This window comes from Tenacibaculum sp. Cn5-46, assembly GCF_022347705.1.
Taxonomy (GTDB): domain Bacteria; phylum Bacteroidota; class Bacteroidia; order Flavobacteriales; family Flavobacteriaceae; genus Polaribacter; species Polaribacter aiptasiae.
Genome location: NZ_JAKRGD010000004.1, coordinates 288,358 through 346,028 on the forward strand (window position 1 = coordinate 288,358; position 57,671 = coordinate 346,028).

Below are 57,671 nucleotides of genomic sequence, written 5' to 3' on the forward strand. Positions count from 1 at the left end.
CTAAAAGTTAGCAAGCAAATGCTACACAACATTAGTCCAGAAATGAATAACTTCCCTTCTTCTCATGCAAATTGGCTTTCTCTATATTTAAATTATACCTACCCTTTTTATGAAGTTGCTATCTCAGGAAATAAAGCTCTTGAAAAATCTACTCTATTAAATAAAGTTTATTTACCAAATAAGTTAGTTACTGGTAGCCTTAAAGAAAGTGATTTGCCTTTATTAAAAAACAGGTTTTCTTCTAAAGAAACATACATATACGTTTGTATTAATAAAGCTTGTAAATTACCTACTAGTGATGTAAAAAAGGCAATAAATCAATTGAAAAATTAAATAACATTAAATATCAGACACCACATTCAAACACATCCTAACTATATGATATGGAGTTTTCCACATAGCTACTTTATGTTCTGATCTTTCCCAATTCCCTGTTATTTTTGAATGCCATTCCCCATTATCATTATCAATAAAATTATCTTTCACAAAGTACCATACTTTATTCAAGCTAATTAAATATTCTTCTTTTTTAGTTTCTTTATATAAAGTATCAAAAGCAAGCATAGCCTCTGTTTGTACCCACCAATTCAATTCAACATCTAATTCTTTAGAAGCTATATTTTTTCCTGTTAACACAGCTCCATCAAACGTTACTGCTTCATTTAGAAAATTAGCAATACTATGCTTCATTTTTTCAACAATAATTTCTTCATATTTTTTATAACCAAGAGACCTCGCTATATCTAGCAACATCCATGGAACCTCTGCATTGTGTCCAAAAGAAATTGTTTTACTTATATTAACCCATTGTTCATCAAACTCTAAAACTAAATACTTATCGTTTTTCCAAAATTTGTTTACAATTGTTTCTAATAAATATGTTATTCTTTTTCCTAATTCATCATTATCATACACTTTATATAAAGCACTATAACCTTCTAACAAATGCAAATAAGTCCCTAACTTCTTAACCTTATCTTGAACTCCTTCTTTAAACTCTTCATTCAAATAACTTCCATCAGAAGACTTCAACTCTTTCTCTACAAACTCAAACAAATTTACCGCCCAAGTTTTTACTTCTTCTTTTTTTGATAATTTATAATATTCTGATAATCCTAAAATAGTATATGCTTGAGCTATTGTATTTTTTGTTTTATCTATTGGTTTTCCGTTATAATATAACTCCCAATATACAGCTGATGTTTCTTTATCTTTAAAAAAGTACTTTAAGTATTGATAAGCTCTATTAGCAAATGCTTCATTATCTTCTATCACCTCTTGATTACAAACTGCTGAAAAACTCCACAAAGTTCTAGCGTTCAATATAATTCCCTTGGGTGCTTTTGGCACTACATTTCCCTTACTATCAACTCTACCAAAAAAACCTCCTTCTAAATTATCTATAGTATTCGTTTTCCAATAATCTAATACATTTTGTAATTCTTTTCTTATTTCAACTTGAAGCCTTCTTTTAATAGAATTATCTACAACTTCTACCATCTGTTTATAAATTCCTTTGTTCATTTAACACCTGCTCAACTTCTTTCATTTTTTTAGTTGTTAATGGATAAAAAAGTAAAGCCACTACAGCTAACAACACAAACAATGCTGGAACTAAACTCATATTTAATTTTATCCCTTCAAGCATTTCCGCAGTTTTAATAGCTACATCCCCTTCATAATTATACATATTTAAAATAGCTAAAGTTATTGCTCCAGCTACCCCTCCTCCAAATTTCATTGCAAATGTACCTGCCGAGTAAATTAAACCGGTAGCTCTTCTTCCATTTTTATATTCTGAATAATCGGCTGAATCACCCAACATAGCAAAGAAAAGTATAGGCATTAATCCTGCTCCAAACTCTGAAATTATACCAAATAAAAATATATTCCCGACTTGATTTGGCTCTAACCAATAGATAGCTCCTGCAGTAATTGACGAAAGCAAGACACTTAAAATAAAAAGTCTCTTTTTCCCTATTTTTTTCGATAAATATGGAGCAAACAATGTAGAAATCATAGATATTACCAATAACGAAAGTAAGTATAACCCAGCTAATCCATTTTCTCCTCCCCATCTCGAAAGAGTTCCAAAAAAATTTGTTTTATCTTGTACATAATGTGTAAAATAATACATTGTTGCACTTTGTTTTATTACATTATATGTTACAAAAACAAAACCTAAAAACAATAAAATTAACCATGCTTTATTGGTCATTAAATCTTTATAATCTTGCTTTACATTCGATTCACTATTTATAATCGGTACTCGTTCTCTTGTAGTTAAAAACGTAATTACTGAGAAAATAGCCAATATAAACGCTAACACATACATAGTATATTGATATCCTAAGTTTTTATTTCCTTCTCCTAAAAAATCTACCAATGAAATAACACCAATTGTAGCTATTACTCCTCCCAAGTACGCTCCAAAGAAACGATACGATGACAGAACTGTTCTTTCTTTTATATTAGAAGTCATAACTCCCATTAAAGCTGAATATGGAACATTATTAGCCGTGTACATTAAAGTATAAAAAATAGAAGTTGCATATGCCCAAATTAGCTTTCCCGACAAACTTAAATCTGGCGTTGTAAACTGTAATATTAAAGCTACTCCAAATGGTAATGCTGTCCATATTAACCAGGGTCTAAATTTCCCCCATTTTGTTTTAGTTCTATCGGCAATATTTCCCATTATTAAATCAGTAACTCCATCTCCTAAACGAATTACAAATAATAACATAGCTACAGCTGCCGTACCCAAACCGAAAACATCGGTATAAAAAATAGGTAAAAAGGGACCTATGGTTCGCCAAGCAATATTAGCTGCTGTATCCCCTAAAGCATATCCTATTTTTTCTTTTATTGATAATTTATTTTCGGTTGACATATATTTTGTTTTATCTATTTTTTGTTGTTTCTCTAAGTTCTATACTCGTATTTATAACTTTTGTTATTCTTTCTACTGGAGCTTTCCCTTCTATTCTTTCAATAATCATACGAACAGCATTTTTCCCAATTTCTTCTGAATGCTGTGTTACCGTTGATAATTTTGGATTACAAAATGGTAATACATTCTTATCTGAAAATCCTATTATTGAAATATCATCTGGGAATTTACACCCAAAATCTTTTGCCTTATTTATTGCTATCACTCCTAATGTATTATCAATAGCTAAAATTCCATCTACTCCATCATACTCTTCAAATACTTTACTCACTTGTTCTTCTAAATCAACAGTAGTATCTATATTTACTATTATTGGTTTTTCTTTATACGTCTTACTTTCTGTAATTGCTTTTAGGTAACCATCTGTTCTAAGCTTCCCAACATTTAAACCTTCAAGTGTACTTAGCAAAGCCACTTTTCTTCTCCCTTCTTTTAAGAATTGATTTGTTGCTTTATAGGCAGCTCCAAAATCATCTATAATTACCTTATCACAATTTACATTCTCTATCATCCTATCGAACATCACAATTGGTAATTGTTGCCTTAAAATAGCTTTAAAATGCTCTACTTCATCCTTTCTTTGTGTTTCTTCTGCTACCGAAATAATGTAACCATCCACACTTCCATTAGCCAAAAGCTCTATATTCTTTTTTTCATTTTTATATAATTCATTTGATATACAAGTAATGATACTATACCCTAATATTGAAGCCTCTTTTTCAATTCCATGTAAAGACTTTGCAAAAAAATGATTTAGAATATCTGGAATAATAACACCTATAGTTTTCGTCTTACTTTTCTTCAAGCTTAACGCTGCTTTATTAGGCTTGTAATTATATTCCTTAGCTAATTTTTGTACTTTTTCAATTGTTGCTTGACTAATTTCATAGCTATTATTTAGTGCTTTTGATACTGTAGATACAGAAATATTTAGCTCTTTGGCTATATCTTTAAGTGTTATCATTTTTTTTCTATAAAACTAATGAAATTAAACTGACTATTGTAAACGACAAACTATCACTATTCATAATCCATTCTTAACTTATAAAGTAAAATTCTATAACTAATTATTACTCATAGATAAACTCCAGCTTTTCTTTTGAAACAGAACTTGCTCCTATCCAAACATTGAATTTACCTTTCTCAACTCCATATTCTAATTGGTTGTTATAATATTTTAAATCTTGGAGTTTTATTTTAAAACTTACCTTTTTCTTTTCATGGGGTTTTAAACTTATTCTTTTATATCCTTTTAATTCTTTTACTGGTCTTGTAATACTTCCTACCACATCTTGAATATACAACTGAACTAACTCACTCCCCATTCTCTTTCCTGTATTGGTAATATCAATTGAAGCGGTTATACTTCCATTATCTGTTAATTTATTTGTTGATAGTGTTAAGTTTGAGTATTTAAACGTTGTATACCCCAATCCAAAACCAAAAGGATATTCAGATTTGTAACCCGCATCTAAATAATGAGAAGTATTTCCTAAAGAGCTTTGCCATACACCAATTGGTATGCTATCTATGTGCACAAACTCTTTAGCACTTGCTGGTCTACCTGTATTCTTATGATTGTAATACAATGGTAATTGTCCAGCCATTTTTGGCCACGTTATTGGCAATCTTCCTTTGGGCTCTTCCACTCCATAAACCATTTCATAAATAGCATCTCCTCCCATAGTTCCAGGATGCCATGTCATTAAAATACCATCAACTTTATTTTTTATGTTTTGTAGAGTTATTGGACGACCTGCCATAATTGTTAATATTATCGGTTTTTTAAGCTTTGATAACTCTTTTATTAACTCTTCTTGCACTCCTGGTAAATTTATATTCGCTCTACTATGTGCCTCTCCTGATAATATTGCTTCTTCTCCTCCTATAAACAAAATAACATCTGCTTTTTTAACTTTAGACATCACTTCTCTAAATTGTTTTTTACTTGTATCTCTACTATAAGTTAAACCTTCTATAAACTCAAAATTTGCATTATGGTTTTTAAAAGACATTACCGGTGTTACAGTATAATTCTTATCTCCATCAAAAGTCCAAGTTCCTAATTGTTCCCTAGGTTTATCTGCTAAAGGTCCAACTATAAGTATTTTCGTATTTTTATCTAAAGGGAGAATATTGTTTTCATTTTTTAATAACACTGAACTTTTTATAGCTGCTTCTTTTGCTAACTCTAAGTGTTTAACATCATAAAGTTTTCCTGTTTTGTTCCTATATGGATTCTCAAATAACCCCATCCTTATTTTCACTCTTAAAATATCTGCTACCAATTTGTTTATTTGATTTATTGATAACTTTTTTTCTTTTAATAGTTCTTTTACATTATCCTCATAAGACTTACTTGTCATTTCCATATTCAATCTAGCATTAATAGCCTTTTCTGCTGCTTTCTTTTCATCTTCTGCATAACCATGAGCTATCATTTCTGTAATCGAATTCCAATCGCTAACCACAAAACCATCAAATTTTAATTGCTTTCTTAAAATGTCTGACAATAATTCTTTATCCCCTGATGCTGGTATTCCATTCACTTCGTTAAATGAAGTCATTACAGTTTGAACTCCCGATTCAAAAGCTGATTGAAATGGTGGTAAATAAGTATTATATAATTGTTCTTTACTAATAATCGCTGTATTATAATCTCTACCACCTATTGCTGCTCCATATCCTATAAAATGTTTTGCACATGCAATTAAACTTGTTGGATCCGATAAACTATCTCCTTGAAACCCTTCTACATATGCTTTTGCCATTTGTTTTGCCAAATACGGGTCTTCTCCTGGCGATTCCGCTACTCTTCCCCATCTTGCATCTCTAGCTATATCTAACATTGGTGCAAAAGTCCATCTTACTCCAAATGTAGAAGCTTCAATTGCTGCTACCCTAGAAGAATTCTTAGCTACTTCTTGATCCCAAGACGCAGCTACCCCCAAAGGAATTGGAAAAATTGTTTTAAAACCATGAATTACATCCCTTGAAAAAATTAACGGTATCTTATTAGGACTTTCTTCTACAGCAATTCTTTGTAATTCATCTACATACTTTTTATTCATCACATTTAAGAAAGCTCCTATTCTTCCTTCTCTAACATCTTTTTTCAATGACTCTGGCAATGTTCCTTTTACTCTACTAGAAGTTCCTCTAAGATTTAACTGCCCTATTTTTTCTTCTAATGTCATTTTAGACAAAAGTTCTTGTACTTTAGATTCTATTGGGACATTCTCTTTTTTATCCTTTTCACAACCTATTGCGAAAAACATTATAGTTCCTAATAAAAAAATAAATATTGCGCGCATATTGTTTTTACTTTATTTGTTCTACAACTAACTTTTCTTTATTATAAACTGGAGTTTTAAAATAGCTTGACCTCACCCCTTTTATACCTGGAATAGCAACAAACACAGAGCCTGCTAATGGATATTTTTCTTTTTCTTCTTTTGTCATATCAACACTTGCTGTTGTTATATATAGTTTATCTAAGTTTTCTCCTCCAAACGCACAAGAAGTTACATTATGAGCTGGCACTTTTATTTTAGAAACCAATTTTCCTGTTTTAGGATTATATTGAGCTACTGCATTTCCATTCCACATTCCTACCCACAACATATCATTTTCATCTATAGTCATTCCATCTGGAAAACCATCTTTTTGATTAACCTTTACTACTATTCTTTCATTTGAAATTGTATTGGTTTTCAAATCAAAATCAAAAGCTCTAATATTTCCTGTTGGAGTATCTATGTAATACATTATATCTCCCTTTTTAGTCCATACAATTCCATTAGAAATTGTTATGTTTTCTAACATCGTTGTTGTTTTTCCTTGATTACCTACTTTATATAACTTACCACTAGATTTTGTTTGCTTTAAATTCATTGACCCTACCCATAAATTTCCACTTGGATCACATTTCCCATCGTTAAATCTATTCTCTTTAATTAAAGCTTCAACATCTGATAAAAGAGAGATTTTTTCAGTATTAATGTTCACTACATAAATCCCATCTTCTAAAGCTACCACTACTTCCTCTCCTGTTTCTGAAGGAACAACTGTTCCAATTTTTGACGGCATTGTTATTGTCCTATTCTCTTTATTCAATGGGTTATATATGTGTAATCTCTTTTTTTCTATATCTATCCAAATGAAATTTTTCTTCTTATAATCCCAAAACGCCCCTTCTCCTAATTTTGCAGGAGTTTGATATTCTAAAACTGCTTCAACCGAATGATTTTTCACCTTACATGCTTCTAAAACCATAAACCCCATCACTAACAATAGTATATTTATAAGCACCGTTATTTTTCTTTCTTTTAATCTATTCAACATCATTCTTAATGAGTTTTATTTCAAAATAAATGTATAACTCCCTTTCCTGTTCTTTAAAAACAAGCAATTAAACAACAACATTTATTAAGTATATATTTTATCTACGAGAAGTATAAAAATGTTGCTATCACAATAACACATATTAATATCCCTACTAATTTTACATGCTTCCAAGGTGTGATATCTACTTCTTTTGTGAATTCTTGGATATAATCTTTATCTCTTGGATATAGTTTACCTATTAATAACATTATTAGCACATTCAATACAAATAGTATTGCCATGACATGTAAAAAGTGAGGGTAATTTTCTTCTCCAAAAACATAAGGTTTTAAATAGAATTGACTAATCACATACAATACAACCCCTGATATTATGGCAACCTTTGCTGCTATAGCTGGTACTTTTTTAGTTAAATATCCAACAACAATTATTGTTAAAATAGGTATACTATAACAACCATTTACTTCTTGCAAATAACCAAACAAACCATCTGGCGCATTAGCAATAAAAGGCGCAACAAACATTGATAATACTGCCAATACAATTCCGAATTTTTTACCTGCTAGTACCACCTGTTTTTCACTCGCCTCTTTATTTATATATTCTTTATAAATATCTATTCCGAAAAGTGTTACCGAACTATTTAGCGCACTGTTAAACGAACTTAGTATTGCCCCGAACAATACAGCTGCAAAAAAACCTACAAATGACAATGGTAAAACCTTAGTTACTAACTTTGGATAAGCTTCATCTGGGTTTATTAATGATTCTCCAAAAAGATGAAACGCTATAATCCCTGGCAACACCACTATGATTGGCCCTAAAATTTTAAAGAATGAAGCTAATAATAATCCTTTTTGACCTTCCTTTAAATTTTTTGCACCTAGAGCTCTTTGTATAATAGCCTGATTAGTTCCCCAATAAAACAATTGCACCAACATCATACCTGTGAAAATAGTTGCAAATGGTATCGAAGAACCACTTCCTCCTATTGAATTTAATTTTTCTGTATGTGTAGTTGTTAAAATAGTTATCCCTTCTAAAAAGCTCCCTCCTCCAACTTCTATCAAACCAAAAACTGGAATCAACAAACCTCCTATTATAAGCCCAACTGCATTAATTGTATCTGATACTGCTACCGCTTTTAAACCTCCAAAAATTGCATAAATAGACCCAATTATTCCTATTGAAAATATACATATCCATAAAGCTATTTCTTTTGATACTCCCAATAAATCTGGTACATTAAACATTGTACTTATTGCCAACGATCCTGAGTATAATACTATAGGTAAAAAAACTACAACATAACCTGATAAGAACAACCCTGATGCTATCGATTTTGTTATTTTATCATACCGTCTTTCTAAAAAAGTTGGCACCGTTGTTAAACCTCCTTTTAAATACCTAGGCAACAAAAACACTGCTGTAATTACCATTGCTATTGCCGCCAAGGTTTCCCAAGCCATTACCAATATCCCTTCTTTAAAGGCTTGTCCATTTAAACCTACTAATTGCTCAGTAGATAAGTTTGTTAATAATAACGACCCTGCTATAACTGTAGCTGTTAAACTTCTTCCTCCTAAAAAATATCCTTCTGAAGATTGTTCATTTGTTTTTCTAGTTGACAAATAAGCTATAACTGCTACTAAAACCGTAAATCCAATAAAGGAGATTATACTTAACATATTCTTTTAATTATTAATTTTTATAAACTGTAGGTAATCGTTATTTTTTACTGAAATGATATACTTTTGATTACCCACTGTAATTGGTACCAAATCTTTTACATCTCCTTCTGTAAAAAACCCACTATTCATTGATGGAATTGATTTGAATTTTCCTTTCCCATCCCCTTCTAAAAACACTCCATAGCTTCCATCATTTCTTGGTGTTTCTACTTCTGAATTGTATAAATTTCCTGCCACTACTGCGTCTAAATCCCCATCGTTGTTAAAATCATTTACTATTATTTGATTAACACTTGAAAATTGAGCTTCGATTGGTAATTCATGTACAATTAATTTACCTTCTTTATTTTCCAAATAGATACTTGCAAATGAACTTACTTGATAATGCAATGAGTTTTCTAAATTCTTACTTCCATAAACATCCACCAGAGTAGCTGTTGAAAATTCATTGTAATTTTTAAACTTGCTCTTTAGCGATGGAATTTGTTGAGACGAACATTGCTTTCCTCTAACTGGGTATTGCTTTCCTTCATTATAGTAGCTCAATACAATATCATTTTCATTGTTTTTATCAAAGTCGTTTACATAAATATCAAATGTTTCTTTTTCTGTAGCTTTATATTTATAGTTTAAACCGTTATTTCCAACGATGTAATCCATATCTCCATCATTATCAAAATCTCCTTGATTTATACTCCACCACCAACCTGTGGTATTTTTAGTTAGTCCATATTTTTCTGAAACTTCTTCAAATTTTCCTTTATGATTTACAAACACTTTTATTGACATCCATTCTCCTACAATTATAATATCTTCCCATCCATCATTATTTATATCAGTAATAACTGCTGATGTTGCCATTCCTAAGTCCTTAAGTAGCGGTATTTTTGAACTTGTTACATTATTGAATTTTATAGATTTTTCATCCGAAGCATTTTCTAATAAAGTACTTGATGCTGGTAACGGGTACTTTCCTGGAATTTGCCTTCCTAAAACCAAAACATCTTGTTTACCATCTTTATTAAAATCTAATTTATAAGCTCTTGAACCACTATTTTGCAGTTGTGGCAACGCTTTTTTTTCTTTCTGAAAATTACCCTTTCCATCATTTACATATAATCTATCTTGTAGCATTGTTGATTTTTCCGCATATTCATATCCTCCACTAACCACATATAAATCCTGATCTCCATCATTATCTGCATCAAAAAATAACGCCCCTAAATCTTCTGATAACTTGTCTTTTGTTATTTCTAAATTTTGTTTTTCATAAAAGCCTTCTTTCTTTTGAATAAACAATTTCCCTTCGTTTCCAAAAGCGCCTCCTACAAAACAATCCTCTAAACCATCATTATTTACATCGGCTACTGCTACAGCTGGTCCTAAGGTTGACATTTTGTGTGGTAACAAAACTTGTTTATCAAAATCGTTTATATCATTTTCTACAGATTTATAGCCTATTAATTTGGAATTTTCATTTGAGAATATTTTCTTTTTTGCTAAAATTCTATCTTTTACTTTCTCCGCATTAGCATACTCTAAAACTATTGATTGATTCGTTTTTACTCCTTTAAGAATTTCCTCTTTTCCAATAGACCAAACTACTTTTAAACTATCTATTTTTTTAGTATCTCCTAAACCGAAATGTAGTTTTGGTGCTACTGATGACTGAAAACCTCTTGTTAAAGTTAATTCTTGTTTTTGTACATTTTTTCCAACGTAAGTATAAACTTTAGCCCCTAATCCAAAAAGATTTTTTTGAGTTCCTTTAAAAGAAACACTTAAATAATTTTTATCACTTCCTTTGTTTTCAAATACACTTGCAACTTCATCAAGGTTATTGATAACCACATCTAAATCTCCATCATTATCAAGATCAGCATAAATCCAACCATTTGAAAACCCTTTATGCTCTATTCCCCATTTTTTATTTACTCTTTCAAACTGAATTCCATTAACATTTTTAAACATAAAATTGTCAATTTTTTCAGAAGGAATCATTTTTGTTTTCTCTAATAATGAATATTGACTATACTCTTCTCCATCTATTTTCTTAAAAAAATCTTTATTATTTACCTCTCTTCTTGTTCCATTGGTTATATACAAATCTTTAAAGCCATCATTATCAAAATCGGCAAACATAGGTCCCCAACTCCAATCTGTAGATGAAGTTCCTGAAATCCTAGATATGTTTGAGAATTTTGGAACATTATTTTCTATACTTCCAACATTTAATTGTAAGCAGTTATGCATATATTGATAATGGAATCCGTAAAGCACAGTTTCATAAAATAATCGAGGATTCATACTTGCCATATTGGCTTTTTGTCGTCGATTATTATTCGATTCCATATCAACTTGAAATACATCTAATAACTCATCATTATTGATATCAGCAATATCAATCCCCATCCCATAAAAAGAAGTTTGAGAAGTTGCTTCTTTTATCACCTCTTTAAATGTTCCATCTTGATTGTTTATGTATAAAAAATCTGGAATACTGTAATCATTCGACACATATAAATCTTGCCAACCATCATTGTTTAAGTCTGCTGCTACGACTCCTAATGAAAAACTATAATTTTTCACTCCAGATATCTCTGTAACATCAGTAAAATAATCTCCGTCGTTTCTATATAACTTATCTGTTTCTTCATCTGAAACATTTTTCATTCTATGGTCATATATTGCATTTGAAGTAGTTGGATGAGCAATTGGGTAATTTACCACATACAAATCTAAATCTCCATCATTATCAAAATCAAAAAAAGTTGCTTGTACTGAATTCCCTAATGCATCAATTTGATATTCTTTTGCTTTTTCTGTGAATGTATTATCTCTGTTATTTATATACAATTCATTTCTCTTATCTCCATTTTTGCCTGAAACTGAACAGTAAATATCTAAGTAACCATCTGCATTTACATCGGTCATTGTGACTCCTGTATACCATTTTGAACCGCCTTCAATTTTGGCTTTCTCTGAGATATCTTCAAAAGAAAAGTTACCCTTATTTAAGTATAATCTGTTTATAACTTGGTTTCCTGTAAAGAATAAATCTACTAATCCATCATTATTTATATCACCAGCAGCAACACCTCCACCCATATAAATAGAGGTATATTTAAAGTAATTTAAAGAATCTGTTTCTGTTAAATTATTTTCAAAACGAATACCTGTTGTATTGGATTTTAACTCATTGAACAACAGGTCGTTTTTTTTAGTACTTTTTTGATTAGTACACGCTATAAATAATATTACAATTATGATTAAAAAGGGAAATCTCATATACTTAACGAAGACTAAATAAACTAGATAGTTAATTGCTTTTTTAACAACTAACTACCTAGTTAAGTCAATAATAAAACAAAGTTTTTTTTAATATCCTGGGTTTTGATCAGCACTCGTTAACTTAGAGTTCTTATCAATTTCTGTAATTGGTATTGGAAATAAATCGTTTTTAGGAGCATATCCTGTACCTACTAGTTCAGTTGCTGCTTTACCCCACCGTACTAAATCCCAAAAACGCTGACCTTCATGTGCTAACTCTAAAAACTTCTCATTAACAATTGCTTCAAATAAATTGTTTCCTGATAAAGTTGGATCAACATCTGGAAGCCCAGCTCTTGTTCTCACTTTATTTAATTCCATTCTTGCTTGAGCATCTTGTCCGGTTTTATTATATGCTTCAGCTGCTAGTAACAAAACTTCTGCATAGCGGAACAATCTAAAGTTTGTTGAATAATTCAATTCTTTTACTCCACCTGAACTAGTATCTTCAGATTTTGTACTATATTTTATTCTTATAGAGCCTTCATAATCCCAAACAGCACCTCCTGGAGCAGCCGATTGATCTACACTTCCTCCTGCTGCTATCAATTCAGCTTCTGTCATTAAAGTAGCCGCTTTTCTATTAGTATCTCCTGCCGTTGTAAAAGCATCTGCTAATTTTTTAGTTGGTAAGTTAAATCCCCAACCATTTAATAAATTAACCGCTGCAACATCAAAAATACCATCTCCTCTAGGTCCCATTAACTGAATGTGTAAGTTACTCTCGTTTCTTCCTCCCCAAGCTATATTTCCCCAATCTCTTCCTGTTGTTGAAACATATCCTATTTCTAATAAAGATTCTCTACCAAACTCTTTATCAATACTCCAAATATCATTTGGCGATGCTTCTAAATCGTGAGATGAATTTGAAATAACACTTTGAAAAAACGGTATAGCTTCTGAATTTTTATCTTGAAATACTAAAACTTTTCCCATTAAAGCTTCTGCTGCCCCTTTCGAAACCCTAAAAGAGTTTCCTAACACAGATTTTTCTGGTAATGATGCTATTGCATCTGTTAAGTCTGCTTCTATCTGAGTGTAGATTTCTGCTCTTGTAGATTTTCCAATTCCAAATTCTGCTGGTGTTGCTGGTACTGTTAAACGTAAAGGAATATCTCCAAACATTGTAGTTAACTCAAAATAACACCATGCCCTCATAAATTTAGCTTCTGCCAATGCTCTATCCTTATTACTTAAATTAGAATCTTTTACATTTTCAATCACTAAGTTAGACAAGGCTATTGTTCTGTAAAACAAATCCCACACACTTGATATTGATGCATTTGAAGACGAAACATTTGTAAAATCATCTATATCTTGTAATTGTGGTTGATCTTGAGAATTACCTCCTGCTGCATTAGCATCATCCCCTGGTAACAACTTTACTAAAAAGGCACTGTGCCAATCTCTTCCATAATTGTATTGCATTAAATCATAGATACCTATCACTGCAGACTCAACATTTTCCTCCTTTAAAAAGAACGTTTCTAAGTCCTGTACATTTTGTGGAGGATTTACTGTAAAATCTTTATCACAAGCAAACACCCCTATTAAAAGTATCGCTATAACTGTTAAAAATTGTTTTTTCATAATTTATAAATATTAAAAATCTAATGATAGTCCTAACAATGCTTTTCCTGGTGTTGGATAATAACCTCTATCTACACCAATATCATTATTTCCAAAGTTTCCAATCTCTGGATCAAGACCTTTATAATTAGTAAAAGTGAAATAATCATCTAAAGACACATAAACTCTTAAATTGTTAAGATGTAATTTATCTGTTAAAGATTTAGGAACTCTATATCCTAATTGAATTTGTTTAATTCTTAAATACGATCCATCTTCAACCACTAAATCTGTATCATATGCTGTATTAGCGTATTGCGCAGCTGGAAAAGAAGCGTTATCTCCTGCTTGGGTCCATCTATTATTGTAAAAATGTATTGGTTTGTTCGTTATAGGTCTTGATGGCTGATGATATGTAGCCATAATATCATTTCCTATTGTTCCTTGAAACTGTACGTTAAAATCGAAATTCTTGTACCCTAAACTAACATTACCTCCATACAATACATCTGGATGTGGTGAACCAATCATTGTTTTATCAGCGTTATTTACTGAACCATCACCATTAGTATCTACTAAATTAATTTGCCCAGTTGCTGGATCAATACCATTAGTTTTGTATCCATAGAAATACCATACTGGCAATCCTTTTGTAAATCGAGTAACCCCATCATTATTTTGTGGCGCACTTGCTCCAACTATTGAAGTTCCTTCTGGTACAAATAATACTTCTGTCACTTCATTATTTAAAGTAGATAAATTAAGATTTACATCGTATCTAAAACCACTTTCTGATTCATCTCCGTAACCTAGCTCAAATTCAAAACCTTTATTTTCAATTGTTCCTGCATTGAATGGACTAAAAACAAATCCTGCTGAACCTGGTGTTATTAAACTTCCATCATTTACAATTAAATCTTTTGTTGTTTTAACATAATAGTCAACTGAAAAGTTCATTCTATTATTAAAAGCTTTTAAATCTACTCCTAAATCTAATTGTTCTGATGTTTCCCATACTAAGTTTTCATTAGCAAAACTTGTAATTTGCGAACCTAAAGAACCTAAATAATTAATTGGGTTTCCTCCATGGAATTGAGTAATAAAAGTTCTATCTGTATTACCTGGTAAATTACCCCAGCTACCATTTTGTCCCCAACTTGCTCTTACTTTTAAATAATCAATTTTTGAATCCTCATTCCAGAAATTCTCTTTAGAAACTACCCATCCACTTGATACAGCTGGAAAAAATGCTGTTTTATTTTTTGTAGGAAACTTATCTGATCTATCACTTCTAAATGATGCTTCTAACAAATACTTACCTGAGTAATCATACGACAATCTACCAAAAGCAGAAACTAAGTTATTTCTGTATACTGGCACAAAAGGACTTACTCCTTGAGTATCGACTAACTTTGTAGTCGTTTTAGTATCCTCTGCCGAATAACCTACTAAAGCTGTAAAACTATGTTCTTCAATTTCTTTAGTATAAGTTGCAAAATTTTCCCATAACCACCTGTTGCTTTCAACATCAGCTGTTGACCTAGTTAAAGTTGTATTTTGAGCTTCTGAAGAAACATAATAAGGATAATTAGTATTTACAGTACTCCATGTATTTTGCTCTAATCCTAGTCTAGTTGTAAAAGTTAAACCTTCTAAAATATTGAACTTAAAATAGGTAGTATTTAAAAATTGAGTTGCATCTGTAACATTACTATTCATCACATTAGAGTACGCCACAGGATTTACAACCTCTCCTGTAGAAAAACTTGGATATCCATATACATTACCATTAGCATCTAGTAATAATGGTACTCCATTATTTGTAGCATTATCAATTACTGTTTGAGGCACTTGCCCATTAGGATATGTAACAGGAGTTAAAGGATCAATTATTAACATGTTTTGTATAACTCCTCTAGTATCACTGTTCTCTGTAATCCCATTTTTATCAGTTATAGAATACGTAGCATTTAATCCAACTTCCAACCAGTTTGTTAACTCTCCTTTAAGATTCAACCTAAAGGTCGTTCTTTTAAAAGATGAATTATCTTTTCCTACAATACCTTTTTGATTCAAATTAGATGCAGAAAAATAATACGATCCTTTCTCTCCTGCCCCAGATAAACTTACATCATTTCTATACATTGGAGCTGTAACAAATGTTTCATCAATCCAATTAGTATCATAACCATTATTTACTACACCAGTTTGACCTGCTTCATTCATATAAGTAACAAATTGAGAAGCATTCATTAACTTCATATCTGTTCTTACACTTTGAGAAACAAATTGAGAATTAACACTAACTTTCAATCCTCCTTTTTTTCCTGTTTTTGTTGTAACAATTACAACTCCATTTGCACCTTCTGTTCCGTAAATAGCTGAAGAAGCAGCATCTTTTAAGACTTCAATATTTTCAATATCACTTGGAGGTAAATTATCTAAGTTAGCCACCTTCATTCCATCAACGATAAATAATGGATCAGAATTACCATTAGAACCAGCACCTCTAATTCTTATCTTTGCTCCAGAACCTGGTGAACCTGATGAAGCTACAACTGTAACCCCTGAGGTTCTACCTTGTAAAACTTGCTCTACTCTTTGACTAGAAACACTTTTTATCTCTTTACTATCTATACTAGAGATAGCACCAGTAACTAAACTTTTCTTTTTTGCTCCATAACCAACAATTACAACTTCATCTAAATTGTTAGAATCCTCTTCTAATAAAACATTTATAATCTTTCTTCCATTTACATTTACTTCCTTTGTTTTATACCCAACAAAACTAAAAACAAGGATTGCATCTGGCTTTACATTATTTATTGTATAAGACCCATCCATTTCAGTTACTGCACCTATAGTTGTACCTTTTACTACAATATTTACTCCTACTACCTCTCCTAAATTATCTGTCACAACCCCTTTAACGGTTTGTGAATACCCGTAAACACTTAGAAGAAAAGCAGATAAAAGTATTAACTTTCTAAAAAAACTGTTTTTCATAATTAATAATTAAATTATATTTTTCTGTTATATCACTAATAATCTCATTCGTTTTTTAAAGACTTCGTAAATAATTAAAGATTACTCAAATTAGTCTACAGTTTACGAAAAGGATTTAGATGATACAAAACTATACGTTAAAAAAGCTACTTAATAATATATTTTTGTCATTTAGTAATATATTTTTTATATTATTGAACCATAAAACCATAAAAAAAATGCAAAACAACATTCACAGAGAGATCACTCAACTATCTCCTTCAGACAGCTTTTTAGTATATTATAGAGTAAAAGACGAATTTGATTTCCCTTTACATTTCCATCCCGAATATGAAATAAACCTAATCCATAAAGGAGCTGGAGTTAGAAGAATTATAGGAGATCATATTGAAAAAATTTCCGATTACGAACTAGTACTTGTTGGCCCCAACCTTCCACATTGCTGGGAACTTCACGAGTGCACCAACAAAGAAATACATGAAGTAACCGTTCATATCCATAATGATTTACTAGACGAAAAACTACTTTCTAGAAGAGTCTTCAAATCCATAAGAGACATGTTTAATAGATCTATTCATGGAATTCTTTTTTCTGAAAAAACCACAAAAGAAGTTATGCCCAGATTAAAAAACCTCCCAAAAACCTCTGGAATTGATTACTTTATAGAATTCATCTCTATACTACACGACCTTTCCACCTCTAGAAACCAAAAACTCTTATCTACAACTTTTTCTAATATTGAAAACTTCGAAAACAGCGATAGAATTAAAAAGATATACGAATACATACAAGAGAATTATCATAAGAAAATTACCCTTGACGAGATATCTGAACTCATCAATATGAGTCCAGTATCATTTAACAGATTCATAAAAAAGCGCACAGGAAAAACATTCATCGCATACCTAAATAGCACACGTGTAAGCGCAGCTACAAGACTCCTATTAGAAACCGATTTAAGTATTAGTGAAATCGCTTTTAAATGTGGTTTTAATAACATTGCCAACTTTAACAGAATCTTCAAAAAAGTAAAAAACTGCACCCCCAGCGAGTTCAAAACTGAATTCAAAGGAATACAAAAAGTACTATAATACTATTTTGTCATTTAAGAGCATATAAAACACTAAAAGTTAAAAAAAATACCACCTTTTGATTATTTATGTATACTTTTCAAACACTCTTTCTTTTAATTTTGCATACCATAAACATTAGTTCAAAACATAATTCCACAAGTTAAAAACATGAAAAAAATTATTATTCCAATAGTAATCGTAAGCTCGTTAATCATTCTTGTTGGATGTTATTCAAAAAATGAACAACACAAGAAAGGTGATATAATGATGAACACAGAAATTGAAAAGAAAATTGATTCCCTCTTAGAAAAAATGACCGTTGAAGAAAAGGTAGGACAAATGAATCAATATAATGGTTTTTGGGATCTTACTGGACCAGCTCCAAAAGAAGGAAGTGCTGAAACCAAATACCAACATCTTAAAAATGGGTGGATTGGTTCAATGCTGAATGTAAGAGGTGTAAAAAATGTAAGAGCTGTACAAAAAATTGCCGTAGAAGAAACTCGATTAGGTATTCCTTTAATTATAGGTTTTGATGTAATTCATGGATACAAAACACTAAGCCCAATACCTTTAGCTGAAGCTGCTAGCTGGGATTTAGAAGTAATAAAAAAGTCTGCAAGTGTTGCAGCAACAGAAGCCTCTTCAGCTGGAATTAACTGGACTTTTGGGCCAATGGTAGATATATCAAGGGATCCTAGATGGGGACGTGTAATGGAAGGAGCTGGTGAAGATCCTTTTTTAGGAAGTAAGGTAGCTGTCGCTAGAGTTCAAGGTTTTCAAGGTACTGACCTTAAATCACCACACACCATTGCTGCTTGCGCTAAACATTTTGCTGCTTACGGTTTTTCTGAAGCAGGTAAAGAGTATAATACTGTTGACATTGGTACTTCTACTCTCCATAATGTTGTACTACCTCCTTTTAAAGCAGCAGTAAACGCAGGAGTTAGAACTTTAATGAATTCTTTTAACGAACTTAACGGGGTACCTGTTACGGGAAGTAGTTACTTACAAAGAGACATTTTAAAAAACGGATGGGGTTTTAATGGATTTGTTGTATCAGACTGGGCATCTATTAATGAAATGATTAATTGGGGACATGCTAAAAATAAAAAAGAAGCTGCTGAAATAGCTGTTACTGCTGGTTCTGACATGGATATGGAAGGCTATGTTTATGTAAAAGAATTAGCTCAATTAGTTAAAGATGGTAAAGTAGATGAATCCTTAATTGATGATGCAGCTAGAAGAATTTTACGAGTAAAATTTGAATTAGGTTTATTTGATGATCCATATAAATACTGTAACGAAGAAAACGAAAAGAACTCTTTATACAACCCTAAACATCAAGAAGCTGTTTTAGATGTAGCTAAAAAATCTATCGTATTACTAAAAAACGAAAACGATTTATTACCTCTTAAAAAGAGTGGTCAAAAAATTGCACTTATAGGATCATTAGCAAACGACAAAAACAGTCCTTTAGGTAGCTGGCGTATCGCTTCTGACGATAACACTTCTATATCTGTTCTTGAAGGAATGCAACAATACAAAAACAACACTTTGAACTACAGTAAAGGGGTTGATTTAATTACTGAAAAGACATCTTTTACTAGCGAAGTAAAAATAAATTATACGGATAAAAGCGAGTTTAAACATGCCATTGCAACCGCACAAAAATCAGATGTAGTAGTAATGGTACTTGGAGAACATGGTTTTCAAAGTGGTGAAGGAAGAAGTAGAAGTGACATAGATTTACCTGGACTTCAACAAGAATTATTAGAAGAAATATATAAAGTAAATAAAAACATCGTACTTGTATTAAACAACGGTAGACCTTTAGCTATTGAATGGGCTTCTGAAAACATCCCTTCAATTGTAGAAGCTTGGCAACTAGGCTCACAAGCAGGGAATGCTATTGCTCAAGTTTTATATGGTGATTATAACCCTAGCGGAAAGCTTCCAATGACTTTCCCTAGAAACGTTGGTCAAATTCCTATTTACTACAATTATAAAAACACAGGAAGACCAATAGACAAAGATAATAACGTATTCTGGTCTCATTACATTGATGTTGAAAACACCCCTCTATACCCTTTTGGTCACGGCTTAAGCTACACTACTTTCAACTATTCAAACTTTAGAATTAGTAAAGAATCGGTATCAGTAAACGATGCTATTAAAGTATCTGTAAATGTTACCAACACTGGTAAATACGAAGGTAAAGAAGTAGTTCAATTATACATTCGTGATATGGTTGGTAGCAACACACGACCTGTAAGAGAGTTAAAAGGATTTGAATTAATTGAATTAAAAGTTGGAGAAACTAAAACTGTAGAATTTACTCTCGACAAAAATACTCTTGGGTTTTATAATAATGACGGGGAATTCATTACTGAACCTGGAGATTTTAAAGTTTTTATTGGTGGTAGCTCCACCACAACATTAGAAGGACAATTTGAATTAATTCCTTAACAATAAAAAAGCCCGTAAATAACTTACGGGCTTTTTATTTTATATTTCTAAAATTAGCTTATTGCGCTAATTACATCATATTTAGTAATAATGTGGTGCTTACCATTTTCTAAATCAACCAATACTGCTTGATTCTCTTTAGAAATTAGCTTAGAAACCTCATCAATAGAAGCATTTAATTTAACTTCTGCATACTTAGCTCCCATCACATCCTTAATTGGCTTATCTGCTATATTTTTATCTTCTAAGTAGCTACGTAATAATGTTGACTCGTCTACCGAACCTACAAATCCGTTGGCATCTCTTACTGGAATTTGAGAAATTTTAAAATCACGCATTCTTTCAATTGCATGAGAAACTAATTCTTCAGTTTGTACAGTCACTAATGGCTTATCAATATGCGACTTGATTAAATCTTCAGCAGTAGTTACTTCCTCTTCTAAGAATCCTCTATCACGCATCCAATCGTCGTTAAACATTTTTCCTACATATCTACTTCCGTGATCGTGGAATAATACAACAACTACATCGTCTTTTTTAAACTCATCTTTTAATTGTAACAATCCTTTAATTGCCGAACCTGCCGAGTTTCCTACAAAGATACCTTCTTCTTTAGCTATTTTTCTTGTATAAACAGCAGCATCCTTATCTGTTACTTTAGTGAATCCATCAATTAAAGAGAAATCTACATTCTTAGGTAAAATATCTTCTCCAATTCCTTCTGTGATATATGGATATATTTCGTTCTCATCAAAAATACCTGTTTCATGATACTTCTTAAATACAGAACCATATGTATCTACTCCCCAAATTTTAATATTTGGATTCTTTTCTTTTAAATATTTAGCTGTTCCAGAAATAGTACCTCCTGTTCCTACTCCAACTACAAAATGTGTTATTTTACCTTCTGTTTGTTTCCAAATTTCAGGTCCAGTTTGTTCGTAATGCGCTTTTGCATTTGATGGATTATCATACTGGTTAACATACCAAGAGTTTGGTGTTTCTTCTCCTAATCTTTTTGATACTGAATAATAAGAACGTGGATCATCTGGTTCTACGTTTGTTGGACAAACTACTACCTCTGCTCCTACTGCTCTTAAAATATCCATCTTTTCCTTAGACTGCTTATCAGAAATTACAAAAATACATTTGTACCCCTTTATAATTGCTGCTAAAGCTAATCCCATTCCTGTGTTTCCTGAAGTACCCTCAATAATAGTTCCTCCTGGCTTTAAACGACCATCTGCTTCTGCATCTTCAATCATTTTTAACGCCATTCTATCCTTTACTGAATTCCCTGGATTGAATGTTTCAACCTTAGCCAATACTAAAGCATCTACTTCTTTTGTTACTGAGTTTAACTGAACTAAAGGTGTATTACCAATAGTCTCTAATATATTTTTTGCGTATTTCATCTTCTAAAATTATGCTGCAAATTTATGCAAATCGAATGGATTTTGAAGGGTGTATTTTGGTTACTATATATGACGGAACTATTAACATGAAAAAACATAGGATAAGTGCCCCTATATTTAACAATAAGATAACCCAAAAACTAATTTCAACTGGTACTGAAGACACATGATACGTTTCAGGATCTAATGTTATAGGTTTGAAATATTTCTGAATAAATAATAAGGTAACACCAATAATATTCCCCCAGAAAAGCCCTTTCAATATTAAATAAAAAGCATTGTATAAAAAGATTTTCCTTATACTCCAGTTAACACTTCCCAATGCTTTAAGAATACCAATCATTTTAACACGTTCTAATATCAGTACTAATAAAGCTGTTATCATATTTATACCCGCAATTAAAATCATGATTGCAATAATAAATCGAACATTATTATCAAAAAGTTTAATCCAATCAAAGATTAACGGATTACTTTCTACAATGGTACTACTATTTAAAGTTGCCCCTACATTGAAATAGACTTCATCCCCTTTTTCAGCTAGCATATCAAAATCATCAATCACAACTTCAAAACCTCCTATTTGATTATCGCTCCAACTATTAATTCTTTGTACTTCTCTAATATCTCCAATCAATATAGATTTATCAAACTGTTCTAGTCCTGTATTATAAATCCCAACAATAACTGGTTTACGTCTTTTATGTTTTAATTTACTTTTTTCTGAACTAAACAATGTTTCAATAGTATCATTCAGTTTAAAATTTAATCGATTCGCAATTGATTCTGATATTAATATCTCTTTATTTCTACTTTGATTAAAATTAGGTAATCGTCCCTCTTTTAAATATTCTTTAAAAAAAGAAAAATCATAATCAGACGATACTCCTTTAAATATAATTCCTTCAAAATCGGTTGGAGTCCTAATAATCCCTCCTACATTCGCAAAAACTTGTACGTTTTTAATTCCATCAATATTTTTAAACTCGGGATAGAAATCTTGGTTTTTATCAATTGGAACTGTAGATAAATCTGAGTTATTATTATCGTAATTTACAATTTGAATATGACCTTTAAAGCCAGACATTTTATCTCTAATCTTCTTTTGAAAACCCGATGCTATCGATACCGATATTAACATAATAGCAATACCCAACGCAATAGCAATTGTAGCTATTTTAATTATTGGTGACGATATACTACTTTTATGCTCTTTACCAGCAATAATTCGTTTAGCTATAAATAATTCGAAATTCAAAAGTTGTTGTTTTTTTAAGTAAATCCAAAAGTAATTAATTCTTCTTTAAATAATATTATTTATCATGATTAAAGCTTCATTTTCTGACAAAGAATTAGTTACTGATATCTTATACAGTGCTTTTGTCAACATCAAAAAAGACAATTCTATAAGCTTTGTTGTAAAACAAGATTCCAAAAGAAATAAACGTCTTCGTTTTTTAATGGAATATCTTTTTTTAACTTCTTTTGAATTTGGTGAAGTTTTTATTTCTGACAATAAAAAAGCATGCCTACTTATCAACTATCCACATCTACAAAAAACAACCTTAAAAAACTCTTATTGGAAACTTCTTTTAATTATTAAAACCATTGGATTTTTTAATGTGTTTAAAGTACTAAAAAGAGAACGTGAATTAAGAAAACATCATATAAAAACACCACATATTCATCCAATTATTATGGGTGTGCTTAACGAGCATCAACATAAAGGTATTGGTGTTCGACTAATTAAGGAAGTATTTTTACATTTTAAAAACAATCAACTTCCTTGTATTATAGAAACTACTACCAAAGAGAATTTAAAGCTGTATAAAAAATTTGGCTTTAAAATTGTAAGAGAAACTCATAGTTTAAATTATCCATTATTTTTCTTACGAAAAGATTTTTAAACTGTAACTTTATCTTTTAAAACATACATTTAAATGAAGAGAACTTTTAATCACCTTTTATGTTTAATTTTTATCAGCTTTCAACTAAACTCTTGTGCTCAACAACAGAAATCAAAAACCAAAAAAGCGATAAAAGAAACAGAAACTTTGCAAGTAAGAACTGGTGCTGATAGAATTAATTTATACTTACCAAAACTAAAGGGTAAAAACGTTGCTATTGTAGCCAATCAAACATCAGTTTTAGAAGTTTTACAAAGAGCCGAAGTAGCTCCAAACGTAATGGGTTCTAAATTGGTTCAATTTCATTTAGTCGATTATTTAAATGATTACAACGGAATTAATGTTCAAAAAGTTTTTGCTCCTGAACATGGTTTCCGTGGGAAAGCAGATGCTGGTGAAACAGTTGTAGATGGTATTGACACTAAAACAAAGTTACCTATTATATCATTATACGGAAAAAACAAAAAACCTTCTGCTGAACAGTTAAAAGGTATCGATGTTGTCGTTTTTGATATACAAGATGTAGGAGCTCGTTTTTACACTTATATTTCTTCTTTACATTATGTTATGGAAGCCTGTGCTGAAGCTAACATTCCAATTATTGTTTTAGACAGACCCAACCCTAACGGACATTATATTGATGGTCCTGTATTAGAACCTGAACATAAAAGCTTTGTAGGAATGCATCCTGTTCCTGTGGTATATGGTATGACTATTGGTGAATACGGACAAATGATTAATGGTGAAAAGTGGTTAAAAAAAGGAATCCAATGTAATTTAACTGTAATTCCGTTAGAAAACTATACACACGATTACAAATACAGCTTACCAATAAAACCTTCTCCTAATTTACCTAATGATATATCTATAAACTTATACCCTAGTTTATGTTTTTTTGAAGGAACAAAGGTTTCTGCTGGAAGAGGAACAGATAAGCAGTTTCAAATTTATGGTTCTCCATTTATAGCTAATGCTAAATTTAGTTTTACTCCCCAACCAAACGAAGGTGCTAAGTATCCTAAGTTTAAAGGTGAACTATGTTATGGTGAAGATTTAAGAAAAACTCCTTACTTAGCTGAATTAAATCTTTCTTGGTTATTAAACGCTTATACAAACTCTCCTAAAAAAGACTTTTTCAATGCTTTTTTTACCAAACTAGCGGGAACTAAGAAATTACAACACCAAATTGAACAAGGTATTTCTGAAAAAGAGATTAAAAACTCTTGGAAAAAAGACTTGGAAAATTTTAAAAAAGTTAGAAGCAATTATTTACTTTATAAATAGTTGCTTTTAAACAACAAAATATTGCTATGAAATTTAGATTTATAACATTTTTTCTTATTACCCTACTAATACTACTGATAGGCTGTTCTAAAAAAAGTATAAAAAATGATGGACGTTTAAAATTATCAATAGACTACTGTAAGTACACAAAAAATTCAAGCTTTCTATCTTGTGAAGCAACTTTATTTAAAGACACTTTAAAATTCAAAGAGATTTCATTTATGCATAAAACTGAAACTGAAATCTCTGATTTACCATATGGTAATTATAAAGTAAGATATAAGTCAATCTTTAATAGATATGAATATATAGATTTTAAAATCACCGATAATAACCAAAAATCAATTTCACTGTGTGTTGACAAAATAGATTACAATAGAAATCAAAATGTTTTACTCATAGATGAAATGAAAATTGGTGAAACATTAATTTTCTCCTTTGAATCTCAAGGTTGTTTCCACTCCTCTAAAGACGATATTAGAATAACCAAAAATCAAAACGACCTCACAGTTACTTACAACGAAACCAGTAAAAAACTATCTGCTTTACAATATAACTTATTGAGAGAATTTGAAATTGAATTAAGAAGTAATCATTTAGGAGCATGCTCTACAAATAATAGATACGGAGTATTCAATAAACAAACAAATGAAATTTATTTAGTAATTGACCAGAGTTGTCAATGGAATGGTTTTAAAAACCTTATTCACTTATTAGATTTTAAAGTTAAAAACAACTATTATTAATTTTCTTTTTATAATTATCTCAACACAGAAAAATAACGACACTTCATATTTACTATATTTGTTTGAAAAATTGCGTGGAGTTTTTTCCTATATCTGATATACAATTAAAAACCTGTAGTTTTATCGATTGTAAATAGTCTTACTTTTACTTCTAAAAACCTTACATAGAAACCAAATAAAGAATAGGAATAAATTCTATAATGTAATTAAGTTATCAACAATTGAAATGCATAAAACTAAAATCATATTACTTCTAATATTTTTAAGTTGGACAACTTCATCATCTGGGCAAGGATTTAACAAAACTTATCAAGGTTTGTGGGCTAGTACAATTTGGACTTTTGAATTTGAACTTGATGGAAACTACAAAAGAATTTCTTCAGGTCATTATGGAAATACAACTGTAAAAGGAACATACGTTCTTTTAGGGGATATTATAAAAGTCACTTCAGGTCATGAAAATACTCACGGCACAATAAATGAATTTTATTTAATGGAAGGAGATAGTCTAATTATTGACATGAACCTTAGATACGACTATAAAACCATTTCTAAAAAAAACACATATTACTATAATAGTCAAATAAGAAATATAAAGTACCCTCAAATAGATTCTAATGATAAAAGTTTAAAACTTGAATTGGAGAAAGTACTCAACATTGCTTTCAATTCAAAAGAAATAAAAGGTTATTATCATTTTGACAAACTTAAAAATAAACAATTAGTGATTGCTAATTATGGATTTCTCAAAGCATCAATCAAGATTAAAGAAGTAGATGTTGTTTTCAAACCAAAAACTGAAATTCAAGATAAACTCTTCATTGAATTTGAAGATATAAACTTAAATCCAAATAAAATATATTTAGAAATAAAAATAAATGGTAAAGATGTAAAAATTTGGTTCACATTTTACAAAAAGAACGGTAAATGGAAATATAAAAAACCTTCAATTTTTGAAAAATAAAACCTACATACAAACATGGAATTTCACGAATGTAATTTGAATATAAGGTACGATTTACCAAAAGCAATCTTAGATAAAGTTCCTTTAGTTTATGAAAAAATGGAAGGCTGGAATGGATTTGGAGAAAACGGAACACCATATTGGTTTAGTTATAACGAAAATGAGAAATCAATATTTGCTACAGTAGAACCAAGTGGACTGCATTTTGAAGCTACAATGGAACTTGAAGAATGGGTAGAATGGAAATCTAAAATTAAAATAATTGCCACAAATGTTTTAGGTTTCAAAGTTGGAGAAATAGAAGAAGGTGAAGTCGGATATGAAATTGAATGGTTATAAAACAAGCTAATTATTCACCAATTGAAAGCTCAATATTTAAACAAATTAGTAAACATACAAAACAACAAAATGGGTTTAGATTCAGTTGAATTAGTAATGACTATAGAAGATAAATTCGGGATATCAATCCCTAATGTTGAATGTGAACAAATTGTAACAGTTCAACAAATGGCTGATTCTGTATTTAAAAAAATTAAACTTAAACCTAATAAAAAGTGTTTATCACAAATAGTTTTTTATAAAATCAGAAGAGCTTTGGAACAATTTGAAAATGAAAAGAAAAATATTACTCCAAATACTAAAACATCAGACTTATTAAACAAAACGGATTTAAAAAATGATTGGACTCTATTAGAGAATGAGATTGGATTAAAAATACCTGATTTAGTAGATTTAGACTTAGATAAAACGTTAAATAAAGAAGTAAAATTTTTAGGTTTCAAAATTTTTGACCGAACCGAACCAGTGGCAGAAAATACATTACGAAAATTTACCGATTGGATAATCTCTATGAATTATGAACAATTAATATCTATTGAAAATATTTCTAGCAAATATGAGGTTGAACGAATCATTTGTGGAATTGTTGAAGATAGAATTGGTATTCCTATAAGTGAAATTGAATTACATCATTCTTTCACAAACGATTTAGGAATTGATTAAAACAAAAAAACTAAAATGACACCAATAGAATTTAAAAAACTTTGGATGAATAATAGCTCAGAAAACTGGATAGAATTTCCAATAGACCTAATAGAAAAATCAAATTTAAATGAAAAAACAAAAGAATTTTTAAAAATTGGATTTCCAGAAGATGCAGCTCCTTTTTTAGGTTTTGGATTAACCAGTTATGACGGAAAATTCAATACAATTCAGAATTACTACGATGATTATGAGCTAGATGATAAAACTAATAATTATTGGATATTTGGTTCTGATAATAACGGGAATCCTATTTGTATAGACTCATCTGATAATGATAAGTTAATTATACTCGACCACGAACAGGAATTTGAGTTTATGGAAACCATGAATAAAAACATTGCTGAACTAGCTTCTTCTATTTTACTTTATAGAAACTTTGTTGAAAAAACAAATAAAGAATTCGGAGAAGATGGATTTTTTGAGTCTCAATTTACTGAGAAACATTTGACTGAATTAGAAAATGAATTTAAAAAGTTAAACCCAAACTACTACATTGAATCAAGTTTTTGGGATAATGAAATTGAAAACTTAAGAGCTGAAATCGAATAAGAAACAAGTTATTTACTTTCATAAAATAAAAACTATTCCTCACTAACCATAAACTTCCATAATAACATTGCTAAAACACTTCCTAATATAGGTGCTATAATATATATCCATAGTGAATGAATATTTCCAGAAAGTACTGCTGGTGCTAAACTACGAGCTGGATTAAAAGAACCTCCTGAAATTGGGCCTGCAATTAAAATAATTCCAGTTACAAAAACACCTATAACTATTCCTCCTAAATGACTGTACTCTTTTTGACTTGTTACCCCCAGAATTGTTAGCATCAAAAAGAATGTTAATACAGTTTCTAACACAAATGAAGAGATTATACCTCCACTAGGTAAAGTTTCACCTAAAGTTTGTGTTTCTGGAAAAGCTAAACATAATAAAACACTTGCTAAAAAAGCACCAAGTACTTGAGCAATCATATAATGTATTACCTCTCTTTTAGACATTAACTTACCAACTGCTAAAGCAATGGTAACCGCTGGATTGATATGCGCTCCTGAAAAGACTCCAAAGACATAAATAATTCCCATTATAACAATTCCAAAAGCTGCTGAGATTCCTAACAACCCTAAACTTCCTTCTGATAAAGAATTTACAATTACAGCTCCTGTACCGCAAAAAACCAATGCAAATGTCCCAATAAACTCAGCTATATATTTTCTCATAATTACTTAGCTATATTCAATAAAAAAAGGATAGCCATGGCTACCCCCTTTCTTTCACCTTTTCTTCTTTTAAATTGCGTTTGCTCCTGCTTCTGCTACTATATGATCGTTTTCTACTGAGCTACCACTTACTCCAACAGCACCAATAATAGTTCCGTCTGCATTCTTTACAGGTACACCTCCTGGAAATGTAATCAATCCGTTGTTAGAGTTCTCTATATTAAATAAAGGTGCTCCTGGTTGTGATAACTCTCCAATTAATCCTGTATTCATATCAAAAAAACGCGATGTTTTTGCTTTTTTAATTGAGATATCTAACGAACCTAACCATGCTCCATCCATACGAGAAAAAGCTACTAGATTTGCTCCTGCATCTACTACAGCTATGTTCATTTTAGTATGTATTGCTTCAGACTTTTCTTTTGCTGCTACAATTATTTTTTCTGCTTGTTCTAATGTAATATTCATCTTATTAATTATTAATATTTCCGATGCAAAATTACAGTAGCTTCAAAGCTTAATAGTTACAAGATAGGTTCATCTTGTTATGAAAAAAGGTCAAATTAAATTTCTGATGGATTGATTCCAAACTGATTTTTAAAAGCAGTACTAAAGTTTGACAGATTATTATATCCTAAATCTAAGTATACATCTGAAGGACTCTTGTTTCCTTTTTCTAAAAGCTCTTTAGCTTTATTCAATCGTTTATTTCTAAACCATTTCCCGGGAGATTCCTTATACTCTTTTATAAAATGTCTTTTAAATGTTGAAAGACTCATATTACATAAGAAAGCTATTTCGTCTAAGGTAAGTGATGTATAAAGGTTTTTCTCAATAGTCTTTTTTAAAGGAGAAGTTTCTTTAGATATTAACGAAAACAAATAATCTTCGAACGATTCGCCATACTTAGTAATTAAGTACACCAATAATTCATCAAACTTAATAGCTAATAAACTTTCTACTAACTCTGACTTTGTGTTCTTAATGGTGTTCAGTGAGTTTAAATAAGACTCTATATAATCGTCATTTTCTATTACATAGCATGAATTAGCTTGTATATCTTTTTCTGTACTACGACTATGCTTTTGAAAAAACTCTTTTAGTTTTTCTTCCGAAAAGAATAACAGTTTACAATAATAAGTTTCTTCTGAATCTAATAACTCGCTCCAAAGGCAATTCCCTTTTTTAATTAAAATTGATTGTGAATTATCTACTAAAAAAGCGCCTTCTGCAAAATGAACCTGCTTTTTCCCTGTCTGTAAAAAACTAAACATATGCATGTTCAGATTTACTTTGGTTTTAATAGCGTCCTCATTCATCTTGAGGTCATACACAAAAAGCTCAGGAAGTCTTGTACTTTCTATATAAGATTCAGGTATGTTATCTATAGGTATTTTACTCACTAAGTTATTTCTTAAACTGTTAATTTAAGAAACCTTGTTCTTGCATCCAAGAGTCAGAATAAATTTTGTCCATGTATCTTATTCCGTGATCTGGTAAGATTACCACCACTACACTATGCTCATCAAACATATCTTTATCGGCATACTGTTGTACTGCTTGCATTACTGCTCCAGAAGTGTATCCGCAAAATAATCCTTCAGTTTTTACCAACTCTCTCGATTTCAAAGCAGCTTCTTTATCAGCTACTTTTTCATAGATATCTACAACGTCGAAATCTGTTGATGAAGGAATTAAGTTTTTCCCTAAACCTTCTATTTTATAAGGAGAGATTTCGTTTGAATCAAACTCACGAGTCTCATGATATTTTTTAATTACCGATCCGATAGCATCTACTCCTAAAATTTGAACATTAGAATTTTGTTCTTTTAAGTAACGTCCAGTTCCAGAAATAGTTCCTCCTGTTCCACTTGCTACCACAACATGAGTTACTTTACCTTCGGTTTGTTCCCAAATCTCAGGACCTGTAGTATGGTAATGCGCTTCAATATTTAGTTCATTGAAATATTGATTGATGTAAATCGAATTTGGAGTTTCTTTATGAATTCTTTTTGCTGTTTCATAATACGAACGAGGATCGTCTGCAGCTACATTTGCTGGACACACATGAACCTCAGCTCCCATTGTTTTTAAAACATCAATTTTGTTTTGAGATGATTTATCGCTTACTGCCAAAATACATTTATACCCTTTTACCATAGCTATCATTGCTAAGCTAAAACCTGTGTTTCCTGAGGTAGTTTCTACAATAGTATCTCCTGGTTTCAGAATACCTTTTTTCTCTGCATTTTCAACAATATGCAAAGCTATTCTATCTTTAGCTGATTGCCCTGGATTGAATGCTTCAACTTTCGCGTAAAATTTACCCGGTAAGCCTTTTGTAATTCTATGTAGTTTAATTAAAGGGGTTTGTCCTACTAATGCTAGTATATTATCGGCTATTTGTTGATTTCTATCCATTATATTTAATAAAAAAACGTCATTACGAGGGTGAATAACGAAGTAATCTTTTTTATTGAGATTGCTAATCTTCGTTGCTCTCGCAATGACGCTTACACTCAATCGAGCGCAAAAATATAACTATTTTTCTAACTTATCTTCTAACATTAAAAAGAATGTATATTCTTCAGCTGTTTCTTTTAATGCATCAAACCTACCTGAAGCACCTCCATGTCCTGCATCCATGTTTGTATGTAAGAACAACATGTTATCATCAGTTTTTAAATCTCTAAGCTTTGCTATCCATTTTGCTGGCTCCCAGTACTGTACTTGACTATCGTGTAAACCTGTAGTAATTAACATATTTGGATATGCTTTTGCTTCTACCTGATCATATGGAGAATACGATTTAATATAATCGTAGTATTCTTTATCGTTAGGATTCCCCCATTCGTCGTACTCACCGGTAGTTAATGGAATACTATCATCCAACATGGTTGAAATTACATCTACAAATGGTACCGCAGATATAATTCCATTATACAATTCTGGATTCATATTGATAACTGCTCCCATTAGCAATCCTCCTGCTGATCCTCCCATTGCATATAAATGCTTTGGCGATGTATATCCATTATCAATTAAATATTTAGAACAATCAATAAAATCGGTAAATGTATTTTTCTTATTCAACATTTTACCATCTTCATACCACTCTCTTCCTAAATACTGACTTCCTCTAATATGCGCTAATGCATACACAAAACCTCTGTCTAATAAACTTAAACGCGTTGTTGAGAATCCATCAGAAATAGTATATCCATACGATCCATATGCATATTGTAACACTGGTGTGTTTTTATCAATCTTAGTGTCTTTATGATGTACAATTGATAAAGCTACTTTTTTACCATCTCTAGCTGGTACCCAAATACGCTTACTTACATAATTTGCTTTATCAAACTTTCCGCCTAATACTTCCTGCTCTTTTTTGATTTCTTTTGATTTATCTTTCATGTTGAAATCAATTACCGAACTTGGAGTTGTCATAGAGTTGTACGAATAACGGATGATGTCTGTATCAAACTCTGGATTTGAATACACTCCTGCTGAATAAGTTTCTTCATCAAAAGGTAAGTAATAATCTTCCGATCCATCCCAACGTTTAATTCTAATTTTGTTTAATCCGTTGTTTCTTTCTTCTAAAACTAAATAGTCTTTAAAAATTGAAAAGTCCTCAAATAATGTATCTTCTCTATGAGGAATAACATCTACCCAATTCTCTTTAGTAGTTTTATCTTGTGGAGTTTTCATTAACTTAAAGTTAGTTGCTCCATCTTTATTTGTTTTGATATAGAAATGATCACCATAGTGCGCAATATCATATTCTAAATCACGCTCACGTGGTTGAACAACTCTAAAATCTCCATCAGGATTATCAGCTTCTAATACTTGGTACTCTGTAGAAACCGTATTATACGAACCGATTACTAAGTATTTTTTCGATTTTGTTTTCGTTACAAAAGTTCCAAATGTTTCGTCTTTTTCTTCAAAAACCAATACATCTTCAGACGAATCAGTTCCTAAAACGTGCTTGTATATTTGTGAACTTCGTAGTGTTTTTGGATCTTTCTTTGTGTAGAAAATTGTTTTATTATCATTTGCCCAAACTGATCCTCCTGTCGTATTTTCAATCTTGTCTGGATAAATTTCTCCAGTTTCTAAGTTTTTAATCTTAATAAAATACTGACGACGACTTACTGTATCGGTTGCAAAAGTTGTTAATTTATTATCAGGTGACACACTTAAACCTCCTAATTGGAAATAATCATGACCCTCTGCTTCATCATTAACATTAAACATTACTTCTTCCTCTGCCTCTAAACTACTTTTCTTACGACTATAAATTGGGTATTGCTGTCCCTTTTCATAACGAGTAATATAGAAATATCCACTCTTCTTGTAAGGTACTGATTCATCATCTTCTTTAATACGACCTTTCATTTCCTGAAATAACTTCTCTTGAAACTCTTTCGTCTCTTTTGTTACTTCATCGTAATATGCATTTTCAGCATTTAAATAATCGTATACTTTTTGGGTTTGTTCGTCTTTAACTTCGGCATTTTTTTGCTCGTCGGTTAAACGCATCCAAAAGTAATTATCTGTACGCACATCTCCGTGTTTCTCTAAGGTAGTTGGCTGCTTATCAGCAACTGGAGCTTTGATATCTTTCTTCATTTCTTGTTTTTTGCAGGACGCAAAAATAAGGCTAAATGCGATAGCGGGGAACATAATTTTTTTCATTTTTATTTAAATTAAACAATTTCCTTGTGAAAATACTATTTTTGCTTGTATATAAATAATAAAAAAGACGATTAATGTTTGGAGATATTTCTGGTATGATGGGCAAAATAAAAGAAGCTCAGCAAAAAGTTGAAGAAACTAAAAAACGTTTAAACACTGTTTTAATTGACGAATCTGCTGCCAGTGGCGCTATAAAAGTTACGGTTACTGCCAATAGAGAAGTAAAAGCAATCACAATAGATGAGTCTTTATTAGAAGACAAAGAAGAATTAGAAGACTATTTAATTTTGACTTTAAATAAAGCTTTAAAAAGAGCTGGCGATATTAATGAACAGGAATTAGCTATTGCTGCCAAAGCTGGTATGCCTAATATTCCTGGAATGGATATGTTTAAATAACAGCTAAGATGTTTGTACAGCTAGAAGATTATATGTTGCCTTGTTTAAACAAAAAGCTCTTTGGAGTTGATTGTTTAGGATGTGGTATTCAACGTGCTTTAGCTCTAATTTTAAAAGGTGAATTTATAGAAGCTTTTAAAATGTATCCAGGGATTTATACACTACTTCTTTTAGCTTTTGTTATCATTCTTAACTTCTTTTACAAAATTAAACACGCTCAAAAAATAATCAGTATTTTAGCTATACTTAATGTGCTTATTATCGTGATAAGCTATATTATAAAAATGAATCAATTAACTTAATTTTATAAATCTACTATGGAAAAACAATTTAACCCAACTATTATTTATGTATTGTCAATTATAAGTTTTTTATGCTGCTGTTTTGGTGGTTTAGGTGTTTTTTTAGCTGCACCTGCCTTTATTATTGCTAACAACAAAATGAAAGACGCTGAAGCAAACCCAGAACAATATGATGCTGCATCTTTGAAAGCTATAAAAACTGCTAAAACAGTTGCTCTGATTGCATTAATTATTAATGCTGTTTATTTAGCTCTTACTGGTTACAGGTTAGCTACTGGTTGGGATGAAATGATGGAACAAATAAATGATATAATAGAACAAAGTAGATAAAAAACTTCTACTTAAATAAAAAGCGATCCAATGGGATCGCTTTTTTTATACAACTATTTCAACAAAAATTTTCACAAAGTAAGGATTCCTAATTATATTTGCAACCTCTAGATTTCTTCATGTTTTAAGAAAGTAGGAATCAATTGATTTTTAATAATAAGTATAATGCAAAGTAATTTATATATAAAGTCAAATAACATAGTTATTGATAACTTAGATGCAATTCATTTTAGTCAATCTAACAAAACAATTATTGAACAATTCTTAAAAGAGTTTACACATAGAAAAGCGCTACAAGAATTTAATTTACCAGTAGATAATAAAATTCTCCTTTATGGTCATACTGGTTGTGGTAAAACAATGACGGCAAAGGCTATCGCTGGTGTTCTTAAAAAGCCAATAGTCATTCTAAATTTAGGTGGTATTGTTTCTTCAAAACTAGGGGAAACTGCTAAAAATATTCAAAGCTTATTTGACAAGGCTATTAGACAAAATGCGGTATTGTTTATTGATGAATTTGATGCAATCGCAAAAATGCGTGACTATGATCAAAAAGACTCTGGAGAAATGAAAAGATTAGTGAATACTATTATTCAACTTATAGATTATTTACCTGATAACGTTATTTTAATTACTGCTACCAACTATAAAGAAATAATAGATACCGCAATACTAAGGAGATTTCAAATACAGCTAGAGTTTAAACTTCCTACAAACAATTTATTGGATGTATATTATACAAGCTTATTATCTCAATACCCTGAAAAATATAGAGACATTCAAAGAATCTATAATGTTTCTTATGCAGAAGCAAAAAACACTGTTTATAAAGAGTTAAAACGACAAATTATTTTAGAAGAAGAACTAAAATTAAGTATTTAATAATTACTGAACGATACAAAAATAGAAGTTCAAAAACATTGATTTATGAGTACAACTATCGTAGATAATTTACGCATCATACAAAACCGAATAAATAATGCTTGTAATAATTCAGGAAGATCTACAAAAGAAGTTCGTCTTTTATTAGCTACTAAAACTGTTAGTCCTGAAAAAATTAGCATTGCTATGCAAGAAGGTGTTACTTTAATGGGAGAAAATAAAGCTCAAGAGTTTAAAGATAAATGCAATGCTGTTGCTGAATGGAATCCTGAAATTCATTTTATTGGTCATTTACAATCCAATAAAATAAAAGAAGTATTAAAATGGTGTACTTGTATTCAATCCATAGACAGACTTTCTCTTGCCGAAAAACTTCAACAAAGACTCTCTTTTGAAAATAAAGAAATAGATGTATACATTCAAGTAAATACATCTAATGAAGAAAGTAAGTTTGGTGTTAGTCCTGAAAATGCAATTGAATTAATTAAACAAGTTTCGAAACTTAAAAACATTCATATAAAAGGCTTAATGACCATTGGTTTATTAAGTTCTGAGTCAAACGAAGTACGAAAGTGTTTTAAACTATTAAAAGCTATTCAAGAAGAAGTTATTCAATTAAATATTCCTAATGTATCTATGGATGAATTATCAATGGGTATGAGTAATGATTTAGAAATAGCTATTGAAGAAGGTGCTACTATTGTTAGAGTGGGAACTGCCATATTTGGAGAAAGAATTTACCCTGATAGTTTTTATTGGAACGAACAAAAGTAAAACACACTTAAAATTACATACTTAGAACTTATTTAAAGTACAGCTTAAATCATACCTTTTGCCTTAAATTCTAAGTATTTGTTTATTACATTAACCGACAATTGGGCTGGTTTTGTTAAAATTGCATGCACTCTATTTTTTTCTAGTTCTTTAACTATCAACCTTTTTTCATAGGCATATTTTTCGGCTATTGTTTTGTGATATATGCTCTGTAAATCTTCTGAATTTTCTGTAATTAACTTATCCAACTCTGTATTTTCAAAAAACACTGTAACTAATAAATGTTTTTTAGCAATCATTTTCAAATAAGGCAACTGTCTTTTTAAAGCTGAAATATGCTCAAAGTTTGTATATAAAATCAATAAACTTCGTTGATTTATTTTTCGCTTTATAGAAGCATATAATAAAGCAAAATTAGCATCTGAAAAATCGGTTGTGATTTTATATAATTCTTCATTTATTACCGATAAATTCGTTTTCTTATTACTTGCTGCTATTAATTTTTCTACATTTTTAGAAAACGTAAGCATCCCTGCTTTATCATTCTTTAACAATGCTATATTTGAAAAAGCCAATGTTGAATTAATTGCATAATCTAACAACTTCAATCCTTCAAAAGGCATTTTCATAACACGTCCTACATCAATAATAGAATATATGGGTTGTGATTTTTCATCTTGGTATTGATTCACCATCAACTCTCCCCTTTTTGCTGTAGCCTTCCAATTTATAGTTCTGATATCGTCACCAGGAATGTAGTTTTTAATTTGCTCAAACTCCATGGTATGTCCAATACGCCTAATCTTCTTCATTCCAAACTCTGTCAAATTATTATGCATTGCTAAGAATTCATACTTCTTCATTTGAACATAAGAGGGATATACTTTTACATCTTTATCATTTGTAAAAACATATCTTCTTGAAAAAATCTGCAATAATGTTGAAACAAATACATGTAAATTTCCAAACTTATACTCTCCTCTTTCTACTGGACGAACATTATAGGAAAACGTTTTTTTATCGGCTACTTGAAGTGATGTTTGATAGTCAAAATCTCTTTTCTGAAATTGTTCTGGCAGTTCATCAATAACAGAAACAAAAACCTGAAATGGATATCTATTTTCCAATGTAATGGCTATTTCATTTTCATCTGAATTAGACAATTTATCAGAAACTATACGTTGAGCTGAAAAGCCTTTTTTAAATCGATATAAAACTATTAAATCAATACACATGGTTATTAAAAACAACCAAACAAGCATCCACGTAAGTGAATACAATACGGGTAACCAGAACGACAATAAAAATAATCCTGATATAATGCTTACGTATATAAAAAAGCGATTATGTATGTATATAGATTTAAAAAACTGAATCACTATCTTGGTACTTCTACTGATTGTACAATTATTTCTATGACTTTATCTGCAGTCATTCCTTCCATTTCTCTTTCTGGAGTTAACATTATTCTGTGGCGTAATACTGGATAGATACTTTTCTTTACATCTTCTGGAATTACAAAATCACGTCCGTTAATTGCTGCAAACGCTTTTGCTGCCATTAATACTGCAATACTTGCTCTTGGTGAACCTCCTAAATATAAATGCGAATTATTACGCGTATTTGAAATTAATTCGGCGATATATTTTATAATTTTCTCTTCTACTAAAACATCAAATACTTTACTTCTATACTCTAACAGTTCTGTCTCCGTTAAAACAGTTGACACTTTTGTTTGAGGCAATGCTCCTTTACGTTCATTATGAGCTGTTAAAATTTTAATCTCCTCTTCTAAATTTGGATAGCCTACATTTATCTTAAACAAAAAACGATCTAATTGAGCTTCTGGTAATGCATATGTTCCTTCTTGTTCTATAGGATTTTGTGTTGCCAATACCATAAACGGTGGTTTCATTTCATAACGAGTTCCGTCCATGGTAATTTGTTTCTCTTCCATCACTTCAAATAAAGCAGCTTGCGTTTTTGCTGGTGCTCTATTTATCTCATCAATTAAAACAATGTTAGAAAATATAGGTCCTTTTTTAAATTCAAAATCAGAAGTTTTCATATTCAAAACAGAAGTTCCTAATACATCAGAAGGCATTAAATCTGGTGTAAATTGAATTCTACTAAAATCTGTAGCAATTGTTTTTGCTAACAACTTAGCTGTTACTGTTTTTGCTACTCCTGGTACACCTTCTATTAAAACATGTCCATCTGCTAACAATGAAACTAATAATAACTCTATAAAATCTTCTTGTCCAACTATAACTTTAGCTAGCTCTTCTTTTATTTTTACTACTGCCTCCTTTAGTTTAGATAAATCTATTCTATTTGAAAACAATTCATTTGATTCGGTTGTTGGATTCTCTACACTCATCCTATTCTTTTTTATTCTTTAAACGCTTCTATAGCTTTATTTAACGCTATTAATTCTTCTTCTTTTATATGTTCTTTTGACGCTATTGCATCTATCTTTTTAAACAAATTAACTATATCTTCATATGAATTTCCACTCCTACTTGATAGTTTCTCATAGAAAGCTTCATCTATTTTTAATGTTGACAATCGATAAGTAGTTCTTATATACTCTAAAAAGTAATTTATTTTATGTGATGCTATATTTTTATGATCTGATTTTTCATAATACATATTAGCTATTGTTCTTGTAAAAGCTAAGGTTTGATTCTTTAAAGGTGTAATTACTGGAATAAATCGCTGTTTTCTTTTCCCTTTAAAAACAATAAAAAACAATACACCTATTAAAGCCACATAATAAGCCCATTTTAAATGTTTTGAACTTAATACATAATGCATTGGTGAAGCTATTCTACTCTTTCCCGCTTTGTAATATGTATCCCATAAAATTATATTGTTATTATAACTTTTTCCATCGTCAACACCTGAATTATTTTTATTTAAATACGACAATACATTTCCTACATATTCATAATTATCTTCTAGCAACATGCTATAATTAGTAAATGCTTGGGGAAAAGTATGCAAATAAAAATATCCTTTTCCATACTTTGTTCTAATATAATTAGCTTCAGTACTTTCAACTACACCATCCCCATCTTTAATAATTATCTCTCCTAAAATGGTTGTATTTAATGTATCAATTTCTGAAAAGTATCGTTTCGGAAAGTCTCTATCAAAATAATACTCTTTGTCTCCAAATTGTGGATTACTCATTTTTTGGTATGCCTTTTCTTCAAATGCAGATGTACTTAATTGCTTTGTTCTTACATTTAAAGTATCTATATAAATACCGTTTGTTGCTATAAAAACATTATTTCCTCGTTCGACAAAATCTAATAATTCTTCAAACTCATCATCTCCAAAATTAAGAGCATTATCTATAAACAAATAAGTTCCTTTACGTGTAGAATCTTTTAAAAACAGATACGGGTTTTGATATACATCTTTTACTTTCTTTTCTGAAAAAAGAGATGGTAACTCTTCGTGTAAAATATATGTTCCATAAGGTATCTTGTGATTTGCAGCATAACTTGGAAACCAATTTATTTCTTTTGGTTTTACTGATTCGATATAAATAATACCAAGTATTATAAATATCAATAAACCAATATATATTTTTAGTTTTTTATCCAATTCCTTAAATTTTAGCAATCACACTTTTAAAGTTTGTTTCGGCTTGTAAAAACTTTTCTTTGTCTATTAAAAAGTCTCCATACCAAACATAATCATATAAATAAGTTAGTTTTTTAAACTCTGAGTATAAACTTTTGTTTAACGATAACTCTTTTATATAATCTTCGTTTGTTTTTTCTTGTTGCCAAGAAATCAATTCTTTTTCCGATAGGTTTTTCAACAACAATAAGTAATAATAACGTACTGCTAGTTGATAATTTCCTTCATTAATTGCTTTTTGAATTAAACTTGGTAAATCCTTATCTCTTATCAACTCTTCATCTTCTGAAAGATTTACAATAGACTTTACGTTTTTACCTTCTATAATACTTCTCGCTTTTACTTTTAGAAAGAACTTTATAATAAAAAACAATACTAATCCAGCAATTATATATGGTAAGGCTCTTAAAACATCCCATAAAAAACCTACAGCTGGAGTAATATCTTCAAAGAAATAAGACAATATATTTTTTACAATCCTTTTTAACCAATCCCAAAATTTGTCAAAAACTGTCGGTTCACTTTCTTGAACAACATATATAAACTCCTTTTGTTTTTTATACTCTTCTATTTTTTCAGCATCAAATTTCTTTTGCTCGATTTTAGAATCATCAAACTGAATTTGCTTTTTTTCTTCTTGTGAAAAAACACAAATAGAAAACAATAAAAACGTTATGTAAAAAAGAAACTGTTTCAAAATATTATTGACCTAAACCATCTATTTTTTCAATTGTTCCTGTTAAGTTTTTTTGCTCATTAATATCAAAGTATATAAATACGTTTGTTATTAATGTTATAGAATAAAAAAAGAATCTACCTATATAAGCTACAATTGTTAAAATTAAAAAGATAGGGTCCATAAAAATATTAAAAATCTGAGTTGGATCTTGATCTCTAATCCCTATTCCCATTTGTATCAATTGATATATTGCAGCTGGTATTTGGAATATATAACCTAAAACCATAACTAATAATCCAACAACAATTACAACTCCTAATGTTTCCCAAAAATGACCATTTATAAAGTTAAAGCTTTTTCCAACTGCATCTGTCGCAGAAACATTTTCATATACAAATATAGAAGCAGTTAAAGACAAAACAGGTATGGTATAAAAAATCGGAAAAAAACATAGCATAGCACTAACTACAAAGATTATTCCCATTAAAAAAAGCATTCCTGTAAAAGACCAAAATTTCGATTTAATTTCCTCTTTAATATAATCTTCTTTTACAACTCCTTCATTGTCTATATAAGATTTTATATAATACATACCAGCCAAATTAACATAAACCAATGCTATTAAGTAAAAAATAGACATTAGTATAGCTGATAAAAACATTCCCCCTGCAAAGCCTAAGTTAGGGGTAGGATTAGAATGTGTTTCTAAATCTAAACCTGAAAACATACTCGAAGCAGAATACATGTAAAAAATTAAAGATGCAATTGCTAATAATATAGGAATAATAGATACTTTCATTATTGTTTTAAAAAAAGGCTTTCCTTCTAACCTTATGAATTTAAAAGCATCAGTAATTATACTTCCTAAATCTCTTTCTTTTTTAAATTCTATATATTCTTTAGTCATTTGTTAATTGATTTTTATGTACTTGTATTGGATAGATTATGTAATAAAATATAATGATTGCCAAAGATGATAGGATTATCAAAACTGCTAACCAATCTGGCATTTCGGTATGTCTGGTTACAAAACCTTCTAAAAAACCTGCTATGATGAAGAAAGGGATGGTACTTACCATAATCTTTAGCCCATCTTTCATACTTCTTTTAAAAGATTCTAATCGAGAATATGTTTTAGGAAATAACAATCCGTTACCCAAAACTAAACCTGCACAACCTGCTATTACAATTACTGATATTTCTATGGTTCCATGAATCCAAATGGTTCTTGAAGATTCCCATAACAAACCTTTATCGTAAAAGAAATATAAAAATGAGCCTAACATAATTCCGTTTTGCATCATTATATATAAAGTTCCTACAGAAAATAGCATTCCTAAAACAAAAGCAGACATTGCTACTCGTATGTTGTTTACTGTAATACCTATAAACATATCTAATTCATTTGCTTTTTTGTAAACCGCCATAGGATCTCCTTTTTCTATGTTTTCTAACGTCATATTTACATAGTTATCACCTAAAATAAGTCGTACAAAATCAATATCGTTTGCTGATGAAAAAGCTCCACACAGAGTAAAAAAAGCAAATACTACAAAAGCAATCAATAGTTGCTTTTGATGCTTATAAAACATTAATGGAAATTCAGTTTTAAAAAAACTAAAGAGTCTGTTCTTACTCTCCTTCTTGGTTTTATATATTTTTTGATGTGCCACTGAAGCAATCGAATTCAAGTACACTACAGTATTTCCTTTGGGATAAAAGGTTTTAGCGTAGCTTAAATCGTCAGTCAATTCAACATATAAATCAGATAATTTATCAGGGGACACAACTGCTTTGTTGTATAAAACATCTTCAAAAAGTTGCCATTTTTCTTTGTTCTTATTTACAAAAGCAGCTTCTCTCATTTTTTAAGAAAAATAGTAGTTTTCTTTTGTGCAATTTCTTTAATCATAGAATCTTTTTATCTTCGCTAAGCTAAAAAAAGTTAAAGAAACAACAATAAAAAAAATTGAAAAACTAATCAATGGATAATTTTCAAATAGAAACTGCACAAAATATTTCTATAAATCAAAATGTTGCTCACATAACCACTAGAATAGGTTCGTACTTAATTGATGCTTTATTTATAATTGGTTATTATATAATTATCATACTTATTATGGGGATGTTAGACATAGCTCCAAGTATGGAATACATGAGTTTATGGGCACTTATTAGTTTACCTGTCTTTTTTTATAGTTTAATTTTTGAAGTTTTAATGAACGGACAAACACCTGGTAAATATTTTAATCAAATTCGTGTGGTAAAATTAGATGGTTCTAAACCTACATTTGGAAGTTATTTAATACGTTGGTTATTACGTGTTATCGATTTTACCTTGGCTAGTGGTTCTGTCGCTGTTTTAACTATTCTTTTAAATGGGAAGGGACAACGCTTGGGTGATTTAGCTGCTGCAACTACAGTAATTTCTGAAAAGAAAAGGATTAGTTTAAAAGACACTATTGCTAGTGATATTGATAATAATTATACTCCTACATACACACAAGTTACTTTATTAAAAGATAGCGACATACATACTATTAAAAATGTATTTAATGATGCTAGAAGAAAAAGAAACCATAAGGTAATTCTAAAATTACATCAAAAAATAACTGAATTAACAGGTATTCATACTGAGCAAAAACCAATGGACTTTATTAATACTGTTATTAAAGATTATCATTATTACGCGCAACAATAAATTACAGAATAAATTCTTTTAATTTATTTCACTGGAAATTAAACGACTAAAAAGACTCCCGTTTTTTCGTTAATAAAAAGCTTTTAAAAAAGCAGATTTAACAATTTTAATCTTTTATTTTCGCCCTCCCCTTATCCAAAAAAACACAAATTTCTGACCGATAAGAAATAAGCATGGCAAACGAAAAAAACTGGTTACAATACTATAAAAACAGTTTATTTGATAGTGAAAACTTAGCAATAGATATTGCTAAAATTAAAAATCTTTTTCATCAAAACTCATCTGATTTGAGTAATGCTCTAATCAATTCAAAACAAGTAAATGAATTGTTAGATGTTGAAGAAAGAAGAATTAACAGATTAAGAGGAGTTACCAAAAAAGACAATCCAAAGTGGCATCAAGTAGAAGAAACTAAAATACTTATAGCTCCTTTTCATTTAACATATCAAACAGAAAATCCAAAATATAAAAATAGAACCATACATCCTTTTTGGATAACAGTGGTTGCAAATAGATCTGGACAATTATCTGCTCCAAAAGAGATATTCCCTTTAATTGTTCGTAACTATTTAACTCCAATGGCTGATGTAAAAAATGATTTTATTTTTTCATCAATAGACACCATTTTAGATGCTAAAAATATTGAAGAACCAGAACCTGAATATGAAGATGAACCAGTTGCATGGGATGAATATTGGGATTATATCAATGAGGTTTTTTTAGATGTTACAAATCATAATTTATACAGTTATAAAACAGAAGGATATAATACTGTACATCAACTTACTTACTTTGCTGTAAGTTCTAAAATTGCCACTGCTAAAAGTATTCTTTTTCTTTATGAAAACTTATTAAAAGATGAAGAAGAACTTCCAGCTCTTTCAAAAATAATTAGTCCTTATGTAAGAGAAAGAAGACAAGCGATTACAGATAAAGAGTTTTTAAGTTACAATCATTTACATTTAGGTCAAATGTCTAATGAATTCCCTTTATCTATTAGTCAGCGTAAAACATTACTTTCATATTTAGTAGCTGAAGAAAATGCTGTTACAGCAGTAAACGGACCTCCTGGAACTGGTAAGACTACATTACTACAAAGTTTAGTTGCTACGGAATTTGTAAAAGCTGCCATTAGAGGTGAAGATGCGCCTGTTATTGTGGCTTGTTCTAACAATAACCAAGCAGTAACTAACATTATTGATAGTTTTATCAATTCAAAAAGTACTATGGAAGGTTTATCTGAACGCTGGATTCCAGATTTTAATGGATATGCTACCTACCTACCTTCTAATTCTAAAAGTGAAAAAACTTTAAAAGGAATTAATTTCTTAAAAGGAAATCTTTTCAAACATGAAGGTACTTTATGTAATTTAGAAAATGAAGATTATATACAAGAAGCAGCTTACTATTTCCTAACTAATTACTGTAATTACTTTGATGTATCTTCAAATTCTCTTGAAGATGCTTGTAATCATTTACAAGATGAAATTATAGCTATAGAAGACATTCTAATTGATGGAGTTGAATTTTCTGAAAACTATATCAATTCTATAGAAAGTATAAACAGTATCCTTTTAAATGAAAGTGATTTTATAGATAAAGATGATTTTAAAATTGGGAAAATTCAAGAATGGAGAACCATTATAACCAATTTAAAAAATGCATCGAAAGACATGGATTTCAAAACTAAAGTACAGCAGTATTTTAGTATTGGTAGCTCTTCAAATACTGAAGACTGTATCTTTAAAATGGATGAATTTACATTCAACAATCAAAATAGAACTGTTTCATTTTTAAAAGAAAGTATTAACAACTTTAACTTAATTCTTCAATCACACCTAAAACTAAAGAATTGGAAATACGAAAACAATATTCAAGGCTTTCCTTCTACTAATGAAACACTGATGTGGGATAATGAATATGAGAAGCTAAATTCTACTGATAAAAGCAATCGTTTTTATTACGATGAATTAGACGTTAATTTACGTCATAAAGCTTTTCTTTTAGCAACCCATTATTGGGAAGCTCGTTGGCTATTAGAAACTCAAGATGCTATAGAAAACGATACAGAAAGAGGTACTGGAGAATTAGCTATTCAAGCAAAATGGAAACGTAGAGCTATGCTAACACCTTGTTTTGTGGCTACTTTTTATATGGCTCCAACACATTTCTTATTTAGTCAATTTCAAGGAGAAAACGAATACGGAAAACCTGTTTTTGAATACCTGCCGTTATATAACTTTTTAGACTTATTAATTATTGATGAAGCTGGACAGGTAACTCCTGAAGTTAGTATCCCTATGTTTTCTTTAGCTAAAAAAGCCTTTGTTGTTGGCGACTTAAAGCAAATTGAACCTATATGGTCTATTCCTGAAAGAATTGATGTAGGAAACTTAACTAGCCTAAATATGCTTGAAAATAAAAACGACACTAATTATTTAAGTGATATTGGATTTTTAGCATCAAGTGGAAGTATTATGAGAATGGCTCAAAATGCTTGTGAATATGAAACTCCTTTAAAGGAAGAAAAAGAGCAAGGATTAGTTTTATTAGAACACAGAAGATGTAACGATGAAATTATTGATTTCTGTAACGAATTAGCTTACAATGGTATCTTAAAACCTATGAAAGGAAAAACAAAAGATACTCAAGCCTTCCCTCCTATGGTTGCTTATCATGTTGAAGGAGTTAGTGAGCGTAAATACAATAGCCGTCGTAACATAAAAGAAGTAAACGCTATTATAACTTGGTTACAACAAAACAAGGAAACTATCCAAAAAGCTTATGGTGTAGATACTATTGAAAAGCAATTAGGAATCATTACTCCTTTCGCAAGTCAAAAAGGAGAACTTTCCAAAGCTTTAAGTGAAGCTGGTTATAAAGTTAACGATATTAAACTAGGAACAGTGCACGCATTACAAGGAGCTGAACGTAATATTATATTATTCAGTTCTGTATACTCTAATGAAGATGAAGGAACCATGTTCTTTGAAAAAGATAATAAGCCTAACATGTTAAATGTTGCTGTTTCAAGAGCTAAAGAAAGTTTTATATTATTTGGTGACACTCGAATTTTTGACGAAACAAAAAACACACCTTCGGGAGTATTAAAAAAGCATTTACATGTGCATGAAATGGTAAGTTAAATGTATTTAATATATTTGAATAAAATTAATTGCTTAAAAGTTGCTACTTTTTGCACCTAAATATTAAACTACTATGAAAGTAAAAATTAAAATTGCTATCCTAGCTGCCATAGGATTTATTTCAACTTCCTTCGCCCAAGGTCGTCAATTTAACATCACAAAAAACAGCCCATATTTTACTCATGATGTAGCAAACCAAGTTTCTTATATTGATTTTGGAGACATTAAATTTTGGGGATATGTAGAAGTTACGATAACTGGAGGTTGGAGTTATCAAAATAATGTTGGAAAATACACCAAAAGATATGAAATAGGTAAAAACCCTGGGAATTTATTATACAGATCTACAAGTGAAGTACCTTCTTCTTTTGGTTTAATATCTTATCAATGGAAATTAGGAGAAGCTTTTTTAGACACTAATAATCATTTAAAAATTCCTATTTACCATTTAGTATCTACAGGTAATGGATTAACTATTAACATTACAGGTCTTTCCAGAGTAGATTTTGACGAATCATTAATTACCATTACTGCACCAACTGTAATTGCTAATAATGAAACAAGAGACTATGTAACCTACAAATCTCAAGTTAACATTATGGATAAAGTAGGTATAGGAACATTAACTACAGGTCCTCATAAATTAGCTGTAGAAGGTTCTATTGGCGCTAGAGAGATAAAAGTTTTAGCAGCTCCTAACTGGGCTGACTTTGTTTTTGAAAATAATTATAATTTACCAACGCTTTTTGAAGTTGAAAATCACATAAAAGAAAAAGGACATTTAAAAGATATTCCTAGCGCTAAAGATGTTAAAAACAATGGTTTCTTTTTAGCTGAAATGGACGCTAAACTACTTCAAAAAATAGAAGAACTAACACTATACACCATTGCTCAAGAAAAACAATTAAAAATTCAAAGAGAAAAAATCAAAACATTAGAAGCTCAAACTAAAGAAATTAAAGAACTGAAAGAATTAGTAAAAAAGATATTAGAAAATAAATAAAGGAAAAACCTCATAAAAAAAGCAGTATTGAAATTTCAATACTGCTTTTTTTTATCACCTCTAAAAGTTTATTATTTCTTAAACTCAGAAATTGTTTTCTTTATAATAGAAATACAATCACGTAATTGCTCCTCATTCATTACCAATGGTGGTGCAAAACGGATAATATTTCCGTGAGTTGGCTTAGCTAATAAACCATTATCACGTAATTTAATACAAATATCCCAAGCTGTTGAGCTTTCCTCAGTATCGTTAATTAAAATCGCATTTAACAATCCTTTACCTCTTACTGAATTTACTAAATCTGTTTCTTCAGTAAATGCTCCTATTTCTTCTCTAAAAATCTTACCTAAACGCTCAGCATTTTCAGCTAAACTTTCTTCTTTAACAACTTCTAAAGCAGCTATAGCAACTGCTGCTGCAACTGGATTTCCTCCAAAAGTAGAACCGTGGTTACCTGGTTTAATAACATTCATAATGTTATCATTTGCTAATACTCCAGAAACTGGATAAGCTCCACCACTTAATGCTTTACCTAAGATTAAAATATCTGGTTTTACATTTTCATGATCTACCGCTAACATTTTTCCTGTACGTGCAATACCTGTTTGAACTTCATCAGCTATAAATAATACATTATGCTTTTCACATAATGCCTTAGCTGCTGCTAAATATCCTTCAGATGGCACATATACTCCAGCTTCTCCTTGAATAGGTTCAACTAAGAAACCAGCTATGTTTTTATCACTTTCTAAAGCTTCTTCTAAAGCTTTTAAGTTATTATATTCTATCTTAATAAACCCATTTGTATAAGGTCCGAAGTTCTTACGAGCAACAGGATCATTAGAAAACGAAATAATCGTAGTAGTACGTCCGTGGAAATTATTTTCACAAACTACAATTTGTGCATCATTTTCATCAATTCCTTTTACTTCATAAGCCCATTTTCTACATAATTTTAAAGCAGTTTCAACCGCTTCAGCACCAGTATTCATTGGTAATAATTTGTCAAAACCAAAAAGTTCAGTTGCAAATTTTTCATACCTTCCTAACATGTCATTGTAAAATGCACGAGAAGTTAATGTTAATGTTTGCGCTTGATTTACCATTGCACCAACAATTTTTGGATGACAATGTCCTTGGTTTACTGCAGAATAAGCAGATAAAAAGTCATAATACTTCTTACCTTCAACATCCCATACATACACTCCTTCACCTTTACTTAAAACCACTGGTAATGGGTGATAGTTATGTGCTCCGTGTTTGTTTTCTAAATCGATCGCTTGTTGCGAAGTTAATTGGTCTAAAACAGCCATTTTTAATAATTTTAAATTTATAAAATAACCATTCCTTATCTACCTTTATCCTTTCGAAGAAGTTTCGAAAATTCAGCGTGGGAAAGAAATCATCCCTAAAAAGTTCTGCAATTTACTAAATATTCAGGGCATTTAAAATCTTATTCCGATATTTTTCCAGCCAATGAAGAAACCTGCAACTCCAATCTCTTAATCTCTCTTAATAATGCATTTTTATCCATTTGCATCCAAGCAAATATTTTTAACATACTTACTCCTAATAAGAAAATCATAGTTCCTACACCCCATTTTATTAAATCTTTAGTTGCTTCCGAATTAAAAAACTGAACAATACAGTAAATAAAAAGTCCAAAGAAAACTAAAGTCATGATATTCATTAAAACCATGATCCATTTATTCTTTCCTTGGAATAATCCACCAATCATTTGAAAAACATTCTGTTCATCTAATTCCTCATAAAATCTTGCCTCCTCTTCTGTTAAGGTTTCTTTTATCAATTTGTCAATATCTTCTGATTTCTCCATAATTTTATGTTTTTATTATTTTCTTTAATTTTTCTCTTGCATGAAACAACCTTGATTTTGCTGTTCCAACCGATATATCTAAAAGTTTACTTATTTCTTTAAGTGAATACGATTCAGTATAAAACAACTTAACAACCATCTGTTGTTCTATAGATAATTTCTGAATTGCTTTTAGCAAACTGCTTTTCAATTTTTCTTCTTCACTAACTTCAATAGAAAAAACTTCTTTTCTATGTTCATTGTAATATTTTTGGTACTTATCTAATACTCTTTTATCTGCTCTTAACCAATCAATCGCCTTTCTATTTACAATACTAATTGCCCAACTTTTAAACCGATTGGGATTTTCAAGCTCTTCCAACTTTCTTATAATTACTTGCCAACTTTCTTGAGCTATATCTTTAGCTATATCTCGGTCTTTTACATACCAAAAAGCAAGCTTACAAAATTGAACATGCCATTTTTTCACTAAGGCTGTAAGCGCTTTTTGATTTCCTTCTTTATAGGCTAAAATCAAATCTTTATCAGTAATATTATTCAATTTTTTCATTATCAATTACATCTCATAGACGTATGAAAAGTTAAAAGGTTCAATTTTCTTTTTAAAAATAGAAATTTAAGTTTGAGTTAAAAGTATTTGAAACCATATCTTTTCCTAATTTTGCAAACCATAAATTATAGTTTACAATGCCACGTAGAGAACGAAATAAGTTTGTTAAAAGAAACGAAACAATAGAGATTTTAATTGAAGATTATGCCTTTGGAGGAAAAGGAATTGGAAGAATTCGCTCAGAAGAAGGAGTTTTTGTTGTTTTTGTTCCCAACACTTTACCAGGACAGTTGGTAAAAGCTCGTGTAGTTAAATCAAAAAAGAAATATGCTGAATGTAAACTAGTAGAAGTTATAAAACATTCAGAAGACGAAATAGAAGTTCCATATCAAGATATACCAGGTGCTCCATATATTCAGTTACCTATTGATCTTCAACATCAATACAAAAAAGAAAGTACGCTTTCTTTGTTTAAACGAATTGGTAAAGTTGAAAATATAGAGGATTTATTTGACGAATTCGTTACTTCTCCTAATGTATTTCATTATCGAAACAAAATGGAATATGGATTTTCAGCTATTGGTTACGACAGAATAAACAAAAAAGATGATGACTTTTTTACACTTGGCTTTAAACGCCGTGGTGTTTGGTGGATGGGAGATAATTTAGATAAAGACTCTGGATTATTTGATGCTCAAGTTGAAGACAACTTAAAAGTAATTAGAGAATACTGTGAAAAAACTGGTTTAGCTCCTTGGCACGGACCAAAAAAAGAAGGGTTCTTCAGATATTTTGTTGTTAGAAAGTCTTATAAAACAAATGAATTATTATTTAACTTAGTAACAACTTCTCATGATTTACCTAAATTTGACTTACAAGCTTTTGCTAATTTATTAAAAGACATTTTTGGAGATCGTTTAGCAGGATTGTTACATACTATTAATGATGAAATTGGTGATAGAACTATTGCTACTTCTGGAAGTATTAGTCTTGTTACAGGAAAAGATAAAATTGTAGAAGAATTATTAGGTCTAAATTTTGAAATAAGTATGAAAAGCTTTTTTCAAACCAATCCAAAATCTGCAGAGAAATTATATACCAAAGTTGTTGATTATGCGTTAGAAAACAAAGATGCAGTAGACAATACTGTTGTTATGGATTTGTTTTGTGGAACTGGAACTATAGGTCAAATAATTGCTTCAAAAGCCAATAACACCAAAATTGTAGGTGTAGACATTGTAGCCTCAGCTATTGAAGATGCTAAGAAAAACGCTGAAAGAAATAATATAAAAGGTTTAGAGTTTTATGCAGCCGATGTTGGTAAATTTTTAAATGAACATCCACAGTTTAAAAACAAAATAAGAACTATTATCTTAGATCCTGCACGTGCTGGTATTGCTCCAAAAACACTTAAAAAAATCATAAATCTAAATGCAGATAGAATGGTTTATGTATCTTGTAACCCAGCAACTCAAGCTAGAGATACAGAAGAGTTAATGAAAAATGGCTATCAATTAAAAAAGATTAGCTTGGTAGATCAATTTCCGCATACAGCGCATATTGAAACAGTAGTATTATTTGAAAAATAATTTTTAATGAAAAAGTATATTTTATTTTTTGTCTTAATGGCAGGATTACTTTCTTGTGAGAGAGATGATTTTTGTGTACAAAATCCAGTAACTCCAAATTTAGTTTTACGTTTTTATGATAAAGACGATAATAGTCAAACAAAAATAGTAGAACGCTTATCAATTATAGCACAAGGAAAAACAGATAGTTTATTTACCAATCAAACAACTGATAGTATCGCCATTCCTTTAAATTCATTGGACACAGAAACTGTTTTTACTCTTAAAATGAATAATATTGATAATACTATAGCTAATAATCAAATAGCTACATTAACAGTAAAATATGATAAAGAAGACGTTTATGTTTCTCGTTCATGTGGATTCAGAGTTATTTATAAAGATGTTAATTTAACACACACAGGTTGGATTGATAACTTATCTACTTCATTAATCACTAATATTGACAATCAAGCAAAAGCCCATGTACAAGTATATCATTAGTCTTTGTCTCACAATTAGTTTTTTACAAGGATACGCTCAAAAAGCAAAGAACTCTGAAACCCCAAAAGACACAATAGTTTATAAAACAGGTTATGGACTTCGTTTAGGTGTTGATATTAGCAAACCCGGACTTTCTATATTTGATAAAAGTTACAGTGGATTAGAAATTGTTGGTGATTACCGTGTTTCTAAAAAATGGTATGTAGCTACAGAATTAGGATATGAAAAAGAAACAACTTTTGAAGATTTTACTAATTCAACTTCTAAAGGAAGTTATATTAGATTAGGAGCTAATTATAATGCTTATCAAAACTGGTTAGACATGAATAATGAAATTTATGTTGGGATGCGTTATGGATTTGCTCTTTTTGATCAAACTTTAAATAGTTATAGACCAAATGTTGGTAATAGTTATTTTCCTTCAAATACTATTACAACTCCGGTAACAGACACAGGACTAACCGCTCACTGGACTGAATTTCAATTAGGAATAAAAGTTGAAACTTTAAAAAATCTTTTTGTAAGTGCAAGCTTTTCTTATAAAATAATGATTAGTGTAGACGACCAAACAAACTTTAAAACACTATACGCTCCAGGATTCAATAGAGTTTTTGAAAGTAGTACTGGTTTTGGATTTAACTATACAATATCATACCTAATACCTTTTGTTAATAAGTAATTTTAGATGTTTCCCTTGTTTTTAATACCTTTACAGTCATTTTTATAAAAGTTATTAACAATGAGTAAAGTCCCAAGCGTAAATTTAGCTGACTTTTTATCGGGCGATGAAAGCAGAAAACAAAAATTTATAAACGAAATAGGTAATGCTTATGAAACTATTGGTTTTGTTGCATTAAAAGGTCATTTTTTAGATGATGAACTAGTAGACAATCTATATAAAGAAATTAAAAACTTTTTCGAATTACCTACTGAAGTAAAAGAGAAATATGAGATACCAGGAATTGGAGGACAAAGAGGATATGTTTCTTTCGGAAAAGAGTCTGCAAAAGGGAAAAAAGAAGGAGATTTAAAAGAGTTTTGGCATTTTGGTCAGTACGTAGATGCTGATTCTAAATATGCAAAAGAATATCCAGCTAATGTAGAAGTTGAAGAGCTTCCAGAGTTCAATAGAATAGGAAAGCAAACATATCAAATGTTAGAAAAAACAGCTAAATATGTTTTACGTTCATTAGCATTACACTTAGGATTAGAAGAAACTTACTTTGATCAATATATCAAAAACGGAAATAGTATTTTACGTCCAATCCACTACCCTCCAATTGAAACTGAACCAAAAGGGGCTGTAAGAGCTGCTGCTCATGGAGACATTAACCTAATTACTTTGTTAATGGGAGCTCAAGGAAAAGGATTACAAGTACAAGATCATGATGGAGTTTGGCATGATGCAATTGCTCAACCAGATGAATTAATGATCAACGTTGGTGATATGTTATCTCGTCACAGTAACAATAGATTAAAATCAACTATACACAGAGTAACAAACCCTCCTAAAGAATTATGGGGAACTTCTCGTTACTCTATTCCATTTTTTATGCACCCAGTTTCTGATATGAAATTAGACGTTTTAGAAAACTGTATTGACGACAATAACCCAAAGCAATTCGAGGATATTACAGCTGGTGAATTCTTAGATGAGCGTTTACGTGAATTAGGATTGAAAAAGTAATTTAATGGATTTACAAGATCAATTAAAAAACTTATTTCCAGATCATCAATTTGAAGAAAAACCAATTGAAGAAAAATCTGATATTTGGCTTCAAGATGATCCTATTCTTTGCAAATATGAAAAACGCAAAGGGAAACCTGTTACTATTTTAGACGGGTACAATGGTGCTACTCAAGATTTTAAAAAGCTTGCCAAAGAGATTAAAACCAAACTTAGTGTTGGTGGCAGCTTTAAAGACGATACCATTATTATTCAAGGTGATTACCGTGATCAAATAATGGAAATATTGAAAGACAAAGGCTTTAAAGTAAAACGCGTTGGAGGCTAATATTATCAAAGTGTCAAGAATAATATTTCTTGGCACTTTTCCTTAAAAAAACTTTTAAAGTGTTAAAATATAGGTAATTAATAATAACGTAGAAAAATTAACGTTTATTATATACCAATAGAAGAAATCAAAAAAGAATTCCTCAATATTATGACATCCTCATTATTACACATTACCAACGGAGACACTACAACTCTACAGTTAAAAAACTTAAATTTTAAAGGAGATATTATTACATGGAGAGAAATGTTGTGCGAAGGAAAAACATCTGTTGATGTAGGAAGTGAAAACTTTTGGAAAACTCGTTTTGATTTTTTAAAATCGTCATATAAAGTTACAAAAAGAAAATTTATTGATTACACTTTAAAAGAGTATAGAAACCTTTGTAATCAAAAAAAACAAGACGAAATTGTTCTTTGGTTTGAATACGATTTATTTTGTCAAATAAATATGCTGGCAGTTATTAGTTGGCTTAAACGTTATAGAAAAAATCAAAAAATCTCGTTAGTTTGCAGTGGTAAAGTAGCAAACAGTAAAAAAATGTTAGGTCTAGGTGAACTATCTCCTACTCAATTAAAAGAACATTTTAAAAACAGGATAACACTTACCCAAGACGATATTGAGTATGCTGATTACATATGGCAGCTTTATTGCTCAGACAGTCCTTTGCAACTTGAAAATGCTTCAAAATTAAACCCTAAATCACCATTTGTATATTTAGAAGAAGCTATAAAAGCACATTTACTTCGTTTTCCATCTATAGAAAATGGGTTAAACCATATTGAAAACAATATTTTAAAAACCGCAAACAACAATAAATTTGAAACAAAAAATAAGTTTATTGGTCACCTTTTATCAAATCAAGAGGTTTATGGATATGGTGATATTCAATATGTTAACAAAACAAATCAATTAAAAAGCTTATTTTCTTCATTTAACCCTGTTAAATTAAATAAAATAGGTAAAAAAGTACTGCATAATCAAACGAACTATTATGCAAAAATGCGTTCCGATTTTTCGTATCTTGGAGGCGCAAAAAAATACAGCTATTTATATGTAAACTCTACAAACAAGCTGTTAAAAATTACATCATAAATGAACATACAACATTCTGAACTCATCTTAAATCCTGATGGCAGTATTTATCATCTAAATTTAAGACCTGAGCATATAGCTACCGATATTATTTTCGTTGGAGATCAATATCGCGTTGATAAAGTAACACAACATTTTGACTCTATTGAATTTACAACTCAAAAAAGAGAATTTAAAACTACTACAGGAACTTATAAAGGAAAAAGATTAACTGTAATTTCTACAGGAATTGGCCCTGATAATATTGATATAGTTTTAAACGAACTTGATGCTTTAGTTAACATTGATTTGGAAACACGTCAAGTAAAAGAAACTCACACACAGTTAAATATTACAAGAATTGGTACTTCTGGTTCTTTACAAGCCGACATTCCAGTAAATAGCTTTTTATTAAGCTCACATGGATTGGATTTAAACGGTATGTTACAGTCTTATCAAGTAGGAAAAATTGCTAATCCAGAATTAGAACAAGCTTTTATTAAACATACAGATTGGAGTTCTAAAAAATCGTATCCTTTAGTAGTAGCGAACGGAAAAGCATTAGAAGAAAAATTACTTTCAGATAAAGTACATAAAGGTATTACAGCTACTGCAGGCGGTTTCTATGGACCTCAAGGACGTGTTTTACGTTTAGGACTACAAGACGCTCAATTAAATGCTAAAATTGATAGTTTTAACCACAATGGTAATAGAATTACAAATTTAGAAATGGAAACTTCTGCGATTTATGGTTTATCAAAATTACTAGGTCATAATGCAGCCTCAATGAATGCTTTAATTGCTAATAGAGCTAATGGAACATTTAGCGAAAACCCTGGTAAAGTTGTTGCTGATTTAATTCAATATACCTTAGACAAATTAGTTGAATAGATGCTAAATTTAAAAGTAGGTGGTGTACCAGAGCATTTCAACTACCCTTGGTACATTACCTTAAAAAATAAAGAATACACCAACAACAACATCAATTTACGTTGGCAAGACTTTCCTGGAGGTACTGGTGCTATGTGCAAAGCATTACGTTCAGGAGAAATTGACATTGCAATTGTACTTACTGAAGGAATTATCAAAGATATTATCAATGGTAACCCTTCAAAAATTACACAAACCTTCGTAAAAAGCCCTTTAATTTGGGGGATACACGTTGGTGCTAAATCTTCTTTTAAGAAAATTGAAGATTTAGAACATGCAACTGTAGCTATTAGCCGTTTTGGCTCTGGGTCTCATTTAATGGCTATTGTAAACGCACATAATAATGGCTGGGATGTTGAAAAACTAAAATTCAAAGTTGTTGGTAATTTACAAGGAGGAATTGATGCTTTAACTAATGGTGAAGCTGACTATTTTATGTGGGAACATTTCACCACTAAACCTTTGGTTGACAACAATACTTTTAGGCGTTTAGGAGATTGCCCTACACCTTGGCCTTGTTTTGTGGTAGCAGTTCGTAGTGAAATTTTAGAAAATAATTTTGATGAAGTAAAAAAAGTTTTAGATATAATTAATAATTGTACTACTGACTTCAAAGAAATTGAGAATATTGATAAGACACTGTCTATCAGATACGAACAAAAATTAAATGATATTCAAGAATGGCTATCTATTACAGAATGGAATGATGGAGAACCAGTAACTGAAAATTTAATTACCAGCATACAAAATAAAATGGTTGAGTTTAACGTTATTGATGAGAAGAAAGATTCTGGTGAGTTAATCAGAAATATGTATATTTGATTTTTTAAAACCCAAAAAATGAAAAAAATAGTATTTATTGCAATTTGTGTAGTTAGTTTAGTAGGTTTTTCTTCTTGCGGAAGCACCAGCCCATGCGGTTTAGCAAAAACTAATCAAACCAAACAAAACCAACATCAACAAGAAATCATAGTAGCTGATGCTACTGAGATAGCTGAATAAGTTGATGTTTCTTTTATTCAAATTCAATAAATCCGCTTTTTTAGGCGGATTTTTTAGTTCTTCTTTTTTAACATTGGAACAAATTTAAAGTCTCCCAATTCATGTTTTTCAAATTCCTTAGGTGATTTTCGAAGAAATAGAGTCATAACTTGCTCTTTATCTCCAACTGGAATTAATAACCTTCCTCCTATTTTTAACTGTCCTAATAAAGCTTTTGGCACATATGGAGCACCTGCTGTTACTATAATTTTATCAAACGGAGCCTCTTCTGGTAAACCTTTGTAACCATCACCAAAAATAAAACGCTTAGGTCTATACCCTAACTTAGGTAAAAACATCGATGTTTTTTTAAATAATTCATGCTGACGCTCTATTGAGTACACCTCAGCGTTTAACTCTAACAAAACAGCTGTTTGATAACCAGAACCAGTACCGATTTCTAAAACTTTTTCTCCTGGTTTAACTTCTAATACTTGCGATTGAAATGCAACAGTAAAAGGATGTGAAATTGTTTGATCAGCTGCAATAGGAAATGCCTTGTCTTGGTAAGCATGTGATTCAAAACTACTATCAATAAATAAGTGTCTTGGAATT

General features: G+C 30.4%; 53 protein-coding genes (2 of these 53 only partly in view). 27 read left to right on the forward strand and 26 right to left on the reverse strand.

Annotated elements, in window-relative coordinates; genetic code table 11:
• Positions 1-333, forward strand: partial view of a thioredoxin domain-containing protein gene (locus MHN29_RS10260; RefSeq protein WP_235274688.1) — the end only. 1,788 nt of this gene lie to the left of the window's left edge; the window shows 333 of its 2,121 coding nt (coding positions 1,789-2,121); the start codon falls outside the window, past its left edge; the stop codon is at positions 331-333.
• Between the two features lie 6 nt (positions 334-339).
• On the opposite strand, the gene MHN29_RS10265 is transcribed toward MHN29_RS10260, so the two are convergent.
• The 9 genes from MHN29_RS10265 to MHN29_RS10305 all read right to left on the reverse strand — a co-directional run bounded on the left by MHN29_RS10265 (position 340) and on the right by MHN29_RS10305 (position 16,896).
• Positions 340-1,524: an AGE family epimerase/isomerase gene (locus MHN29_RS10265; RefSeq protein WP_235274687.1), complete on the reverse strand. Its 1,185-nt coding sequence runs from the start codon at positions 1,522-1,524 to the stop codon at positions 340-342.
• Positions 1,505-2,893, reverse strand: a complete 1,389-nt coding sequence (locus MHN29_RS10270; RefSeq protein WP_235274686.1) for an MFS transporter — start codon at positions 2,891-2,893, stop codon at positions 1,505-1,507. Before MHN29_RS10270 ends, MHN29_RS10265 begins: the two co-directional genes overlap by 20 nt.
• A 10-nt stretch (positions 2,894-2,903) precedes the next feature.
• On the reverse strand, positions 2,904-3,917 hold the full coding sequence (locus MHN29_RS10275) for a LacI family DNA-binding transcriptional regulator (protein WP_235274685.1): 1,014 nt from the start codon (positions 3,915-3,917) through the stop codon (positions 2,904-2,906).
• Positions 3,918-4,023: 106 nt separating this feature from the next.
• Positions 4,024-6,267, reverse strand: coding sequence for a glycoside hydrolase family 3 N-terminal domain-containing protein (locus tag MHN29_RS10280; RefSeq protein WP_235274684.1), 2,244 nt, complete (start codon positions 6,265-6,267; stop codon positions 4,024-4,026).
• A 7-nt stretch (positions 6,268-6,274) separates the two neighbouring features.
• Positions 6,275-7,300, reverse strand: coding sequence for an SMP-30/gluconolactonase/LRE family protein (locus MHN29_RS10285; protein WP_235274683.1), 1,026 nt, complete (start codon positions 7,298-7,300; stop codon positions 6,275-6,277).
• A gap of 98 nt (positions 7,301-7,398) precedes the next feature.
• Complete coding sequence (locus tag MHN29_RS10290; protein ID WP_235274682.1) at positions 7,399-8,988, reverse strand: solute:sodium symporter family transporter; 1,590 nt, start codon at positions 8,986-8,988, stop codon at positions 7,399-7,401.
• A gap of 6 nt (positions 8,989-8,994) precedes the next feature.
• Positions 8,995-12,279, reverse strand: coding sequence for a VCBS repeat-containing protein (locus MHN29_RS10295; RefSeq protein WP_235274681.1), 3,285 nt, complete (start codon positions 12,277-12,279; stop codon positions 8,995-8,997).
• A gap of 90 nt (positions 12,280-12,369) precedes the next feature.
• Positions 12,370-13,911, reverse strand: coding sequence for a RagB/SusD family nutrient uptake outer membrane protein (locus tag MHN29_RS10300; RefSeq protein ID WP_235274680.1), 1,542 nt, complete (start codon positions 13,909-13,911; stop codon positions 12,370-12,372).
• 12 nt (positions 13,912-13,923) lie between these two features.
• The gene (locus MHN29_RS10305; protein ID WP_235274679.1) at positions 13,924-16,896 is read right to left on the reverse strand and encodes a TonB-dependent receptor; all 2,973 of its coding nucleotides are present in this window, start codon (positions 16,894-16,896) and stop codon (positions 13,924-13,926) included.
• Positions 16,897-17,114: 218 nt separating this feature from the next.
• On the opposite strand from MHN29_RS10305, the gene MHN29_RS10310 reads away from it, so the two are divergent.
• Positions 17,115-17,987, forward strand: a complete 873-nt coding sequence (locus MHN29_RS10310; protein WP_235274678.1) for an AraC family transcriptional regulator — start codon at positions 17,115-17,117, stop codon at positions 17,985-17,987.
• Positions 17,988-18,137: 150 nt separating this feature from the next.
• Entirely contained in the window at positions 18,138-20,438 is a 2,301-nt protein-coding gene (bglX, locus tag MHN29_RS10315; protein ID WP_255689357.1) for a beta-glucosidase BglX, read from the forward strand.
• Positions 20,439-20,491: 53 nt separating this feature from the next.
• On the opposite strand, the gene MHN29_RS10320 is transcribed toward bglX, so the two are convergent.
• Together MHN29_RS10320 and MHN29_RS10325 are read right to left on the reverse strand one after the other, a co-directional pair.
• Positions 20,492-21,853 carry a pyridoxal-phosphate dependent enzyme gene (locus tag MHN29_RS10320; protein ID WP_235274677.1) on the reverse strand — a complete coding sequence of 454 codons (1,362 nt, stop codon included), beginning with the start codon at positions 21,851-21,853 and terminating at the stop codon, positions 20,492-20,494.
• A gap of 22 nt (positions 21,854-21,875) precedes the next feature.
• A complete protein-coding gene (locus MHN29_RS10325; RefSeq protein ID WP_235274676.1) occupies positions 21,876-23,111 on the reverse strand; it encodes an ABC transporter permease in 1,236 nt (411 codons plus the stop codon).
• A 64-nt stretch (positions 23,112-23,175) separates the two neighbouring features.
• Here MHN29_RS10325 and MHN29_RS10330 point away from each other — a divergent pair, with 64 nt between their 5' ends.
• The 7 genes from MHN29_RS10330 to MHN29_RS10360 all read left to right on the forward strand — a co-directional run bounded on the left by MHN29_RS10330 (position 23,176) and on the right by MHN29_RS10360 (position 28,347).
• Positions 23,176-23,760 (forward strand): GNAT family N-acetyltransferase, encoded by a 585-nt coding sequence (locus tag MHN29_RS10330; RefSeq protein WP_235274675.1) that lies wholly within the window; start codon positions 23,176-23,178, stop codon positions 23,758-23,760.
• Positions 23,761-23,793: 33 nt separating this feature from the next.
• Positions 23,794-25,044 carry an exo-beta-N-acetylmuramidase NamZ domain-containing protein gene (locus MHN29_RS10335; RefSeq protein WP_235274674.1) on the forward strand — a complete coding sequence of 417 codons (1,251 nt, stop codon included), beginning with the start codon at positions 23,794-23,796 and terminating at the stop codon, positions 25,042-25,044.
• Between the two features lie 26 nt (positions 25,045-25,070).
• Entirely contained in the window at positions 25,071-25,790 is a 720-nt protein-coding gene (locus MHN29_RS10340) for a hypothetical protein (RefSeq protein ID WP_235274673.1), read from the forward strand.
• A 226-nt stretch (positions 25,791-26,016) separates the two neighbouring features.
• Positions 26,017-26,754, forward strand: coding sequence for a hypothetical protein (locus tag MHN29_RS10345; protein WP_235274672.1), 738 nt, complete (start codon positions 26,017-26,019; stop codon positions 26,752-26,754).
• A 15-nt stretch (positions 26,755-26,769) separates the two neighbouring features.
• Positions 26,770-27,093 carry a hypothetical protein gene (locus tag MHN29_RS10350; RefSeq protein ID WP_235274671.1) on the forward strand — a complete coding sequence of 108 codons (324 nt, stop codon included), beginning with the start codon at positions 26,770-26,772 and terminating at the stop codon, positions 27,091-27,093.
• 69 nt (positions 27,094-27,162) lie between these two features.
• Positions 27,163-27,756, forward strand: coding sequence for a phosphopantetheine-binding protein (locus MHN29_RS10355; RefSeq protein WP_235274670.1), 594 nt, complete (start codon positions 27,163-27,165; stop codon positions 27,754-27,756).
• Positions 27,757-27,771: 15 nt separating this feature from the next.
• Positions 27,772-28,347, forward strand: a complete 576-nt coding sequence (locus MHN29_RS10360; protein ID WP_235274669.1) for a hypothetical protein — start codon at positions 27,772-27,774, stop codon at positions 28,345-28,347.
• A 32-nt stretch (positions 28,348-28,379) separates the two neighbouring features.
• Here MHN29_RS10360 and MHN29_RS10365 read toward each other — a convergent pair whose 3' ends face one another.
• The 5 genes from MHN29_RS10365 to MHN29_RS10385 form a co-directional block, all read right to left on the reverse strand.
• Positions 28,380-29,021 (reverse strand): MIP/aquaporin family protein, encoded by a 642-nt coding sequence (locus tag MHN29_RS10365; RefSeq protein WP_235274668.1) that lies wholly within the window; start codon positions 29,019-29,021, stop codon positions 28,380-28,382.
• A 69-nt stretch (positions 29,022-29,090) separates the two neighbouring features.
• Positions 29,091-29,489, reverse strand: a complete 399-nt coding sequence (locus tag MHN29_RS10370) for a heme-binding protein (protein ID WP_235274667.1) — start codon at positions 29,487-29,489, stop codon at positions 29,091-29,093.
• A gap of 95 nt (positions 29,490-29,584) precedes the next feature.
• Positions 29,585-30,424 (reverse strand): AraC family transcriptional regulator, encoded by an 840-nt coding sequence (locus tag MHN29_RS10375; protein ID WP_317208029.1) that lies wholly within the window; start codon positions 30,422-30,424, stop codon positions 29,585-29,587.
• Positions 30,425-30,443: 19 nt separating this feature from the next.
• A complete protein-coding gene (locus MHN29_RS10380; RefSeq protein ID WP_235274666.1) occupies positions 30,444-31,442 on the reverse strand; it encodes a PLP-dependent cysteine synthase family protein in 999 nt (332 codons plus the stop codon).
• A gap of 120 nt (positions 31,443-31,562) precedes the next feature.
• Positions 31,563-33,659 (reverse strand): S9 family peptidase, encoded by a 2,097-nt coding sequence (locus tag MHN29_RS10385; protein WP_235274665.1) that lies wholly within the window; start codon positions 33,657-33,659, stop codon positions 31,563-31,565.
• 140 nt (positions 33,660-33,799) lie between these two features.
• Between MHN29_RS10385 and MHN29_RS10390 the strand changes: the two genes are divergently transcribed.
• The 5 genes from MHN29_RS10390 (at position 33,800) to MHN29_RS10410 (ending at position 36,411) form a co-directional block, all read left to right on the forward strand.
• Positions 33,800-34,123, forward strand: coding sequence for a YbaB/EbfC family nucleoid-associated protein (locus MHN29_RS10390; protein WP_150901181.1), 324 nt, complete (start codon positions 33,800-33,802; stop codon positions 34,121-34,123).
• Positions 34,124-34,131: 8 nt separating this feature from the next.
• Entirely contained in the window at positions 34,132-34,425 is a 294-nt protein-coding gene (locus tag MHN29_RS10395; RefSeq protein ID WP_235274664.1) for a DUF2752 domain-containing protein, read from the forward strand.
• 15 nt (positions 34,426-34,440) lie between these two features.
• A complete protein-coding gene (locus tag MHN29_RS10400; RefSeq protein ID WP_150901180.1) occupies positions 34,441-34,755 on the forward strand; it encodes a CCC motif membrane protein in 315 nt (104 codons plus the stop codon).
• A gap of 165 nt (positions 34,756-34,920) precedes the next feature.
• Positions 34,921-35,637: an AAA family ATPase gene (locus MHN29_RS10405; RefSeq protein WP_235274663.1), complete on the forward strand. Its 717-nt coding sequence runs from the start codon at positions 34,921-34,923 to the stop codon at positions 35,635-35,637.
• 45 nt (positions 35,638-35,682) lie between these two features.
• Positions 35,683-36,411 carry a YggS family pyridoxal phosphate-dependent enzyme gene (locus MHN29_RS10410; protein WP_235274662.1) on the forward strand — a complete coding sequence of 243 codons (729 nt, stop codon included), beginning with the start codon at positions 35,683-35,685 and terminating at the stop codon, positions 36,409-36,411.
• A gap of 44 nt (positions 36,412-36,455) precedes the next feature.
• On the opposite strand, the gene MHN29_RS10415 is transcribed toward MHN29_RS10410, so the two are convergent.
• Genes MHN29_RS10415 through MHN29_RS10440 form a run of 6 tightly spaced genes read right to left on the reverse strand, consistent with a single transcriptional unit; the run spans position 36,456 to position 42,609 of the window.
• Positions 36,456-37,787 (reverse strand): DUF58 domain-containing protein, encoded by a 1,332-nt coding sequence (locus MHN29_RS10415; protein ID WP_235274908.1) that lies wholly within the window; start codon positions 37,785-37,787, stop codon positions 36,456-36,458.
• 2 nt (positions 37,788-37,789) lie between these two features.
• Entirely contained in the window at positions 37,790-38,791 is a 1,002-nt protein-coding gene (locus tag MHN29_RS10420; protein WP_235274661.1) for a MoxR family ATPase, read from the reverse strand.
• Positions 38,792-38,802: 11 nt separating this feature from the next.
• Entirely contained in the window at positions 38,803-40,026 is a 1,224-nt protein-coding gene (locus MHN29_RS10425) for a DUF4350 domain-containing protein (protein ID WP_235274660.1), read from the reverse strand.
• 4 nt (positions 40,027-40,030) lie between these two features.
• Positions 40,031-40,729: a DUF4129 domain-containing protein gene (locus MHN29_RS10430; RefSeq protein ID WP_235274659.1), complete on the reverse strand. Its 699-nt coding sequence runs from the start codon at positions 40,727-40,729 to the stop codon at positions 40,031-40,033.
• A 37-nt stretch (positions 40,730-40,766) separates the two neighbouring features.
• A complete protein-coding gene (locus MHN29_RS10435; protein ID WP_235274658.1) occupies positions 40,767-41,651 on the reverse strand; it encodes a hypothetical protein in 885 nt (294 codons plus the stop codon).
• Positions 41,644-42,609: a stage II sporulation protein M gene (locus tag MHN29_RS10440; protein ID WP_235274657.1), complete on the reverse strand. Its 966-nt coding sequence runs from the start codon at positions 42,607-42,609 to the stop codon at positions 41,644-41,646. Before MHN29_RS10440 ends, MHN29_RS10435 begins: the two co-directional genes overlap by 8 nt.
• A gap of 119 nt (positions 42,610-42,728) precedes the next feature.
• On the opposite strand from MHN29_RS10440, the gene MHN29_RS10445 reads away from it, so the two are divergent.
• From MHN29_RS10445 to MHN29_RS10455, 3 genes are all read left to right on the forward strand, one after another.
• Positions 42,729-43,445: an RDD family protein gene (locus MHN29_RS10445; RefSeq protein ID WP_235274656.1), complete on the forward strand. Its 717-nt coding sequence runs from the start codon at positions 42,729-42,731 to the stop codon at positions 43,443-43,445.
• A gap of 173 nt (positions 43,446-43,618) precedes the next feature.
• Positions 43,619-46,591 (forward strand): ATP-binding protein, encoded by a 2,973-nt coding sequence (locus MHN29_RS10450; RefSeq protein ID WP_235274655.1) that lies wholly within the window; start codon positions 43,619-43,621, stop codon positions 46,589-46,591.
• Between the two features lie 73 nt (positions 46,592-46,664).
• Positions 46,665-47,594: a hypothetical protein gene (locus tag MHN29_RS10455; RefSeq protein ID WP_235274654.1), complete on the forward strand. Its 930-nt coding sequence runs from the start codon at positions 46,665-46,667 to the stop codon at positions 47,592-47,594.
• Positions 47,595-47,665: 71 nt separating this feature from the next.
• Here MHN29_RS10455 and rocD read toward each other — a convergent pair whose 3' ends face one another.
• From rocD to MHN29_RS10470, 3 genes are all read right to left on the reverse strand, one after another.
• Positions 47,666-48,910 carry an ornithine--oxo-acid transaminase gene (gene rocD, locus MHN29_RS10460; RefSeq protein WP_235274653.1) on the reverse strand — a complete coding sequence of 415 codons (1,245 nt, stop codon included), beginning with the start codon at positions 48,908-48,910 and terminating at the stop codon, positions 47,666-47,668.
• A 140-nt stretch (positions 48,911-49,050) separates the two neighbouring features.
• The gene (locus tag MHN29_RS10465) at positions 49,051-49,434 is read right to left on the reverse strand and encodes a DUF6768 family protein (RefSeq protein ID WP_150901169.1); all 384 of its coding nucleotides are present in this window, start codon (positions 49,432-49,434) and stop codon (positions 49,051-49,053) included.
• A gap of 4 nt (positions 49,435-49,438) precedes the next feature.
• Positions 49,439-49,984 carry an RNA polymerase sigma factor gene (locus MHN29_RS10470; protein WP_235274652.1) on the reverse strand — a complete coding sequence of 182 codons (546 nt, stop codon included), beginning with the start codon at positions 49,982-49,984 and terminating at the stop codon, positions 49,439-49,441.
• A gap of 137 nt (positions 49,985-50,121) precedes the next feature.
• Here MHN29_RS10470 and rlmD point away from each other — a divergent pair, with 137 nt between their 5' ends.
• The 9 genes from rlmD (at position 50,122) to MHN29_RS10515 (ending at position 57,077) form a co-directional block, all read left to right on the forward strand.
• Entirely contained in the window at positions 50,122-51,573 is a 1,452-nt protein-coding gene (gene rlmD / locus MHN29_RS10475) for a 23S rRNA (uracil(1939)-C(5))-methyltransferase RlmD (protein WP_235274651.1), read from the forward strand.
• 6 nt (positions 51,574-51,579) lie between these two features.
• The gene (locus tag MHN29_RS10480) at positions 51,580-52,056 is read left to right on the forward strand and encodes a DUF6452 family protein (protein WP_235274650.1); all 477 of its coding nucleotides are present in this window, start codon (positions 51,580-51,582) and stop codon (positions 52,054-52,056) included.
• The gene (locus tag MHN29_RS10485; RefSeq protein ID WP_235274649.1) at positions 52,037-52,735 is read left to right on the forward strand and encodes a DUF6048 family protein; all 699 of its coding nucleotides are present in this window, start codon (positions 52,037-52,039) and stop codon (positions 52,733-52,735) included. The genes MHN29_RS10480 and MHN29_RS10485 overlap by 20 nt, the downstream gene beginning before the upstream one ends.
• A gap of 60 nt (positions 52,736-52,795) precedes the next feature.
• Positions 52,796-53,743 carry an isopenicillin N synthase family oxygenase gene (locus MHN29_RS10490; protein ID WP_235274648.1) on the forward strand — a complete coding sequence of 316 codons (948 nt, stop codon included), beginning with the start codon at positions 52,796-52,798 and terminating at the stop codon, positions 53,741-53,743.
• Positions 53,744-53,747: 4 nt separating this feature from the next.
• Positions 53,748-54,071 carry a translation initiation factor gene (locus MHN29_RS10495; RefSeq protein ID WP_235274647.1) on the forward strand — a complete coding sequence of 108 codons (324 nt, stop codon included), beginning with the start codon at positions 53,748-53,750 and terminating at the stop codon, positions 54,069-54,071.
• Between the two features lie 150 nt (positions 54,072-54,221).
• Complete coding sequence (locus MHN29_RS10500; RefSeq protein ID WP_235274646.1) at positions 54,222-55,166, forward strand: DUF1835 domain-containing protein; 945 nt, start codon at positions 54,222-54,224, stop codon at positions 55,164-55,166.
• Positions 55,167-56,036, forward strand: coding sequence for a nucleoside phosphorylase (locus MHN29_RS10505; protein ID WP_235274645.1), 870 nt, complete (start codon positions 55,167-55,169; stop codon positions 56,034-56,036).
• Positions 56,037-56,897: a substrate-binding domain-containing protein gene (locus MHN29_RS10510; RefSeq protein WP_235274644.1), complete on the forward strand. Its 861-nt coding sequence runs from the start codon at positions 56,037-56,039 to the stop codon at positions 56,895-56,897. It begins immediately after the preceding gene.
• Between the two features lie 18 nt (positions 56,898-56,915).
• Positions 56,916-57,077, forward strand: coding sequence for a hypothetical protein (locus MHN29_RS10515; RefSeq protein ID WP_175578764.1), 162 nt, complete (start codon positions 56,916-56,918; stop codon positions 57,075-57,077).
• Between the two features lie 53 nt (positions 57,078-57,130).
• Here the strand turns inward: MHN29_RS10515 and MHN29_RS10520 are convergent, their stop codons facing one another.
• A protein-coding gene (locus MHN29_RS10520; RefSeq protein ID WP_235274643.1) for a protein-L-isoaspartate(D-aspartate) O-methyltransferase crosses the window boundary here: on the reverse strand, positions 57,131-57,671 show its 3' portion. It continues 101 nt past the right edge of the window; 541 of the gene's 642 nt are visible here — the last part of the coding sequence; its start codon lies off the right edge, out of view; its stop codon occupies positions 57,131-57,133.

Bases quoted from the DNA above. Each gene is read 5' to 3' on its own strand.
- MHN29_RS10265 (WP_235274687.1), bottom strand. From the start codon at position 1,524: ATGAACAAAGGAATTTATAAACAGATGGTAGAAGTTGTAGATAATTCT.
- MHN29_RS10270 (WP_235274686.1), bottom strand. From the start codon at position 2,893: ATGTCAACCGAAAATAAATTATCAATAAAAGAAAAAATAGGATATGCT.
- MHN29_RS10275 (WP_235274685.1), bottom strand. From the start codon at position 3,917: ATGATAACACTTAAAGATATAGCCAAAGAGCTAAATATTTCTGTATCT.
- MHN29_RS10280 (WP_235274684.1), bottom strand. From the start codon at position 6,267: ATGCGCGCAATATTTATTTTTTTATTAGGAACTATAATGTTTTTCGCA.
- MHN29_RS10285 (WP_235274683.1), bottom strand. From the start codon at position 7,300: ATGATGTTGAATAGATTAAAAGAAAGAAAAATAACGGTGCTTATAAAT.
- MHN29_RS10290 (WP_235274682.1), bottom strand. From the start codon at position 8,988: ATGTTAAGTATAATCTCCTTTATTGGATTTACGGTTTTAGTAGCAGTT.
- MHN29_RS10295 (WP_235274681.1), bottom strand. From the start codon at position 12,279: ATGAGATTTCCCTTTTTAATCATAATTGTAATATTATTTATAGCGTGT.
- MHN29_RS10300 (WP_235274680.1), bottom strand. From the start codon at position 13,911: ATGAAAAAACAATTTTTAACAGTTATAGCGATACTTTTAATAGGGGTG.
- MHN29_RS10305 (WP_235274679.1), bottom strand. From the start codon at position 16,896: ATGAAAAACAGTTTTTTTAGAAAGTTAATACTTTTATCTGCTTTTCTT.
- MHN29_RS10310 (WP_235274678.1), top strand. From the start codon at position 17,115: ATGCAAAACAACATTCACAGAGAGATCACTCAACTATCTCCTTCAGAC.
- bglX (WP_255689357.1), top strand. From the start codon at position 18,138: ATGAAAAAAATTATTATTCCAATAGTAATCGTAAGCTCGTTAATCATT.
- MHN29_RS10320 (WP_235274677.1), bottom strand. From the start codon at position 21,853: ATGAAATACGCAAAAAATATATTAGAGACTATTGGTAATACACCTTTA.
- MHN29_RS10330 (WP_235274675.1), top strand. From the start codon at position 23,176: ATGATTAAAGCTTCATTTTCTGACAAAGAATTAGTTACTGATATCTTA.
- MHN29_RS10335 (WP_235274674.1), top strand. From the start codon at position 23,794: ATGAAGAGAACTTTTAATCACCTTTTATGTTTAATTTTTATCAGCTTT.
- MHN29_RS10340 (WP_235274673.1), top strand. From the start codon at position 25,071: ATGAAATTTAGATTTATAACATTTTTTCTTATTACCCTACTAATACTA.
- MHN29_RS10345 (WP_235274672.1), top strand. From the start codon at position 26,017: ATGCATAAAACTAAAATCATATTACTTCTAATATTTTTAAGTTGGACA.
- MHN29_RS10350 (WP_235274671.1), top strand. From the start codon at position 26,770: ATGGAATTTCACGAATGTAATTTGAATATAAGGTACGATTTACCAAAA.
- MHN29_RS10355 (WP_235274670.1), top strand. From the start codon at position 27,163: ATGGGTTTAGATTCAGTTGAATTAGTAATGACTATAGAAGATAAATTC.
- MHN29_RS10360 (WP_235274669.1), top strand. From the start codon at position 27,772: ATGACACCAATAGAATTTAAAAAACTTTGGATGAATAATAGCTCAGAA.
- MHN29_RS10365 (WP_235274668.1), bottom strand. From the start codon at position 29,021: ATGAGAAAATATATAGCTGAGTTTATTGGGACATTTGCATTGGTTTTT.
- MHN29_RS10370 (WP_235274667.1), bottom strand. From the start codon at position 29,489: ATGAATATTACATTAGAACAAGCAGAAAAAATAATTGTAGCAGCAAAA.
- MHN29_RS10380 (WP_235274666.1), bottom strand. From the start codon at position 31,442: ATGGATAGAAATCAACAAATAGCCGATAATATACTAGCATTAGTAGGA.
- MHN29_RS10385 (WP_235274665.1), bottom strand. From the start codon at position 33,659: ATGAAGAAAGATATCAAAGCTCCAGTTGCTGATAAGCAGCCAACTACC.
- MHN29_RS10390 (WP_150901181.1), top strand. From the start codon at position 33,800: ATGTTTGGAGATATTTCTGGTATGATGGGCAAAATAAAAGAAGCTCAG.
- MHN29_RS10395 (WP_235274664.1), top strand. From the start codon at position 34,132: ATGTTTGTACAGCTAGAAGATTATATGTTGCCTTGTTTAAACAAAAAG.
- MHN29_RS10400 (WP_150901180.1), top strand. From the start codon at position 34,441: ATGGAAAAACAATTTAACCCAACTATTATTTATGTATTGTCAATTATA.
- MHN29_RS10405 (WP_235274663.1), top strand. From the start codon at position 34,921: ATGCAAAGTAATTTATATATAAAGTCAAATAACATAGTTATTGATAAC.
- MHN29_RS10410 (WP_235274662.1), top strand. From the start codon at position 35,683: ATGAGTACAACTATCGTAGATAATTTACGCATCATACAAAACCGAATA.
- MHN29_RS10420 (WP_235274661.1), bottom strand. From the start codon at position 38,791: ATGAGTGTAGAGAATCCAACAACCGAATCAAATGAATTGTTTTCAAAT.
- MHN29_RS10435 (WP_235274658.1), bottom strand. From the start codon at position 41,651: ATGACTAAAGAATATATAGAATTTAAAAAAGAAAGAGATTTAGGAAGT.
- MHN29_RS10440 (WP_235274657.1), bottom strand. From the start codon at position 42,609: ATGAGAGAAGCTGCTTTTGTAAATAAGAACAAAGAAAAATGGCAACTT.
- MHN29_RS10445 (WP_235274656.1), top strand. From the start codon at position 42,729: ATGGATAATTTTCAAATAGAAACTGCACAAAATATTTCTATAAATCAA.
- MHN29_RS10450 (WP_235274655.1), top strand. From the start codon at position 43,619: ATGGCAAACGAAAAAAACTGGTTACAATACTATAAAAACAGTTTATTT.
- MHN29_RS10455 (WP_235274654.1), top strand. From the start codon at position 46,665: ATGAAAGTAAAAATTAAAATTGCTATCCTAGCTGCCATAGGATTTATT.
- rocD (WP_235274653.1), bottom strand. From the start codon at position 48,910: ATGGCTGTTTTAGACCAATTAACTTCGCAACAAGCGATCGATTTAGAA.
- MHN29_RS10465 (WP_150901169.1), bottom strand. From the start codon at position 49,434: ATGGAGAAATCAGAAGATATTGACAAATTGATAAAAGAAACCTTAACA.
- MHN29_RS10470 (WP_235274652.1), bottom strand. From the start codon at position 49,984: ATGAAAAAATTGAATAATATTACTGATAAAGATTTGATTTTAGCCTAT.
- rlmD (WP_235274651.1), top strand. From the start codon at position 50,122: ATGCCACGTAGAGAACGAAATAAGTTTGTTAAAAGAAACGAAACAATA.
- MHN29_RS10480 (WP_235274650.1), top strand. From the start codon at position 51,580: ATGAAAAAGTATATTTTATTTTTTGTCTTAATGGCAGGATTACTTTCT.
- MHN29_RS10485 (WP_235274649.1), top strand. From the start codon at position 52,037: ATGTACAAGTATATCATTAGTCTTTGTCTCACAATTAGTTTTTTACAA.
- MHN29_RS10490 (WP_235274648.1), top strand. From the start codon at position 52,796: ATGAGTAAAGTCCCAAGCGTAAATTTAGCTGACTTTTTATCGGGCGAT.
- MHN29_RS10495 (WP_235274647.1), top strand. From the start codon at position 53,748: ATGGATTTACAAGATCAATTAAAAAACTTATTTCCAGATCATCAATTT.
- MHN29_RS10500 (WP_235274646.1), top strand. From the start codon at position 54,222: ATGACATCCTCATTATTACACATTACCAACGGAGACACTACAACTCTA.
- MHN29_RS10505 (WP_235274645.1), top strand. From the start codon at position 55,167: ATGAACATACAACATTCTGAACTCATCTTAAATCCTGATGGCAGTATT.
- MHN29_RS10510 (WP_235274644.1), top strand. From the start codon at position 56,037: ATGCTAAATTTAAAAGTAGGTGGTGTACCAGAGCATTTCAACTACCCT.
- MHN29_RS10515 (WP_175578764.1), top strand. From the start codon at position 56,916: ATGAAAAAAATAGTATTTATTGCAATTTGTGTAGTTAGTTTAGTAGGT.